This is a genomic window from Ensifer adhaerens (assembly GCF_001270265.1).
GTDB classification, from domain to species: Bacteria; Pseudomonadota; Alphaproteobacteria; order Rhizobiales; family Rhizobiaceae; genus Ensifer; species Ensifer adhaerens_B.
Genome location: NZ_LGAP01000018.1, coordinates 56,753 through 112,823, shown reverse-complemented (window position 1 = coordinate 112,823; position 56,071 = coordinate 56,753). Strand labels below are relative to the sequence as shown.

Here is a 56,071-nt window from a genome sequence, read left to right as displayed (position 1 = left end):
TCAATACGGCCGCCACATTGAAACGGATCGCCCCTGGAGGATCTATCACGTCTCCATAGGCGCACCGGCGCTTGTCGACGACAACCTTCGCTATATAGAGCGGCGGATAAAGCGGATCAGCCTATCGGCACCAAGGCGGCCCGCGTCGCGCGAAACAGAGGTTCGCTGATGATGACGCTGTTACTTCCGAATCCGAGCCGCCGCGTCGATGAAAAGCGAAACGCCGTCCGCTTCATCGGCCATGACGGTATGTTCGAGGTGCGGTTCTTCGTCGAGGCCGAGGCGCTCGTGATGGCGGATGCCGAATTGGGCAGGTCGGAAATCTCGGAATCGAAGCTCCTTTCTGCTTTCGACGCGTTGCGCCTGTCCATCTACGAAGTCGCACGCAAGGCCTATTCCAGTGGCCGCGATTCCTACACATTGACCGCCGCCGATTTCCGCCAGGATGGATTCAGATGCTGATCCGCTACGGCTATGAGATCACGCTGAACTTCCAACAACCGACCGCGTTGGTATGCCTGCTGTCGGTCCACGAGGATCGCGCGGCCGATATCCGGGTTCCTGAAACGACATTCACCGCCCCCGATGTGCCGACATCGACCTATCGCGATCTCTTCGGCAACCGATGCCGGCGGCTTGTCGCGCCGGCGGGTGACCTGACGATATGGGGCGATGCCACAATCGAGGACGACGGCAAACCGGACAAAGTGCTGCCAGCCGCCCAGGAGCTCCCAGTGCCGGAGTTGCCGGACGATTGCCTCACCTACCTCATGGGCAGCCGCTATTGCGAAACCGACCGTCTCAGTCAGAGCGCTTGGGACATGTTCGGCACCGTCGCGCCCGGTTGGGGTCGTGTGCAAGCGATCTGCGATTTCGTCCACCACCATATCCGCTTCGACTACATGCAAGCCCGGTCGACGCGGACGGCCTTCGAAGTGTTTCATGAGCGCGTTGGTGTCTGCCGCGACTTCGCACATCTTGCGGTCACGCTTTGCCGCTGTCTCAACATTCCCGCGCGCTATATCAACGGTCATCTGGGCGACATCGGCATCCCGGTCCTCGACCCGATGGATTTCAGTGCCTGGTTCGAGGTCTTCCTGGACGATGGATGGCACACGTTCGATCCGCGCAACAATACGCCGCGTGTCGGCAGGATCGTGGTTGCGCGCGGCCGTGACGCAGCCGATGTCCCCCTCATCAACTCGTTCGGGCCGCACGTTCTCAAGTCGTTCCGGGTGTGGACTTATGAGGTGCCGGCCTTGCAATAGCCCGCTGGGAACATTGCCAGTCGCGATCAAAACGCAGGAGCGGTTCACGGCATGAAGGACAGCCTCTCACAGCTTCCCAGGGAACCCGCAGATCGGTTGACTAAGCCATTCATGCGATTCCTCCTCATTGAGGCTACGGCGGGCATTATCCTGCTGCTCAGCACGCTCTTGGCGCTAGGCCTCGCAAACACAGCGTGGTCGTCGTCGTTCCTCGCCTTATGGGAGATGCCCGCGGGCGTCAGAGTTGGCGACATCGAGATCTATCGTTCTCTGAAGCACTGGATCAACGACGGGCTGATGACGCTCTTTTTCTTCGTCATCGCCCTTGAGCTAAAGCGCGAGCTGGTGCTGGGGGAGCTACGCAATCCGCGAATAGCCGCTCTACCCATCGCCGCCGCTCTCGGGGGAATGGCTGTGCCGGCCGGACTGTTTTCGCTGCTTGTCGGCGGCGGGCCGGGTGCGAGCGGCTGGGGCACCGTGATGTCCACGGATACGGCCTTCGTCATCGGGTGCCTTGCGGTGCTCGGTTCGCGCGTGCCAGGGAGCTTGCGGCTGTTCCTGCTCTCACTTGCGATCTTCGATGACGTCGGCGCCGTCCTGATCGTGGCGATCGGCTATGGCGAACCCTTGAATTGGGTCGCACTCGGAACCGCCGGTCTCGGCCTTGCCGTCGTAGCTGGAATCGCGCGTCTGGGCATCCGCAGCATTCCGGTCTATTTCGCGATAGGTGGCGGCATCTGGCTGGCATTCGACACATCGGGCGTCCACGCGACGCTCGCCGGGGTGATTCTTGGATTAATGACGCCGGCGCGGAGGTGGGTAAGCGACACCCGCCTAAATGCCATACTCGACCGGGTGATCGCTCATCCGCCCGGCGACCATTGGAGCCGCGACACCGTGGCACGCAGCGACCTCCATCGGGCAGACGTCGCGACCCGCGAGGCACTGTCGCCGATCGAGCGCCTCGAGATTGCTCTCCATCCCTGGGTCGCATTCGTGATCATGCCGTTTTTTGCCCTCTCTAACGCGGGCGTTCCGATAGGAGACGCAAACTTCGACATTCCCCTCACGATCGCAATCTTCGCCGCCTTCGTGGTTGGCAAGCCCGTTGGCATTGTGCTCTTCAGTTTCCTCGCCGTGAAACTGCGCTTTGGGACTCGTCCAGACGAGCTATCGTGGAGTCTGTTGGCAGCCGGAAGCCTGCTGGCCGGGATCGGCTTCACCATGGCTCTGTTCATTGCCGACCTTGCTTTCGAGCCCGAGCTTCTGAACTCCGTCAAGCTCGGCGTTCTCGGCGCTTCCGTCATCTCGGCAGCCCTGGGTCTCCTGGCATTGACCTTGCTGACGTCTCCGGGCAGACGGTAGTCCAGCTCGCTCCGTCGGCGGGTCCATAGCGGAAGCGGGCCTCTTGCCGATCTGCGTTCCGGCCGGCCCCACGGCCGTTATGGTCAGGACCCCCGCGTTCTATTGTCTGGATCGGCGATTGCCTGCCCTCAACTCGCGATAGACGCGGCGGCATACTAGCAGCCCGTCTTCGCGATGTTCGAATAGCCACCGCCCCTCGATCGCGGGAGCATGAGCGCAGTTCATTCGGCTAAACCTCACAGAGTCCGGATTACCTGATTGAAAAGCGGAGTAAAATTCCGATTCTAACGGGCTGGTCTGCACGCCACCTTCCGAACCAGGCTCAGGATCCTTCCTCCTTGCGTGGATCGTCGCCAACCTGACGCAGGAGCTGGGTGGAGTAATGGTTCAAGTTTTGGAGTTTTGGAGTGACCGTTTTGCATGCGACTGTTGCTCCGTTGCGGAACCAGCGATTTGGTGCGCGCCGGCGCCAAGGCAGGCATTCCTGCTGGTGGCGGTCGAAGGATTTTCGGCGTCGGAAGCTGCAGAAATCATGAACCTTGATGAACCTTACCTTTGGCCGCCTCCTGGTCACTGCGTCGGAACAGATCTCGCGCCAGGTCGCTACCGACATCATGATCATCGAAGATGAGCCGCTGATCGCCATGGATATCGAGCACATGGTCACGAGCCTCGGACATCGCGTAACAGGGATCGCACGCACCTATGATGAGGCCGTCGACCTCTATGGCAAGACATCGCCCAGAATGATTCTGGCGGACATCCAGCACGCCGATGGCAGTTCCGGGATCGATACGGTTAAGAACATCCTTGCTCAATCTCCAGTGCCGGTGATCTTCATTACGGCGTTCCCCGAGCGCCTGCTGACTGGTGCGAGATCGGAGCCGGCGTTTCTGGTGACGAAGCCGTTCAATGCGGACATGGTCAAGGCGCTCATCAGTCAAGCTTTATTCTTCGATGAGCACGCGGGCGCGTAAGAATCCGCTCATCGGCGTGAGTTGGAGTCCGTAAACCGCATTCTGACATATCACTGGCGACGGCTCGAACTAATTCCGACGTTATGAGTTTGTTTGTATAGACGCAAACTCAGGAGGAAACGCATATGGATTGGAATCGGGTCGAAGGCAACTGGAAGCAATTCAAGGGTAAGATCAAGGAGCAGTGGGGTAAGCTCACTGACGACGATCTCGACCAGATCGCCGGTAAACGCGACCAGCTCGAAGGCAAAATCCAAGAACGTTATGGTCTTGAGAAGGACCGCGCGAAGCGGGACATTGACGACTGGTACAGCAGACATGACTGGTAATGGGTTCCGGTCTGGCATAGTCAACACCCCACCGTCGGCGGGATCAGACTGCTGACAAACCCGTCGATTTTTCGGCGGGTTTTTATTGGGTGTTTGGGGGTGCTTTTGCCAGGCGGCTTGAGCGGGGCTGTGGTTGTCGGGCCGGCCTTGGCCTATTGGGTGTTTAGTGGTCGATTCGGAGGCTATGGCTACAGTTACGGACACGGCGGCGTTGGCGCCTCGGCGTCGTGGCGATCGATCTGCTCATTCTGGTCCCGACGGGCAGACTTTAGGCTGACGCCACGGTGAACCTGAAATCGGAATTGAAACGACGCTTACGCGCTAAACTGTTGGCCAAAACCACAGGATCAGCGGCACGCCCATTAAGACCACAATGAATGAGAGCGGCAGCCCCAATTTCCAATAGTCGCCAAAGCGATAACCGCCGGGACCCAACACCAAAGTGTTGCACTGATGTCCAACAGGCGTCAGGAAATCGCAGGCCGCCCCCACCGCGACTGCCATCAGAAAAGCATCCGGATTGTAGCCAAGGCGCTGAGCAAGGGTAACCGCGATCGGGGCGACTACAAGAACGGTGGCTGCGTTGTTCAGAAACGGGGTTGCTGCCATTGCGACCACCATGATCATCGCAAGGGCCCCATAGGGGGGCAAGATGGTAGCAAGTTGAGCGAGGCCGCCGGCGATAAGGTCGGCACCACCGGTCGCACGGATCGACTCGCTGACCGGAATGAGAGCGCCCAGCATTATCAGGATGGGCCAATCGACAGCCTCGTAAGCTTCCCGAAGCGAAAGTGAACCGAGCATTACCGTCAGCACAGCAGCCGTAAAGAAGGCCGTGGCGACGGGCAGCAGGCCGAATGCCGTTAGCACCATGGCACCAGCCAGGACGACCACCGGAATCAGGCCTTTTCGGGTGTTCCCCAAGCGGATTTCGCGCCCGGCCAACGGAAGAAGACCGAGTTCCATCAACCTGGTCGGGAGAAGCACGAGATCGCCCTTCAAAACGAGAACGTCGCCTGGTCTTAACGCGATGTCGCGCAATCGATCAGTGAAGCGCTCGCTGCTTCGGCTTACTGCGAGCAGATTGATGTTGAAGCGATCATGCAGCGCCAAACGCTTGGCGGTTTGCCCGATCAAGACTGATTTCGGGCCGATCACCGCCTCAATTCCTGCAATCTCCTCGTCGGTTCCCTTTGCTTCCGTCGGGCGGTCGTGCCCCTCCAGTTCCAGACGCGCACGACTGATGCCTCGCTCGAGCGCCTGAGGGTCTCCTTCCAACAGAACGATATCCCCTTGACGGAGTACGACGTCCGGCAGTGGCCACAGCGGTTCGACCCGATTGCGAATGAGGCCAGTGACCAGGACCTCCTCGTCCAACAAGATCGACAGGTGACTGATCGACTTGCCGATGACGGACGAAGTCGCAGTAACGCGGGCCTCTGTCATGTAGTCCTTGATGTTCAGCGCCTTCTCCATTGTCGCGACCGCGTTGCGCTCCTTGGGAAGCAGCCGGTAGCCAATCGCCAGAAAGACTACTCCCGCTGCGGCAAGCCCTATTCCGACGGGGGTGAAATCGAACATGTTGAAAGGGCGGCCCGTCAGTTCCTCGCGCATCCGGGAGACGACGATGTTCGGCGATGTGCCGACGAGGGTCATGAGCCCGCCAAGCAAGGAACCGAACGCCATCGGCATGAGAAAAGACGAAGGGGAAGCTTTCGACCGGCGCGCCATCTGGAATGCGACTGGGATCATCATCGCCAGCGCGCCGATGTTCTTAATGAAGATGGAGAGAACCGAGACAGTCGTCACGAGAATAACAACCTGACCCTGCACAGAGGTCACGCTGGGCGCCACGCGATGGAGGAATGCCTCTATGACACCGCTGCGCTCAATCGCGGCGCTGACGACAAGCGCGCTGGCTACAATGATGACAATGTCGTCCCCGAAGCCGGAAAACGCTGCCTTGTGCGGCACGATGCCGGTGAAAACTGCAGCAAGCAGCGCGAGAACCGCAATGAGGTCGTAGCGGAGCCGTCCCCATATGAAAGCGACCATCAGGCCGATCAAAATGGCGAAGGCGAAAGCCTGAGCCTGTGTCATGAATAAAGTCCCGACCAACTCTTCCTAATGCCAGGTCCATTTTACTCGAAAGAGCTAGTGTCGGGATAACTTACCAGCTTCATTCAACGGCGCGGCACCTCGAACGTCCGTCCATGCTTTCCAGCTTCGTAGAGCGGATGCACGCATGATCAGACGACTAAAGGATGCTTCCGAACAGGACCGAATAGACAATCACAGCAATCGCCAGAGTGAAGGCAAGCGATACCAACAGGCGCGTGAAATCGTAGGTATTGAAGCGGGTGGGAATGAGATTTTTCATAGCGATCTCCTATTTTTCGTTCTGGTTGATCTACCCAAAGCGCGGCGTCCGCTGCGCTTCAGGATAGTGAGCGACTGCAACTCGTGCTGACTCTGCCGATGATGTCCGCTGGAACTTGGATATCGGTCATAATGGTTGCTACGAGTTCGTCGCGCCTCGCACGATTGTCATAGCCTTTAAGTGCTGCGAGCTCCGTGCTGCTGGCAGTTGCCATTCGCCCTGCCGCACTTGAACAGATGCCCGCAAGCGAAGCCACTCTGGCCTCGTCGGCCGCCTGAGTGCTGGCAGTCGTGGTGGTAATCCATCCAGCATTGAAACCGATGATCGGTGCCGCGAAAAGTCCAACGACTAGACCGATCGCATAGGGCTTTGTCCGCTCAAGGACTTGATCGAATGTCATGATTTCATTCCCTTTAATCAGGTTGATTATCGGGATCGTTGCGGGCCCGCGCTCGGACCAGGAGCCAATGGCAATCCGGATTTTTTACAGTGCGCTTTAAAAGAATTAATGTAAACAACCAATTCCAATGTTCATTGAAAATACTTTTCAACTAATGATCGTGCGTGATCTTGCGCCTAAAAGGACAAATCTCGATTTATCAGTGATACTATATTTATAAAGTCAGGACATTATTTTCGGATAATTCAAATATCCAATCAAGCAACATAGTAATGCCGTATTCAATGCATACAGATTTATGATGGTTTTTGAGGCCAGCTTGGCTTTTTGCTTCATCAGAGGCAGTAGGCCCGCCAAACTCACCAATCTCGATTCCGCATATTCAAGTGCGGGGCCGTCGTTACGAGCTTCGTCCGATGAGGCTGTAGCGACGGTAGCTGTTCGCGCTGCGATTGGCGCCAAACGGCCCATCCTGGCTGAATCTCGCCGACGTATGCCACAGAAAAGGAGGGCAGCATGTTTGCCCGGACGAAACATCGAACAGTCCATTTCGACCAACCATTCTGGATGCCAGACCTCGGTGAGATAGTGGCTCCTGGCGACTACCAAGTCGATGAGGACGAGGAGTTGATCGAAGGCATCTCGTGGCTCGCCTATCGCCGTGTGGCGACCTTTATCACGCTACCAGCCACGGCCGCGAACGAATACCGAATGCGTCTGATAGCAATCGATCCTGAGGAACTTGAACGCCTGATAGCCGTCGATCGCCACGAAGCCGCAATCTCGCCGTCACCCTAACCGTAATGGCAACATCAACGCGTAACCATCGATTCCCGATCGGTCTGTCAGTGCGCCTTAAAGATCGCGCAAATATTTCAACCCGTGCGGCGGAAACGATCACAACATCGCCAAACTCCCTTTAAAGGACAACTCGCCTCAGTATCGCATCCGCAATGATGAAATCGGCCAAGAGCGAGTGAGCAACGAAGATAATCTGCAGCCGATTGAACGGGGCATGACGCCCGATAACTGAGCAGCTTCGCCAGTCGTGGCACAGGCGACCGCCGCAAGGAGGGCTGCAGATGAAAAGCAAACACGAAGAACACGCGCTCGTCATCAGCGCATGGGAATCCGAAGGGGGCGCGCCGAACAGATCCGGACAGCTTGATCAGTATGGTCGCCGTTTCGACGGAGACGGAACCTATTCGATCTATCACGTCTTCACGGGAGAGACTGTAGAAATAGGCCCTTGGAAGATGGAGGGGCTCAGCCCTAAAAATGCAGTGCGGGCGCTGCGTATTCTCAATACCCCCAAGCTGGCCGGCGATCGCCTCCACCTGTGAACAAACACCCGTAGCGCTTTTTTTGACGGGAGGCCCCGCGGTACGGCGCCTCCTTAAGATACCGTCGGCTGAAGCCCAATTATGTCGGAGATCGCTACTCCATGCTGCAGAGCCCGCTACGGAGATGATACGGCCGTTTGCACTCCCAGGCGTTACCGGAAGAATCGAGATGCGCATTCTCAGGAATGCTTGATCTCTGAACCCGGCGACCGCAACGGCTGATTTTGGCGTCTGATGCGAGTTTAGGTTGGAGGGCGTATGCCTGCAATCGCTACTGGGCCTTGGTTCCTTGCTTCAGGCGAATACTGACGGGTCTACCCTCCGCCTGCTGGACCTCGAACTTGTTTGTCTTTCGGATGAGGTCGCTGAGCTTTCGAAACCCGAAGGTACGCGGATCAAAGTCTGGTGCCAAGTTGAGCAGTTGCTTGCCAACGGTACCGAGGTTTACCCACCCTTCCTCGGTTTCTTCTTGGGCAAGAACTTTTTTTATCAACGGCACGGCGGCGCTCACCGGTTGCAAGGACTTTGCGGCTGATGCGGCATCCTGTTCGTCTTTCCCTGCGCCTGCGAGCAGGTTCTCAGTGTAGATGAATCGGCGGCAGGCCTGCCGGAAGCTCTCCGGAGTCTTTTGTTCACCAAAGCCAAAAACGTCGATGCCCTGCTCGCGAATACGGGCGGCCAAACGCGTGAAATCGCTATCGGACGAAACGAGGCAGAAGCCATCAAAACGACCACTATGCAGCAGATCCATGGCATCGATCACCAGCGTGATATCTCAAGCGTTCTTGCCGGTCGTGTAGGCGAACTGCTGCTGCGGAATGATCGCGTGTTTCGCGAGCACATCCGCCCATGCCTTGCAACGCGTGCCCGAGAAATCGCCCGCGTGACGTGCCGCCCGTCACCCAGCCGCCCCAGCTGAATCCGATGATCATCGTGGCGACCGCCGTGGCGACGCAGGCACATACGAGAAACGTCTTGGATGGCTGGTAGCTCTCGAAACGCTGGGCGATCGAGCCGGTTGCCGTTTGGGCTCCGCCGCCCAGCCGTGCTGACCGAAACGGTCCAGGCACTGTTCTCAGTATCCCATCCCACCCATGCCGCCGTTACCGGCCGGCCGGGCAGATTCTCTTGAGGGAATGTCGGCGATCATCGCTTCGGCAGTGATCAGAAGTGCCGCGATTGAGCCGGCGTCCTGCAAAGCGGTCCGCACGACCTTCGCCGGGTCGACGATGCCGGCTTTGATCATATCGACATAGGTCTCCGTCTGCGCGTCAAAGCCCTGGTTGTGATCCCTGCTGTCGGTGAGTTTTCCCACGACGATCGAGCCTTCGACACCGGCGTTCTCGGCGATCTGCCGGATCGGGGCTTCAAGCGCCCTGAGCACGATCGAGATGCCCGCTGTGACGTCCGCATTCGCTCCCGTCAGTCCGACCAGGACCGACCTGGCGCGCAACAGGGCAACACCACCGCCAGGAACAATGCCTTCCTCAGCCGCGGCGCGCGTGGCATTTAGCGCATCGTCGATGCGGTCCTTCTTTTCCTTGACCTCGATTTCGGTCGCGCCGCCGACGCGGATGACCGCGACGCCGCCGGCGAGTTTCGCCAGGCGTTCCTGCAGTTTTTCCTTGTCATAGTCGGAGGTCGTCTCCTCGATCTGTGCCTTGATCTGCTGGATGCGCGCCTGGATGGTCGCTTTATCGCCGGAGCCGTCGATGATCGTGGTGGTGTCCTTCTCGATCAGCACGCGCTTGGCGCGGCCGAGCATGTCGAGCGTAACGTTCTCGAGTTTGATGCCGAGATCCTCGGAGATCATCTGGCCGGCCGTGAGGACGGCAATGTCTTCCAGTATGGCCCTGCGGCGGTCGCCGAAGCCCGGCGCCTTGACGGCAGCGACCTTCAGGCCACCGCGCAGCTTGTTTACGACCAGCGTCGCCAGAACCTCGCCCTCGACATCCTCGGAGAGGATCAGCAACGGTTTGCCGCTCTGCACGATCGCCTCGAGTATCGGCAGCATCGCTTGCAAATTGCCAAGCTTCTTTTCGTGGATGAGGATGTAGGGGTCCTCCAACTCCACGCGCATCTTCTCGGCATTGGTGACGAAATAGGGCGAGAGATAGCCGCGGTCGAATTGCATGCCCTCTACAACGTCGAGTTCGGTCTCGGCAGTCTTGGCTTCCTCGACGGTGATGGCGCCTTCATTGCCGACCTTGTCCATCGCCTTGGCGATCATCTCGCCGACTGTCGCGTCGCCATTGGCGGCGATGGTGCCGACTTGCGCAATCTCGCCCGAGGACTTGACCTTCTTGGCGCGCGCCTGGATTTCCTTGACGACAGCAGCGACACCAAGGTCGATGCCACGCTTGAGATCCATGGGGTTCATGCCGGCGGCGACGAGCTTGGCGCCTTCGCGCAGGATGGAGGCAGCGAGCACAGTCGCCGTCGTGGTGCCGTCACCGGCGAGGTCGTTGGTCTTAGAGGCCACCTCGCGCACCATCTGTGCGCCCATGTTCTCGAACTTGTCGGCCAGCTCGATTTCCTTGGCAACGGCGACGCCGTCCTTGGTGATGCGCGGCGCGCCATAGGCCTTGTCGATGACAACATTGCGGCCCTTGGGACCCAGCGTCACCTTGACGGCGTTGTTGAGCAACTCGACACCGCGCAGCATGCGATCGCGCGCATCAGTGGAGAATTTGATTTCCTTGGCAGACATTATGTTCGTCCAGTTCGGTCGTGAGATTGCGGGGTCGGAAATCGACCGTCAGGCAGCTTTCTTGGCCGCGACGGTCTTTTCGACGATGCCCATGATGTCGGCCTCGTTCATGATCAAATCCTCGCCGTCGATCTTGACATCGGTGCCGGACCATTTGCCGAACAGGATCGTATCACCGGCCTTAACGTCGAGCGGAATCAGCTTGCCGCCTTCATTACGCGTGCCTGGATCAACGGCGATCACTTCGCCTTCCTGCGGCTTTTCCTGGGCAATGTCGGGAATGATGATCCCGCCCTTGGATTTGAGATCGCCTTCCGCGCGCCGGATGACGACGCGGTCATGGAGTGGACGGAATTTCATAGAGATTCTTTCTGCGGTCGGCGCATAGGGCGACTGCAATCCTTACATAGCACGATTGGCACTCGATTGATAGGAGTGCCAAGAAATATTATTTTATACAAGGAATAATGTTGGAAAATATAAGTCGATAATTCTGACCAAGATCGCGCGGGTAATTCTAATAACTATACAGATATTACGTTACACTCCACACTTTTTTATTTTGCCTACCTAAAAATTTATTAATATGACTTCTTGAGAAAGCCTTGACTACGCCTTTGATTGGACCCCAATCGACTCGTGGAGGTGGGAAAGCCGAAGCACGAAAAGGCTCCACCCACGGCCGAGAAAAACTGGTCTTGCCGGTGCCATTCGGGCCATAGAACAGGATGATACGCTTCTGGAGATCGAAGGGCTCCGGTGTGCGAAAACCACGGAACGGCCCAAGCGCCAGATGCCGCAAGCGTCTCCATGGCCAAGCCCCGTTAGCCGCGGCGAGCTGAGCAATGGGCGCCTCGTCCGACGCGGGACGAACGAGCCCGGCCAGATAAGCGGAACGCTGACTGCGATGGCGTGAGGTCTGGGCCAAAGCGTCGAAATTCGCGAGCGCTAGATTGGCAAGACGCCGTACATTCGACGGGATTTCCCTTTCCGGCTGGTGAAGCCAGGCGATAAAGTGCTAAAAGTCCTGCTTGGCTGACGCCATGGCGTTCCCCCTCGAACTCCCAGTCAGAGTCCGGACGCTTTTGCAAAACCGAACGCGCCAATTCTCCCCACATTCTAGGATTGTATTAGTTAACTTCTGGAATTCGCGTACCCCTTCGCCGTATCTCCGCCAGTTGCAGGGGCCCTGGAGTCGCAAGGGGCATTCGTGGCTCAAAATGTCGAAGCCATTACCGCATTGGCGCGCCGCCTGGCAGTGATCATGCACCGCATGTGGAGCGATGGCACCGAGTTCCGCTGGACGAGGGAGGGATTGCCAACCGCCGTGCACGCATGACCCGGCCATTGATCCAGACAAGATAACGGTTTCCGCATTCGTGCGGAGAAGAAGTCCCTCGCGGGACGACGGATGAAGTAAGTTCGGCCCTCACCTTGTATCGACTGCTGTAGGCGATCAGGACGTCGGTGCAGATTGTTCTACTTCATTCTTCTGACCCCATGGTGGGAGGGCCCGCAAGGCCGATCCCGGAGAGAAGCAAGACCCCGCGATGGATTTCTTTATGACGGAGAAGGAGCTCGAAGATGCTTGACCTCGACCCGCCGAATAGAGAAGGTGAGGGGGCCGTAGATGGTTGGGTCGCTTCCCGTATGACCTCTCCATCAGATGGAGCGGCTTGCAGGGGATAGTTGGTCCCGGTTCCCGGCTTATCGCCGGCGCAATGCTGAACCTCTTGGCGCGCGACCCTTTTTAACCGGTCAAGCCGCGCGCGAACGGGCTCTGGCAGCGACGCTGCCGACGCCTGGTACGCTCATTTGCCAAGTCACTGGTTCATGAGCTCGACAGTCCCCTAGAAGCACCGAGGGTTCAGTTCCTGTCAAGGCGAAGTAGCTGGTCCGACATTCGATGCCAACTACGGTCCACGCGCAACGACGGCTTTGCGCCCTCGCTCCTTCCGGAATGGCCGACGGAGTCACTTCCCAAGAGCAGACGTTCCCCCGAGGCGAGTTTCCCGACCCGCGCTACTCGCCCTTGCTGGAAAGCAATTCGTCGAGCTGCTCCAGCTGTTCCGGCAATGCGGCCGCCGAGCCCTGTAGTGCTTCCTCAAGCGCCTCCTTGGACGGATAGAGCTCGTGGAAATTCAGCAGCGTCTTCCCGCCCTGGTCCTCGAAGGTTACGGTCGTGACCGCGCCCTCTTCGCCCTCGTCGTTGGTCCAGACGATGCGCTCGTTCGGCACTACCTCGAGATACTTGCCGTAGAAGGCCATGGTGTCCGAACCGCCGGCGCCGAATTCCAGCCGATATTTGCCGCCGGTACGGACGTCCATATCGCACGATACGAGCGAAACACCGGATGCCGATTTTGGCACCCACCAGCGCTGGAACAGCTCGGGCTGGCTCCACGCCCTGTAAACCGTGCTCGCGGGCGCATTGAACGTCCGCGTTACGACGAGTTCGCGATCCCCTTTGCGCTCGACTGACGTGCGGTTCTGCGCGCCACCTGCACTGTTAACTTCCTGATTCATCGCTTCCCTCCTGTTTCATTTCGCTGATGATTTCGTCCAATGCGTCGAAGCGGGCCTCGAAGAGCTTGCGATGCGCCTCGATCCACTCGGCCTCCGCCTTGAGGCCGCGTTTCCCAAGCTTGCAGGTTCTCACCCGTCCGACCTTCTGCGTGACGACGAGCCCCGCCCGCTCGAGAACCTGGATGTGCTTCTTCATGCCGGTCAGTGTCATCTGGAACATATCCGCGAGTCTGGTGATCGACGCGTCCCCTCGCCCAAGCTGATCGATGATCCCGCGGCGGGTCGGATCGGACAGCGCCGCAAATGAGAGATCGAGGGGAGGACTAATATACTGAACCATATGGTTCAGTATTTAGCCTGCTCGCGCAGGAAGCGCAAGCGTCCCGATCTTTCCTTGCCTTAGCCCGGGCCTTCAACGTTGGACTAGTCGACATCCTCGATTCATAGCTTGCGCGTGCCAAGCCACTTCACCATTGCCGGATCGCGATGATCGAAGAAGCTGCTGCCCTTCTGGTCAAGCGAGCCGATCGCTGCGACATCTTCCCGGTCCAGCTCGAAGTCGAAGACCGCGAATTTCTCGGCTGCTCCTTGCGCACGGACTTCGGGATGGCGACGATGTTGCGCTGGATCAGCCACCGGAGCACAACCTGTGCGGTGCTTTTGCCATGCTTCCTACCAATCGACTGCAAGAGGAGATTGCCCGTCAGTTCACCCTTGAAAACGACATAACGCTGACACCCAAGCTCGCCGGCACGGTCGGCTATTCCGGGCTCGATGGTGAAGGTGTTTTTGGTTCGCTTTCCGCCGGACTGTCGATCGATGGCCCGCAAGGGTGGTCGATCGATGCCGGACTGCTGTTAAATGTCGAAGGCGACGGTGAAAAGTCCAGTCGGAGCAAAGGTGGGAATAAGCGGTCGCATGTGATGGATGCCGGTCGCGTGCGAGACTCATGGTCTGACCGGCAACATCGCCTATAGCTGCGACGACACCTTCTCGCTGGTGTCGCTGGTTTCCGCTGGCCATCGGGTTTGCGCCGGAATGGACGAAGGATATGCCAAAACAGCAACTTCGCGCTTACACCCATGCGCGGCGTGGATCTGAAGATCGGGCTTGGTGTTGTTTGGCGTGGCTGGGCGTCTTACGGCAGGTCGCAACTTTGGTGAACTGCTAACGCGGAGCAGATTGAGTCCGTGGCGAGGTCAGCGACCATAGTGCGGCCCTTCCCAAGAAGCCTGGCGCCTTCAAGGGTGGCCCTCTTCAATCTTCGGAAGAAACCACGCAAGGAGCCCCGCAAGCGGTAGGAAGGAGCAGACGTAGTAGACCGTTTCGATGCCATAGCTGTCGGCCAGTATTCCGAGAAGTGCTGCGGCAATGCCGCCAAGGCCGAAATTCAAACCGTAAAACAGCCCACCGATGAGTCCGATCCGGCGCGGCAGCAGCTCTATTGCGTAGATCAGGATCGATGCGAAAGCGCTCGCCATGATCAGGTTGATCATCACCGTCAATACACCCGTCCAGAATAGGTCCGCATACGGAAGGATTAGCGTCAGTGGAAGCGGCCCTAGAACCGAAATCCCGATGATCCGGTAGCGCCCGATGCGATCCCCGACGATGCCACCGATCAGCGCGCCCGCGGCCGACGCCAGCAGGAAGATGAACAACATCATCTGCGCGGACGGGATCGAGAGGCCGAATTTTTCCATGAGGTAGAAGGTGTAGAACGAGCGGAAGCTTTCGCCATAGGCGTTCTTGGTAAACATCAGCAGCGTTAGGACCACCAGGGCCACCCCGATCGTCGCTGGCGCGTGATGGCCGCCGCCGCCCGCCTTCTTGCCATCTGCCCGCAACGCCACGAATGCGGCGCTGATCTCCCGCTGTTTGCTGCCGATCCACACCAGAAGCGCCATGGCGATCAACGCGAGAACGGCAAACCAGGCGAGGCTCGGCTGTCCCCAGGGAACGATGATCAGCGCGGCGAAGACCGGGCCGAGTGCGCCCCCCGCCTGGCCGCCGACCTGAAACAGACCTTGTGCCAATCCTTGGCGGCCGCCGGCGGCATAGCGCGCCATGCGTGTCGCTTCCGGGTGAAAGATGGACGATCCGATGCCGATCAGGGCGACCGACACGAGGATCACCGCATAGCTATCGGCGAGAGCGAGGCTAACCAGGCCCGAGAGCGAAAACATCATCCCTACGACCGGCGAATAGGGCGCGGGATGTTTGTCCGTCACCATGCCGATTAGCGGTTGCAGCAGCGATCCGGCGATCTGGAAGGTCATGGTAATCATGCCGATCTGCACGAAATCCAGCGCATAGGCATCCTTTAAAATCGGATAAGCGGCCGGAATCAGCGATTGCATCAGGTCATTGAGGAGGTCGGTGAGACCCAGGATTACCAGCACGGCAAGATGCGTCTTGGGGCGCGTCAGGGCGGGGATGGCGACTGTCATGGTTGTCGATCTTGGCCTTCGGGAACTGTGGGCAAGCCGCTTGCAGCGGCGTTTGCAGTTCTCATCGTTTGAATGTCATGTGCCGCCGGCGGATCTTAGAGGCTGCCTCAAAAAGAAGTGGGTGATTTCAATAGGTTGTGATTCCTTCGGATTTGCAAAGATTCGATGGAGCCCGCGATGTCCTGGACCGAAATCACCCGTCGGCAATATGCCCGGCGCACACCCCGTTATGCAAGTGATATGACGGATCGAGAATGGGGGCTCGTCCAGCCTTTTCTGCCAGCGCCCCGGCGGCTGGGGCGTCCTCGGAGCACAGATTTCCGAGAGGTATTGAACGCTCTGCTTTACATCGCCTCGACGGGCTGCCAGTGGCGAATGCTGCCGAAGGATTTCCCGCCCTGTTCAACCGTTCAGCGTTATTTCTACGAATGGAGGGCGATAGGGTTGTGGACGCGGATCAATCATCATCTCGTGATGGAAGCGCGCGAACTGGAGGGCAAAGAGGCCACCCCAACGGCAGGCGTCGTTGACAGTCAGAGCGTGAAAACCACCGAAAGCGGTGGTATCCGGGGTTATGATGCCGGCAAGAAGATCAAGGGGCGCAAGCGCCACATCATTGTCGATACGCTGGGGCTGATGGTCGGTCTCATGGTCCACAGCGCCGACATTCAAGACCGGGACGGTGCTCCAGACCTCTTGAAATCCATCCGCCATAGATGGCCGTGGTTGCTGCATGTTTTTGCCGATGGCGGTTATGCTGGCGACAAGCTGAAGAGGCGGCTGAAGAAAATCGGGCACTGGACACTGGAGATCATCAAGCGCACCGACAAGGCAAAGGGCTTTGAGGTTCTGCCGCGCCGATGGGTCGTGGAGCGGACTTTCGCGTGGCTTGGCAGATGCCGTAGACTGGCCAAGGACTTTGAGAAATCAGTCGCTTCAGCCGAGGCGTGGATCATGATCGCCCACATTCGCCTCGTCACCCGACGTCTCGCAAGATATTGCTACCATTGAGTTCTTTTCGAGTCCGACTCTTAGGCACCGTCCTATGGGCGGGCAATTGATTATTCGCGCACCCGCGTCGGGTGTTGTGCTGAAGTTAAATGACATCGCGCGTTAATAAACGAAACAGCAATTTTGTTTATTAACGCATTCGCTTAATTAACGATAGGACGGTGTAGCGGGTTCCTATCTGTTCAAGGCGTCAGACCTTCAATATTTCTTTTTGCGAACGATCTTGTTGCCGCGTGGTCCGCTGATGACAGGTGTTCTGTCCCGGTTTTCAGAAACAAGACTTCGCCAGCGTTCAATGCGGTCGGCGGCCAAAGTGCCGCTTTTGACAGCTGCCTGAACCACGCAGCCCGGTTCATGCGCATGGGTACAATCGCGAAATCGGCAAAGCGGTGCCAGTTCCTTTATGTCGGAAAAAAGCGTGTCGATCCCGTCGGTGATATCGCTGACGTAAAGTGTTCTTATTCCGGGCGTATCTATGACCCAGCCGCCGCCCGGAATAGCATGCAGCGAGCGCGCGGTCGTGGTGTGACGGCCTTGCGCGTCATGTTCGCGAATAGTCCCGGTTTTCTGCTTTGAGTCAGATGCAGGTCTGGTCAGCGTGTTCACCAACGTCGACTTTCCTACTCCGGACGATCCCACCAGGGCGATCGTTTGGCCAACGCCGCACCAGGAACTCAAAAAGGAGCTTGCATCGGCAGAGTGCCCATTCAGGGCAACGACAGGTAGGTCGCGCTGCAAAGCCTCGGCTTTGGCCTGAAATATGCCAACGTCGTCCGCAGTGTCAGCCTTGGTCAACACGATTACGGGTTTGCTGCCCGCCTGGTTGGCCATGATTAGGTAACGTTCTAGCCGGTCAATATTGAAATCGGCGTTGCACGAGGTCACGATCAACAGTGTGTCGATGTTGGCAGCAACAAGTTGTTGGCCACGTCCGACCTCCGGACGTCGCTTAAACACGGTTTTCCGGTCAAGCCGGCGGACAAGCATGTCGGACCGGGGATCGGCAAGCACCCAATCGCCCACCGCGAAGTCAGCCGTACTGGCATTGGCAGGTAGCTCTAGCCTGACTGACCCCGTGGCGCCCATCGCCTCAATGCGTGCCCGGTGAACCGACGCGACGCGCTTGGGTACGAGGTCTGCTTCGGTCGGCTTTACCTGATCCGAAAAAAAGCCAGACCAACCAAGCAATTCCAACGCTGAGTGGAGACAGGAGTTCGTCAAATTTTGCTTCGCCTTTGATTATTGTAGGCTTCCTGCCTAGTTGCGCTGATGATCTCGCTTTGGCAAAGAATTTGCGTAAGCAGCAGCCTCGCCGGAGTAGGGGAAATGGTCACCTAACTGACGGTCACCGTCATAAACTTTGAAGGCAGGTCCATCGACTTCGACGATCTTATACCCATTCACGTATTCAAACTTTGGCGTTTTCCAACCCATAAATGCTCTCCAGTTTCGGCCCAGTGTTTCCAAACTCTGAAAATGATGTCCGGCTGGTCATACTTCGCAGTCTATCGCAATATCACGTGCCTGCACAAAAGACGAACTAGCCAACGCCGGTTCGTATCCCATCAAGAGCATAGATCTGATGGTCGGCTTCAGGCACCAAGCGGACATCAAGTGTTTCCACTTGCACCGGTAATTGATCTTGGCTCCTTATGGCGACAAAGAACCAAGGTTGATAACTATGTCGATGCTTCTGGTCCCTGGTTTCATGCTTGATGCCGATCTCTGGCGAGATGTGGAGCCAGCGTTAACTGAATTCGGTCCTCTGCTTCACGCCGACCTTTCACAGGACAGCACGATAGTCGAGATGGCACACCGCGCTCTATCGGCAGATTCACCCAAATTTGTGTTGGTCGGCTTCTCTATGGGCGGATACGTAGCGCGAGAAATAGTTCGCCAAGCTCCTGAACGCGTAACCGCCCTCGTTTTGATCGCGACGTCAGCGCGCGGAGATAGTGAAATACAAGTCCAGAGGAAAGCCGCCATCGCTATGCAGAAAGATGCTTCTGCGTTCAAAAGTCTCAGCGCGTCGGCAGTGGCATCCTCGCTGCATCCGAACAACGCAGGTCGGTCGGATTTAATCGCGCGGATTCAGGAGATGGGGCATCGGCTGGGTGGAGAAACGTTTCGGCGACAGTCCCTTCTCGAAAGGAGGGACGAGCGGGATGGCCTTGGAGCGATCAAAACTCCGACCCTCGTTATCGCGGGAGAGCAGGATAAGCTTAGAAGTCGGATGGAAGTCCTTGAGCTTCACCAAGGGCTAGTTGGCTCAGCGTTCGAGATAGTCGAGAACACCGGGCACATGATCCCCCTGGAAGAGCCGCAACGTTTAGCGGAGATCATGAGACACTGGCTCAGCCGACAATAGTCCCTGCGATTTTCTGCTTGTCGCGCAAGGGCGACCATCGGCTTTCGCCGATGGTCAGTAATCTACAATTCAGTCTGCTCAGCAATTCTCAGCGCGGGACTGGAGATGTTCTCGTTTCGTGCTTCGAAAGTCGCATATTGTATCGACTGGAATACTGCTCGCGCGAAAACGGGGTGCACGGACTACGCTACTGCATCATCCTGTAGTCAGACTCGATTGGGCGGAGCCGTACATGACCCAGCTATGCGGCCCTCTCGATTTCCAGGATCGTTGCAGCTCACCATGAAGTGCTAACTCCTCTTTCTTGAGGTCGCAGGAAGCCTGCATATTCATCCAGATCCGAAGCGGAATCATCGGAACAATGACGACGCGTATCAGAAAAATCCGTCGAGCGCGCGGGCGAGGATATCTAAGCCGGCTTTTCTCACATATTCCAGGATAGGTGTCGCAGATGGATGTAGGCATCGGAGGGTGTCCATGACCGAAGTTGAACTTAGGCAATTGTGGGGGATACGTCTGGATCGTTCCCGGGGTAACTGTCGCGGCCATCCGGGTCCTCGATACATCCCAAATTGGTGGGGCGGAGCCGGTAGTCGAATCTCATCCGCGCGCGCATTCGCTGTTGGCGTGCTGTTCGGCGGTAGCCCGCCCGCCTGAGGCGAGGCCGGCGTCCATGTCATTCTCGCGATCATGATCGAAGCTGATAAGCGAGCCAGAGGAGGCATGGCGCCCATACACGTTAGTCTAGTGTCCGTCCATAAACGGCTGGTTTTCTTGTGCTTGCAGCGCGTTTGGGTTCCGCTTGGTGGCGGCTTTGAAGCCATGCGGTGTGGCTCATGGGTGCTAATTGCGGCGGCCAGGATTTCTGGTGGAAATGCGCGCATTGGCAACTGCCGGCGTTCTGCCGGTCCGGTTTTGGCTGGCGACATGGGATGTCAGTTCGGTCTGAGGCGGGCGAAGAGGGCGAGATTGTAAGCGACCACCGAGGACCAGACATAAGTCTTGAAGTGGTCGAGCCCACGCCAGGTGCAGCGCCCCAAGCCGTAGGCGCGTTTGAGGCAGGAGATGCCGGCCTCGATGCCGGCGCGGAAGTTGCGTAGCTTGCGATAGACCCAGCGGCTTTTGACCATGTCTTCGATCTTGAGGCCGCACTTTTTGTGGAAGGCCACATCGCGCACGCCCCAGGCCTTGGCTCCGCTCAGATTTTCGCGGCTGGCATAGCCGCCGTCGGCCGCCGCCTGCCGTGGCGGCTCGCCCCAGATGCCGATGTGACGCTCCAGCATCGGCAGCAAGCGCTCGCTGTCGGCCGGGTTGCCGGCTTCGACGACGAGGTCGAGGATCAGCCCGCTTGTGCCGGTGGTCAAATTGATCTTATGGCCATACTCGACGTCGCGGCTGCCTTTGACGATGATGTCGGCATGCGGCTCGAACAAACTGACCAGCTTGTCGCCAGCCGGCCCCGCCCCGCCGGCCGGGACCCGCCGCTCGGTCTGGGCGATGATCCGTTCGATCAGCGGCTTATAGTGGCGGACTTGGGCCTGCCAGAGTTCGACCGCCGGGCCCGCCGCCAAGGGCAGCTGCGCCGCCGCCTGTTCGAGATAGCTCAAGGTGGTGCACGTGATCCTGAGCAGCGCGCGATAGTGCTGAACTCGTTTCGGACGACCGCGGGTAAATTGGATCGCCCGGGATCGCTTCTTCGCCGCGCGGCAGTGATCGTGCCATGGGATGGCGCTGCCCAAGGAAGCCGCCTGCTGCAACAGCCGCACCATCACTCGCACGCAGTCCCACAAAAGACTGCTGTCGCTCGGTTCGTGCATCAGCGCCGAAGTGACGGTGCTGTCGATGCGCACGACCTTGCCGCGTTCCACCTTGTCCTGCCGCGCGCTCGTCAACAGCACGCGATTGATCGCTTCAAAGGTTTCGGCCCGGATCGCGCTGATCGTCTTGTGCAAGACCGACTTCTTCGGGCTGCATCCCCATGGCAGCCGGGCAAAAGCACGGAACGAGGCGGAATCTTCCAGATGAAAGGCCAGCTCCTCATAACTCAACTGACGGTGTTGTTTGAGCAGGGCGCAACGCAGCACGGCCTCCGCCGGCAGGCCCTCGCGGCCGGTCTCCTTGACGCCATGGCGGCGCAGGTCCTGCGCTACCAGCCCGAGCAGATCACGATGCTCATCCAGCCATTGCGACATGGCTTTCAGCTCGCGGCCGATCTCGTGTTCGGCGAAAAGATCGAATATATTGGATTGGACGGTGCGTTCTTGGCGCATTGTCGGCTCCGGCGGTTGCGGGTTTGTCTTTAGAATCAATGGCTTGATCTAAAGTATACCTGAAACCGCCGGGCTTTGCCCGCGCAAATATCGCGATTCATCCAATAATTTCAGCGGTTTACCGTTTGTGGATGGGCACTAGTCTAGCCAGCATCGCCGGACGTTCAGCGGCGGCCAAGGGGCGAGTGTTAATAGGAGCGCTCGGCGACAACCTGACGAGTTGTGAAGCCGGAGCCTTCCATCAGGCTTAACAGCAGGTGTGCTTTTTGCGAGCTGTCGCTGACGGGAGGATGTTCTCCGCCGCGTAACGGCACGGTCTTGGGGTGGGATAGTGTCCACCAAGTGCAAAGTTGGCACTAAGGCGAGACCTGATTTCTCCAGAACCGGCTAGGACGCAATCCGGAGTCCACAACAGCGCATGCGCGCCTCACTCTCGCTTGGCCGCGAGGTGTGTTCCAAGCCTCAGCGCGAGGGCAACGGCGGGGAGCGTAGGATTGGCCTGGCCACTGGTTGGGAACACTCCGCTGCCCGCGACATAGAGGTTCGCCACATCGTGGAGACGGCAGTCGGTATTGACAACACCGTCTTGCGGACGTTGAGACATCCGTGTCAGGCCAATCTGGTGATACCCGTCGAATGCTTGAGCAAGCACCGACGCGTTGCGTTTGTTCGTGTCGTGCAGATAGTCCAGTTTGCCGAGGGCGTGCTCGCGGAGCCAACGATCGAGAAGCTGGTGAGAGCGCACAACCGATACGACATCCTTGCCATCGACACGGTAATCCACCTTCAGTCCGGGCAGAAGGGAGTTCCCCTGTTTTTCGCAGAGACGAACACGGCTTTCAGGAATTGGCGTTTGTTCCGCGTGGTATCGCAGGAGGTATCGGCCCTTGGGATTTGGCACGGTTCTGCGCCCTCGGAAGCGGCTGTTCAGAAGATCGCCGGCGGATCTGACGAGATCCTGGAGAAGCGCCGGGTCGTTCCGCACATTCTGCAAATGGCCGCGGTAATGATGCTGCCGGTCAGGTTTTGCCTTTGGTGCCAGACCTTTCTTCAGCACCCGGTAAATGCCGGAGAAAGCGAGCGGCAGATAGAGTGCGGAGAAAGCGCCCGAGCCATGGGCGGCATCGGCGATTGAAAGCCCGTCCAGCCAGAAGGCCGAATTCAGCAGCGCATTCTCCTGCTGGGCCTCCCCGTTGATCTGCAGCCTTGGGCGGAAGTAGTTTCCAGATCTATCCAACTGAAACGAAAGCGTTTTCTCAAGATTCCTGTCTTGAAACTCGATGAGTGCGATGTAGCCGGTCAGGTGTCCTTGATAGAAACGGCCGAGCGCTCCCTCTGGTCCCCCGAACTTCCGAGGCCATTCACGCTGTGCGGTCAGAAGCAGACGTGCGTTCTCCAGCCCGCCACCCGCAAGCACATAGGATTGCGCACGAATTTGGAACATTCGACCGTGGGAATGAACCCTGAGATGGTCGGTGTGCGAAGCTGTCGGATCCAACGCGATGCCAGCAACCGTTGCGCCAGTGAAAACAACAATGCGCTTGGAGGCGAGCAGATGCTCCCTGTACAGAGGTCCGAGTGCGGGTCGCGCGCTCCAGCGCTCGATGGTGGAGGTCTGCACGTCATGACCCGGAATACTTGCTCCGTCGAGATGGGTGTTCTGTTCGCCGCAATTGAGGAACATGAAGGCTTCGGCATAGTGGTCGCTGAGTTCGGCGTGCGTGATCGGCCACCCGGAGTGAGGAATATGTGCCCGCTTCGCAAAATCAACATCATCAAATGTGACGCACCGACCGCCCCAGAGCGCCGACGTTCCGCCCAGACCACGTCTGGTCGTTGCGGTGACCGCAGCATGATGCGCGTTCGCGTATTCGACTTGTGCGAAATGTTCATCGGCGTTCGAGGGCCCGTCCAGGGCGCCGGCCTCGAGAAGGACGACGCTCAATCCGAGCGTCTCGCATTTGAGAGCGAGAGCAAGGCCAACGGGGCCGGCGCCGACGATGCACACATCCGCGACTGGCCGTTCTGCGGGCTCGCTGCCTGCGATCATGTGTTTGGCTCCTTCTCCGCCAAACACATCACATTTATTGCACCGCAGCAAATGATTTATATGAGTAAGCTCTAACGTTATTGGATTTCGATCGGGCAGCGCCTGGGCCTCGCATCCGTCATTGAAGGTCCGGATTTGGCGCAAGCGGAAATCATTGCCGCATATCTAGGCCCGCGGATTCAGAGATTACAAGTCTCTGTGCAATCAGGTCCCCGCGACCAAGCCTAATCGACGGTGGGTAGCGCCGCGACATCTTCTGAAATCTCCTGGCGCAGCTTCGGACCGTTGACGAGACGGCGGCCGAGGGCAGCGACGACAGCGTCATAGCGCTCGCTGGCCTTGGCTCGGGCAGCAGCCTGCGCAGGTTCGGGCAGCGGCGATTGGTCGTCAGCCAGAAGCGCACCAAGGCGGCGAGCGTCTCGACCGCTATGCCGAGATCGCGTTCCAGGCGGGTCATGCGTCGATCGAGCTGATCAAGCCGCTCACGCGAGCCACATGCCTCTGAACTTTTAGAGGCGGGATTGCTGGATTTCTGAAACGCCAGTGCCGCACCGACTGAACTCTCCGCCACATACACTTGGTCCAAATCGAGTCTGGTGCCGTAATTGCTTGGCAGGAACCAGCAGGTCTGATCGCAACAACCACGGTGAACCGTCGTCATCGACAGTCGGCAGGTATACACTCAGCGCAGAGCGGACAATTGGTCCCTTGAGAATTGTCTGCCGCATGCCGTCGCGGGCAACAGCGAAAATAGGTGAGAGGTCGAAGACCTCGATATTTGGCTTCATCGCGTAGTGCGAGGCGGGATAATGAGCGCACCATTTCAAAACACCCAAAATGCCGGCTGGTACCGTTTTCGCCTCGGAAAGTTCGAGTGCACGGTGGTCTGGGACGGCTATATCCGCCATAGCTACGAGGGGATATTCCCAAATGCAAACCCAGAAGAAATGGCGCGACTGAAAGCCGAATACCGCCTGCCGGTCGACCACATTCCGATGGACGTCAACCCGGTGGTAGTCAACACCGATGACCGCCTCTTCCTGATCGACGCTGGCATGGGCCCCTCGACATTGTTCGGAGATACGATGGGCCGCCTGCCCGAGAACCTTGCGGCTGCCGGCATCCGACCAGAGCAGATCGACGTCGTGCTAATGACGCACCTGCATCCAGACCATTCCTACGGGCTGGTCAACCCCGACGGCTCAGCCGCCTTTCCGAATGCCGATCTCTATTGCACGGGGGACGAATGGGAAGAGTGGACCGATGCGCAAAACCTCCGCTGCAACGATTTCCGAGCGCCCTGGACCCGAGGTACGCTCGAAGCCGTCGCCCCCTACCGCGAGCGGCTGAAGCTTTTCAAGGCCGGTGATGTCCTGTTCCCGGGCGTTTCGACCTTCTGCGTCAAGGGCCACTCCGCCGGAATGGTCGCCTATATCTTCGAGAGCGAAGGGCAGAAAGTGGTCTTCACCGGCGACGTCGCCCATCACCAGATTTTTGACCCGCTGCATCCGGAATGGTTCTTCCACATGGATATCGACACCGACCCGAAGCAGGGCGCGGCGGCCAAATCGGCGCTCTTCGCCAAGGTGGTGGGCGAAAACATCCGCTTCCACGGCTACCATTTCCCCTATCCGGGCATTGGCGACATGGACCGTGCGGCCGATGGAACTTATCGCTTCAATGGAGAGGCCGCGACACCGCGCCTGTAATTGCGCGCGGTGTGAGGGACCACGGCAAAGGAGCCGCAAATCCAAGATTTCCTGCTCTTCGCGCAGCTGGTAGGGATTGCTTCGGCTCCATTGCGCCGCGACGATCGCGCCTGGAGTAAGGACGATCCAACGGCGCCCCGCGACGACATCATCGACATCGCGCGGTCGCTGGTCTTAGCGAGCGCAACCTGCACCGCAGATGCGCTCGAGCATCACGCCAGATGCTCGAACAGCCGGGCGACGGCCTCCGCACCCGGATCGACATGGCCCTCCAGCTGTCGCGCGTTGATATAGGCGGCGCGACCGGCCCTGGCCTTGAGTAGCGTTGCCGTCAGGTTTGCTCCCTCCCGCGCAGCCAGGGCGGCCGAACGGACCCCGTCGCTGAGCGCGTCGAGAGCAGGGGAAAGCGCGTCCACCATGGTTCGGTCGCCGAGCCGGGCGCCGCCGATTTCCTGCATCCGGGCAAGTCCTGCCTTCAGCGCATCCCGCATGGGAAGGCCGCTCGACGCCGCGTCGCCGGCCGCGGCGAAGAAGATCGCCAGCAGCACCCCCGACGATCCTCCCATCGTCTGGCTGAGTTCCTGGCCGATCGCCCGGTAAAGCTGGGTGTGGTCGGACAGTGGCAGTCGGTCGATCGCATTGATCAGGGCGCGGGCGGCGCCAGCCAGTGTCGAACCGGTATCGCCATCGCCCGATTTGGCATCCAGTGCGTTCAGGTCCTGCTCGGCCGCAATCAGGACCCGGCAGCAATTGATGATGAACTCGCGCGTCTCCCTGTGGTCGGACGACAGGGGGGCAATGGGTGTCAACCCGTCGGGCAGCATGCTGACGATGGCCGGCTTGACAACGGAAAGGCCGGGCCATGCCGCCATGGGAACCGGTGTACCGAGCGCCTTAAGATCGGCTTCGTCGGCGGGATAGACAGAAACCGAAAAGCCGCGCATGTCGAGGGATGTCATCATCGGCGCGGGACCGACCACATGCGAAATCTGCGCACCGATCGAGGACGCGACAAGTTCGTGCGCCAAAACCGACATTTCCAGGGTGGACGTGCCGCCGAGATTGTTGATGAGCGCCACATGTGGCCTGTCCTCCATGGCAGCGGCGAGCTTGCTCGCAACCGCCTCCATCGCCGTTCTGGCATCGATGAATTCGACTTGTTCGACGCCTGCCTCGCCGTGGATGCCGAGCCCGAGTTCGGCCATGCCGGCAGGAATGCGGTCCTCCTTCGGCGATCCGGGAACCGTGCATGTGTCGAGCGACATGCCGATGCTCTTCGACCCGGCCGAAACACGCCGGGCAGCAGCCGTCACCGTTTCAAGATCCGCACCAGCCTCGGCCAACGCTCCTGCAATCTTGTGAATGAAGAGAGTGCCGGCAACGCCGCGCGCCTGCGGCAACTCGGGCAATGCCACGTCGTCGCCGACGATGACCATGTTGACGTTGAGGCCGAAAGCACGGGCGCGTTCGGCGGCAAGGCCGAAATTCAGCCGGTCGCCGGTATAGTTCTTGACGATCAGCAGGCAGCCGGCAGGGCCCGTGACTGCGAGAATGCCGGCAAGCACCGCATCGACGCTCGGTGAAGCAAAGACGTCGCCACAAACTGCCGCGGTCAACATGCCCGCCCCCACGAAACCGGCGTGGGCTGGCTCGTGCCCCGCCCCGCGGCCGGACACCAGCGCCACCTTGGATTTATCCCAGTCGTTGCGTAGAACCACGCGAATATGCGGATAGCCGTCCAGACGCGCCAGCGAACCGCCGCTCATGGCCAGCAGGCCGTCGATCGCCTCGGTGACGACGTCTTCCCTTTTGTTAATGAACTGTCCCATGTATTTTCCTCTAAGCTAAGCGCATGCCGGCCGCGTCGAAGTAGAGCGGCTTGTCGGGCTGAATTTTCACAGTGTCTCCGCTTTTCAGCCTGGTATGGGCGTCGGTGACGGTGATGAGATCGTTCTTCCGGAAGGACAGGTGAAGGCGGGTCTGGTCGCCAAGATGCTCGACCCGCCTGACCAGCGCGTCCTGGCCGCTGCCCTGGGTAATATGCTCCGGCCGCAAGCCGATGTGCACGGCCCTGGATGGTGCGCCCGGAAACGTGTCGGCGGGAATAATGTTGATGCGTGGCTGGCCGAGCTTTGTTGCCGCGTAGATGCTCACCGGATGTTCATAGACCTCACGCGGAGAGCCGAACTGCACCAGCCGGCCTTCGTGAAGCACACCGATATGCGTTGCCATTGTCATTGCCTCGATCTGGTCGTGGGTGACATAAAGCAGGGTGGCGCCGGATTTGGCCTGGATGTTCTTCAGCTCGATGCGTAGGTCGGCCCTGAGCTTGGCGTCAAGGGAGCTCAAGGGCTCGTCCATCAGATAAATCTGCGGCGTGCGCACCAGCGCACGGCCAATCGAGACGCGCTGCATCTCGCCGCCGGAGAGCGCCGTCGCCTTGTTGTCGAGTTTGTGGGAGATCTGCAGGACCTCGGCGATCGCATTGACCTTGCGGTCGATTGCCTCCCGTGGCGTCTTCAGCAGTGGCGATTTCAACGGGAATTCGAGGTTCTGCCGCACCGTCAGATGCGGATAGAGCGAATATTGCTGAAACACCATGGCGACATTTCGCTGCGCCGGTGTATGCCCCTCGACCGAGCGGCCGCCGAAGTAAATGTTGCCGCTATCGGGGCGATCGAGGCCGGACACCATGCGCAGCGTCGTGGTTTTTCCGGCTCCCGTCGGCCCGAGGAGAACGACGAAGGAACCGTCCGGTATCGTCAGCGAGACGTTGTCGAGCGCTGTATGATTGCCAAACTTCTTCGTCACGTTTTCAAGAACGACGTCAGCCATGACGCAATACTCCCTCATTGGCTTCGGACAGAAGGGCCCGCCCTTTCTCGCCCTCGAATATCGTCAGAGTGCCGGGATTGAATTCGAGCCCGATGGTCTCGCCGGACCTGACAGCCTGCCTCGAGGATGCACGCGCCTTGACCTCGCCGTTCGGTGTCGTCAGCGTAATGATCTGCGTGGTGCCGAGATATTCGGTGGCAAGCACTCTGCCGCGATACTCAGACGCATCGGAAAAGCGGATATGTTCGGGCCTCACCCCCATTGTCAGCTGGCCCTTGGCTCCTTGCCGAGACGAAGGAACGTTGACCCTCTTTCCCGAAAGCTCGATGACAGTGTCGCCGGCATCGATCATGCCATCGAAATCGAAGAAGTTCATGGCCGGGGAGCCGATGAACTTTGCAACGAATTTGGTCGCCGGCCAGTCATAGATTTCCTGCGGCTTGCCGAATTGCTCGACGACGCCGTGATTCATCACCACGATCTTGTCGCCCATCTGCATGGCTTCCAGCTGGTCGTGGGTGACGTAGACGGTGGTCGCGCCGATGCGGTCGTGAAGTGCGCGCAGTTCCTCGGCCATATGCTCGCGAAATTCCGCGTCGAGCGCGCCAAGGGGTTCGTCCATGAAGAAAGCCTTCGGACGGCGCACGATGGCGCGGCCGAGGGCGACACGCTGGCGGTCGCCGCCTGACAGTCCGCCGACCGGGCGATCAAGGATTGTCTCGATCTTGAGGATGCGCGCCACATCTTCCACGCGTGCCTTGACCTCGGCCCGCGGCATGCCCTGGCTCAGCAGAGGATAGGAAATGTTCTTGCGCACATTCATATGTGGATAGAGTGCGAACATCTGGAAGACGAAGGCGATGTCGCGCTGGCTTGCCGGCTTCATGCCGACTTCCTCGCCATCGATGTAGATTTCACCGCTGGTCGGCAGTTCGAGGCCGGCCATCATTCGCAATGTTGTCGTCTTGCCGCAACCCGACGGTCCAAGCAGCATGAAGAACTCGCCGTCTTCGACTGTGAACGAGGAGGACTGGACAGCAGTGAATGCTCCGAACTCCTTGCGCACATTCTGAATTCTGATCTGTGCCATGGGTTACTCCGGAAAGTGGCTGACGATGATGAACATGACCGTGCCAACCAGGGTCACGATGAACGAGTAGGAAAACATCGACAGCATGAACGGTTGCATCAGCATGAACACCCCGAGCGCAATGAGGACTGATGCGACCATCTCCCACGCGCCGCGCCGCAGTTCGCGCAACCCTCTGATAAATTCGGTCATTTGCGGACAGCTCCGAATGTGATGCCACGCAACAGGTGCTTGCGAAGGACAATCGTGAAGATCATGACGGGAACGAGGAAGAGCGTTGCGCCCGCGGCAACCGCCGGCCAGTCCTGACCGCCAACACCGATGATGGTGGGAATGAACGGCGGCGCCGTCTGGGCGGTGCCCGAGGTCAAAAGGACGGCAAAGGCATATTCATTCCAGGCAAAGATCAGGCAGAAGATCGCTGTTGAGGCAATGCCGGTCATGGCTTGCGGAAGAACGACCTTATAAAAAGCCTGAAACCGGGTGTACCCATCGATCAGCGCCGCTTCCTCGTATTCGATCGGGATTTCGTCGATGAAACCCTTAAGCAGCCAGACCGCCAGTGACAGGTTAACCGCCGTATAAAGCAGGATCATGCCGAGATGGGTGTCGTTGAGGCCAAGCGAGCGGAACATCAGGAAGATCGGGATAGCCACGGCGATCGGCGGCATCATGCGCGTCGACAGGATGAAGAATAGCAGGTCATCCTTGAGGGGTACCTTGAAGCGGGAGAAGGCATAGGCCGCGGCGGTACCCAGGACAATGCACAGCACGGTCGAACCGAAGCCAATGACGATCGAATTCGAGAAACGTTCCATGAAACGCGACGGGCCGGCGATGATGAAGCCATCCTTGCGCACGATGCGGTCGTACCAGGTCGTGGGTTCCCCAAGGGCTTTCACATCCTCTTCCGTTGCCCGCGTGCGGGTGGTGAATAGGTTCACATACCCTTCAAGGGTTGGAGAAAAGAACGTTTTGGGCGGATAGGCGATGGCATCGGACGGTGACTTGAAGCTCGTTCCGATGATCCACAGGAGCGGCAGGATCGTGATCAGGGCGTAAAGGATCACAAGCGTTCCCGCGAACAATTTCTGGCGACCCGAAGGTTCTGTTACGGAGTAGCTGCTCATCTCTGTTTCACCTTGTTCAGGGCTTTGACGTAGATCGATGCCAGGCCGAAGACCGTTACGAAGAGGATGACCGCGTAGGCGGACGCATAACCCGTGCGCCATTTCTCGAAGGCTTCGCGTTTCAGGTTGATGGATGTCAGTTCGGTGGTCGATCCGGGACCACCGCCGGTCAGCTGCACCACGAGGTCGAACATCTTGAAGTTTTCGATGCCGCGGAAAAGGATCGCCAGCATCAGAAATGGAAGGACCAGGGGGATTGTGATTGTCCAGAACTGCCGCCATTTGCTGGCGCGGTCGCATTCCGCCGCTTCATAGATACTGCCAGGGATGGACCGCAGCCCCGCCAGGCAGATCAGCATGACGAAAGGCGTCCACATCCAGGTATCGACGATTACAATGGCCCATGGCGCCAGCGGCACGTCGCCGATCATCGAAAAGGTGGACGGGTCGGTTCCGGTGAGGAAGCCCACCGCGTAGTTGAACAGGCCGATCTGCGGCTGGTAGAGAAATGTCCAGAAGTTGCCGACAACCGCCGGGCTCAACATCATCGGCAGCACGATGATCGTCGTCCACATGTCGTTGCCGCGAAATTTTTTGTTGATCAGATAGGCCAGTGCGAAGCCAATCAGAACCTGGAGGACGATCGTCCAGATCAGGAAATGGGCCGTTGCCTGCATCGTCAGCCAGACGTCCGAGTCTGTCAGGATATTGATGTAGTTCTTGAGCCCGACGAAACTGACCTCGGCATTCGGCCGATTGACGCGAAAATTGGTAAAACTCAGCCGGATTGTCCAAATCAACGGAAAGATGTTGACGGCGAGCAACAGGAAGATCGACGGTGCCACGAAAAGCCAGGCAATGGCCCGATCCGAGAGCCCTTGGATGCGTTTGGCAACGACAGGCGGCGTTGCGCGTGCCGCCCGTTCGATCGATGAATCGAGCATGGTAGTCCCCTAAATCATATGCAGATTGGTTCGCAGGACCGGCTAAAGAGCGCCGGTCCTGCACAGACATCTGAAGCCGCGGGGAGGTACGCGGTCAGCGTCTAGTACTTGCCTTCGTCGTCGAAGATCTCGGTCCAATCGGCAGCCAGGCCGTCGAGCGCTTCCTTGGCCGTGCCCTGACCGGCGACAACGTAGTTGTGGAAGCGTTTTTGCGAGGCCTGTAGAAGCGAGGCATAGGATGGCTCCGCCCAGAAGTCCTTCACGATTGCCATGGAATCCAGAAAGGTCTGCGCATAAGGCTGGCTCGTGGCAAAGCCGGGGTCTTCAACGACCGCGCGCAATGCGGAATAGCCCCCCAGCTGCCACCATTTGGCCTGGATATCGGGCTGAGCAAACCATTTGATATATTCAAGGGCGGCATCCTGCTTGTCGGATGCTGCGACTACGGAGATGCCCTGGCCGCCCAGCTGCGCAAACTGCACGCCGTCGGGGCCGGCCGGATTTGCGAAGTAGCCAGACTTGTCGCCACCGACTTTGGGATCGGCATGGATGCCGGGCCAGGTGAAGGCGAAGTTCATCTGCAGGGCAACCTGGCCGGACTTGTAAGCATCGATGTTCTCGGACATGTAAGCGTCGGACGATCCGGGAGGAGCGCAGCAATTGTAAAGCTCCTTGTAGAATTCCAGACCTTTCACGGACTTGTCTGAATTGACATATCCTTCGAGCTCATAGGGCTTGTCCGGATTCTGATATTCGAAGCCAAAGCTGTAGAGCACGTCCATCGCGCCCATTGTGATGCCCTCGGATCCGCGCTCGGTATAGATCGCGGCGCCGTAAACCTTGTTGCCGTCGATCTCGCGATCCTGGAAAAACGCGGCGATATCTTTGAGTTCGGCGAACGTCTTCGGCACGGCAAGATCGCGGCCGTATTTCTGCTTGAATTCCGCCTGCAACTCAGGGCGAGAGAACCAATCTTTGCGATAGCTCCAGCCAACGACGTCACCGAAGGCAGGCAGCGCCCAGTAGTTCGGCGAACCCTTCGGCCACTCGGCATAACCTGTGACGGTCGCCGGGATGAAATCGCTCATCTTGATGCCTTCCTTGCCAAAGAAGTCATTGAGCTTGACGTATTGGCCATTTTCCGCCGCGCCGCCGATCCACTGGCTGTCGCCGATCATCAGGTCACAGAGCTTGCCGCCGGAATTCAGCTCATTGAGCATACGGTCGGCGAAGTTCGGCCACGGCACGAATTCAAAACTCATCTTGTGGCCGGACTTGGCCTCGAAGTCCTTGCTGAGCGCAACAAGCGCATTGGCCGGATCCCAGGAAGCCCAGCACAGCGTCAAATCCTCGGCCTGCGCCGGCGCGGTAGCGCCCAGCGTCAAAAATGCGGTTGCAACACCGGCGCCAAGCGCCGACTTCAAATATGAAACTGCCATGGAAATCTCCTCCAGCGTGACACTCCGACCTCCATCGGTACGTGCCTCGCGCTCTCAACGAGTTGCGACAGACTCGAAGATTCGCCCTCCTTGGAGCGACCCTCCCCTCCAGCGTCGGCGCACTCCTCTGGCCGCTGCTGTTGTCAATCATATAACTGAGGTGCGCACCTCAGTGCAAGGTTTTTTTGAGGTGCGCACCTCAATTTCTTGCTTTTTCGCTTGTGCTGTTGGAAAAGAGGCAGTGGGCGGCAACAGGAGGATGGTGAAAAAAGATGATGCGACCGACGGCGAAAGACCTGGCGGAAGCAGCCGGATTGAGTTTGGCGACAGTCGATCGCGTTTTGAACGACCGGCCGAATGTCAGTGCTGGAGCCGTGCGAAAAGTGAACGAAGCCATTGAGCGAATTGGCTTTTTTCGCAATCCCGCGGCTGTTGTCCTGGCTCGCAACAAGCTCTACCGCTTTCGCTTCGTTCTCCCAAGCAAAGGCGATCAATATCTTCTGGAGCTGCTGCAACGTGTTCGGGAGGCAAGTCAAACGCTCAAATCCGAGCTAACGGAAATAACCGTCGATCAAATCCCAACGGATGATCCGCATCAGCTTTCACGCCATCTGGCCTCGATCGAACACGAAGCGGTGGATGGCGTCGCCGTCATGGCGCCTGAGTCACCACAGGTCCGCGACGCGCTCAGCCGGCTAATGTTGCGGGGCATTCACCTGGTTCAGTTTCTGTCCGGACAGGAAAAGTTGGAAACCGCGGACTTTGTTGGTGTCGACAACTTCGCAGCTGGTGCAACAGCGGGCAAGATTATTGGCCGTTTCCTCGGCAAGGACCCCGGCAAGGTCATGATCGTTGCGGAAACGATGGTGGCGCGGGACAGTATCGAGCGCCGTCGCGGCTTTGACAGTATTATTAATCAACAGTTCCCTGGCCTAACAAACCTCCCGTCGCTTGAGACTTATGGTGATGAACGCCGGGCCACGGCGATCATACGGCAAGTCCTGGAACATAATCCGGATATCAAAGCGGCGTATATCATGAGTCCGGAAAGCCGCGTGCCTGTCACTGCGATCAGGCAGCATACTGACGCGCGAAGGATCGTCATTGTTGTCCACGAGCGCACGCCCTTCAGCGAAGAAGCTCTCCGCAACGACCAAATCGATACAATTATCGCGCAGGACCCCGGGCACGCAGTGCGCAGCGCTATCCGCATCATGCGCGCGCGCACCGATGAGCGCGAACCCATCGCGTCACAGGAAAAAATCCGTATTGAGGTCCTGCTCAAGGAGAATCTGTGATTGAGGGATGCCAGATGCGCATCCCCGTGCCCGCGTGACGAGTATGATGCCCAAAGCGCGCTTTGAATCGGGTTGCCATCTGAACCTGTTCGGCGCTGGAAACCCGTTGAATTTCGAAAATCGAGAGCGAAAAAACTAGCCGACATCGCCCGTGACGACATCATCGATATAGCAAGGTCGTTGGCCAGGCAGGGCAGGTGAGGTGAGGGCAGGGCGCCCGGATCTGCGGCCGCGATCCCGAAACACCTTTGAAGCGGAATGCTTACTGCCTGAATGCTTAGAAAATCTAACAGGATCGTTCGACTTTCTAAATTGAGCTAAGTGCTCATCAGGCTTACCTTCCTTTTGAAGCTGCTCGGGAGGCGGCTGGGAGTGGCGGCAGTTTCGCCTTCCCCGGAGGAGACAAGGCTCATTCGAACGACTGCAACCGGTGGAGCGCATGGCGCTGCCGCGCGTTCGTTGATGCGCAGACTTCGGCGGGGCACTCCTCACAATCATCCCCTAGCTGAGGACCGTATCGATGAATCTTTATTCCCTTCTTTCCCTGCGTGCGGCCAACGGCCGTCCCGTTCGTGTGGCGCTGATCGGCGCCGGCAAGTTCGGTTCGATGGTCCTTGCGCAGGCCCAGCGCATCAGCGGCCTGCACATGGTGGCCGTGGCCGACCTCAATGTCGGCAAGGCGCGCGATTCCATGGAGCGTGTCGGGTGGACCAAGGAACGCTATCAGGCAAAAAGCTGCGCCGAGGCGCTCAAGACAGGCCAAACCTTCGTGACCGACGACGTCGATGCGATCTTCGGCTGCGGCGAGATCGAATGCGTCATCGAGGCGACGGGCCACCCGATCGCCGGTGCGCGCCATGCGCTTGGCGCCATCGAGAACCGCAAGCACGTCGTAATGGTCAATGTCGAGGCCGATGTGATGGTCGGCCCTATCCTCTCCGAAAAGGCCCGTGCCAACGGCGTCATCTATTCCATGGCCTATGGCGACCAGCCGGCGCTTATCTGCGAACTCGTCGACTGGGCACGCGCCACCGGCTTCGAAGTCACCGCTGCCGGCAAAGGCATGAATTTCGAGCCGCGCTATCGCTATTCGACGCCGGACACGGTCTGGGGCTTTTTCGGCTGGACGGAAGAGGAAGTGGCAAAGGGCGACTTCAATCCGAAGATGTACAACTCGTTTACAGACGGCACCAAGGCGGCGATCGAAATGGCGGCCGTTGCAAATGGCACGGGGCTCGATTGCCCGGATGACGGCCTGGCCTTCCCGCCGGCTGGTCTTCACGACCTTGCTCGCGTCTTCCGCCCCGCGAGCGATGGCGGCCGCATGGCCCGTTCCGGCCTGGTCGATATAGCGGCCAGCCAGGAGCCCGATGGCCGTGAGGTCTTCAACAACATCCGTTACGGTGTGTTCGTCACCTTCAAGGCGCACAACGAATATGCCCGTGCCTGCTTCAAGCAATACGGCCTGTTGACCGACCCGTCGGGCTGGTACGCCTCGATGTGGCGTCCCTTCCACATCATCGGCCTGGAGACGTCCGTCAGCGTTCTGTCTGCTGTGCTGCGCAACGAGCCGACGGGCTCTTCCAAAGAGTTCCGGGGCGACGCAGTCGCAACGGCGAAGAAGGACATGCAGCCGGGTGAGATGCTGGACGGTGAGGGCGGATACGCAGTTTGGGCAAACGCCATTCCGGCAACACGCAGCCTTGATCTGAAGGCCTTGCCGATCGGCCTTGCCCACAACGTCAAGCTCAAGCGACCGATCAAGAAGGACCAGATCGTCAGCTTCGACGACGTCGAGATCGTCAACGACCTTGATGTCGTGCAGCTCCGCCAGGACATGGAAGACCGCTTCCGGCCTGGCCAGGACGCGGCAGCCTGATCGTGGGGGGAGGGAACGGGAAAATGGAAGCCTTCGTCGTGATTGCCGAGTTCCGCGTCCGGCCGGAGAGGTTGGCGGACTTTCTGGAGGCAGCCCGCGATGATGCGGCGCATTCCGTGGCGGATGAGCCGGGGTGCCGGCAGTTCGATGTCGTTGAGCCGGAAGGAGAAGACGGGACTGTCGTCTTCTATGAGGTCTACAACAGCCGCGAAGCCTTCGATGCCCATCTGCAGACGCCGCATCTCGATCGGTTTCGGACGGCATTCCCGTCCCTCATTCTGGAGGAGCGGCCAGTCCGCTTCCTCCAGCGCCGCTATCCGTGAAGGGAGGTGACGCCATGGCCGAAGCTGCGAAGAGGATTGCCGTTATCGGAACGGGCATCATGGGCGGTCCGATGGCGCTGCGACTGGCCGATGCGGGTTTTCAGGTGACCGTTTGGAACCGCACGCGGGACAAAGCGGATGCGCTTTCGTCTCGCGGCATAGGGATCGCTGGATCGGCGGCGGAAGTCGCCGCCGATGCCGACGTCGTGATCTGCATGTTGAGCTCCGGCCCGGTCTGCGAGGAGGTTCTTCTCGAAAGCGGCGGAGTTGTCGCAGCAATGAAACCCGCAGCCGCGCTCGTCGTCATGAGTTCCATCCCGGTCGAAACGGCCGTGCTGATCGGTGAGCGCGCTGTTGCGTGTGGCCTTGCCTACAGCGACGCCCCGGTTTCCGGGGGCGAAAAGGGGGCACAGGAAGGCACGCTTGCCATCATGGCGGGCGGCGCGGAGGCAGATGTTACAGCACTATCCGGCGTGTTTTCCTGTCTCGGCCGGGTGACGCATGTCGGCCCTGCCGGCAGCGGCGCGCTGACGAAGCTCGCCAACCAACTCATCGTCGCCTCGACGATCTGCGCCGTTGCCGAGGCTCTGACGCTTGCCGAACGGGGCGGTGCGGATCCAGCCCGCGTAAGAGAAGCGCTGCTTGGCGGTTTCGCCGACTCCACTGTTTTCCGCCAGCACGGCTTAAGAATGGTGACAGGTGATTTCCGGCCCGGCGGGCCGGCGAAATACCAGGTGAAGGATACCTCCACGGCTCTGGCATTTGCCCATAGCCGCGGATTGAGACTACCGGTCGGCGAGGAGGTCGACCGGCTCTACCAGGCCATGGTCGACAACGGCGATGGCGATCTGGATCATAGCGGAATCATTCTTGAACTTCGGCGTATGAACGAGACCGCGAAACCGACGGCTTGTGCCTGACATCAACACTTTGGGAGGAATGACATGAAACTCGCTACCATCCGCGGCCTGCTCGCAGCCGCCACTCTTTTCTCTGCCTCGCTCGCCCAGGCCGAAACCTTGACGCTTTCGACGCCGGATGCCGATACGTCGGAAATCACCCTTGCCGCCAACAAATTCGCCGAACTCGTATCGGTCAAGACCAATGGCGAGCTCACCATCAAGGTATTTCCGAACGGCACGCTCTACGGCGGCGATCCTTCGGCCGGCGTCAAACAGCTTGCCGGTGGTTCGCTGGACATGCTGCTGAACTCGACCTCGCTCTATGCGACCTTCAATCCGAAGTTCACTGCGGTCGCCATCCCTTACCAGTTCCGTGACATCGAGCAGCTGCGGGCCTATCTCGACAGCGATCTCGGTCAAGAACTGCAGAGTGATCTGAGCAATATCGGCATTCTCGGACTCGATCTCTGGTCCCGGCCGCTCCGCCAGATCACCAATTCGAAGCTGCCGATCACTTCGCCGGCTGACCTCAAGGGCATGAAGCTGCGTGTGCCGAACAATCCGCTGTGGGTCGAGTTCTTCGGCGCGATGGGTGCAGCGCCCACGCCGATGGCCTTTGCGGAGGTCTACAATGCCCTGCAGCTGAAGGTGGTCGACGGGCAGGAAAACCCGATCAACGTTCCGGTCAGTGCGCGCCTGTTCGAAGTGCAGAAATACGCGACGATCAGCAACCATATCGCCGACGCCTGGGTGCTCGGCATGAACCCGGCGCGCTATGAAGGGCTGAGCGACAGTTTCAAGGCGGCATTGCGGGACGCCGCCAAGGAAGCTGAGGCCTGGAAGGCTGAGAACGATGCAGCCGATATCGCAAAGTCGCTCGAGACCCTTAAGGCGAACGGCATGGAGGTCAATGAGCTGACCGACGAGCAACGCCAGGCCTTCGTTCAGGTCGCGGCCGGTCTGTCGGACAAGTTCTCCGCCCTCGTCAAGGACCAGTCCTTCTTCGATCGCACCCAGTCCTTCGCCAAGACGAACTGATGCCCCCGGGCGGCACCTTGCCTTCGGGCAGGTGCCGGCCCAGGCTTCCGTTTCAATCCTTGAGGAAAGGCATTCCTATGCGCGCTCCCTTGCGCTCCCCGCTCGGCACCTTCGTGAAGATCATCGCCGATGTCGCGGCCGGCGCCGCCTGTGCAGGCATCCTAATCGTCGTGCTGGTCCAGGTCATCGGCCGCCTCGCTGGACACCCGTTTCCCTGGACCGAGGAAGCGACGCGTTTTCTCTTCATTTGGATGGTGTTTCTCGGGCTTGCCGCCGGCTTCAGGACCGTCGAGAGCGCGCGTGTCGTCATCTTCCTCGTGCTCGCGCGCCGGTTCTTCCAGCATCTCGCCGTGCCGATCTACGTCGTGTCCTCCGTCTTCTTCTTCGGGCTGATGGGATGGACCGGGCTGACGCTGGTGCGCCAGCAGATCATGATGAGCGAGACTGCGGCCACCCTGCCCATTCCCATGTGGGTCATCGGCCTGGTGATGCCCGTTTCTGCGGTGATCGCGATCCTGGCGATCCTGGAATCGCTGCGCAGCCGCCGCGAGCTCATCGCGCTTCCTGAACTCGGCCTGCCGGTGGGCGAGACCGCCCATGCCGACATCTCCATCTCAGCGGGACATTGATCCATGTCGCTCTTTCTCCTTATCTCCTTCTTCGGGCTAAGCATGCTCGGCGTACCGCTTGCCGTCGCCCTGGCACTCGCCGGTGTCGCAACGCTCTGGCTCTACACGACCATGCCGATGGATCTTCTCTCGCAGACGATGTTCTCCTCGATGAACTCGTTCCTGTTAGTGGCGGTGCCGCTCTTCATTCTGGTCGGTACCGTCATGGAGCGCGGCAGGGTCGCCGAACGCATCTTCGACTTTGCCGAAGCGATCGTCGGCTGGCTTCCCGGAGGCCTCGGCCATGTCAACGTAATTTCGTCGGTGATCTTTTCCGGGGTCTCCGGGTCCTCGGTCGCTGACATCGCGTCCGTCGGTGCAATCGAGATCAAGGCGATGGAACGGCATGGCTTTCCGAAAGGCTATGCCGTCGGCATGACGCTTTGCACTGCGACGCTGTCTTCGATCATTCCGCCGTCCATTCTCGTGGTCATTGCCGGTTCGATCGCCAATGTTTCGATCGGAACGCTGCTGGTCGCCGGCCTGGTGCCGGGTCTGTTCATCGCCTTTGCCTTCCTGGTCTTCAATCACTTCTACTCGGTCTATTACGGCTACAACCCGCCGACGCCGTTCAACTTCCGCCTTGTGGTGGTGACGGGCCTGCGCGCCATCCTGCCGATGCTGACCCCGCTGATCCTCATCATCGGAATCGCGAGCGGGCTGTTCACGCCCACCGAGGCTGCGGGCGTCGCCGTCGTCTATGTCGCGGTGCTAGGCCTTCTAGTCTATCGAACCCTTCCGGTCCGGGAGCTCCCGGAAATCCTGATTTCGACGGCGCGTATCTCCGGGACGATCCTTTTCATCGCAGCCACCTCGCAACTTGCCGCCTGGATCTTCACCTATGATGGTTTGCCGGAGAAGGTGGCCGAACTGCTCAAGGCCATGAGCCTCGGCCCGCTGACGGGCATGCTGGTGATCTTCGTCTTCTTGCTCATCATCGGCATCTTCATGGAAGCGATCCCGGCGATGTTCATCCTCATCCCCGTGCTGATGCCGCCAGTGCAGGCACTGGGCATCGATCCGATCCACTTCCTGATCGTGACGGTCATGACGCTCACGCTCGGTCTGGTAACGCCACCGGTTGGCGTCTGCCTGTTCGCTGCGGCGCAAGTGGCCAACATGAAGGTCGAGGATGTCATCCGGGGTTCGCTGGCGCCGATGGCGGTGCTGACGCTCGCCATCTTTGCGCTGGTGCTTTTCCCGATCCTCACGCTCGGCCCGATCCGCCTGCTGGGGATGTATTGAAGATGACCAATGCGGTTTCGGGCCTGTGCCCTCAATGGGCGCAGGCTGGTCATATCCTCGTCATGGGCATTGCGGGGACGGGAAAGAGCGAAATTGCGAACCGGCTCGCGGCTGCCCTCGGCGGCACGTTCATCGAAGCGGACGACTTTCACAGCCGCGAGAACGTTGAACGGATGCGCCAGGGCATCGGTCTTACGGATGCCGATCGTTGGCCGTGGCTGGGGGCAGTGGCACAAGCCGCGCTGTGCGCCAGCGGCAGTCCCGTGATCATTGCCTGTTCGGCGCTGAAGCGCAGCTACCGCGATTTCCTGCGTGCGAAGATCGGTGCGCTTCCGATGTTTTATCTCATCGGCACCCCGGAGCTGATCGGCGAGAGGCTTGCCAATCGCCCGGGGCATTTTGCGACCGGCTCGCTATTGGAAAGTCAGATGTCGACCCTTGAGCCGCCTGGGGAGGATGAGGCGACCATCACGCTGGATATTCGCCTGCCGCCCGAGGCCATCGTGGCGGCTGCACTGACACACCTCGATCGCATGGCAGCAGACGGCTACTGACCCTCAGCGCCTTGCCGCCCAGGCATCGCGCTCGGCGCGCAGCCAATCGAGGAAGATGCGGACCTTCTTTCTTCGCAGATGGTCGAAGGGGCAGACGATCCACTGGGTCACCAATCGAACCGTCGGATAGGTCGTGACCGGGCAGACCAGGCGGCCTGAGGCGAGTTCCTCTTCCATCATGAGCGTGCTTTCCAGAGCAATGCCCATTCCGCCTGCGGCAGCATCGATCGCCATGTGGCTGCGGTCGAACAATACCCTTTGCCAGCGATCGGTGGGCGTCACGCCCGCCAAGGGAAACCACGTCGTCCACTGGGCCTGGGATTTCGCAGAGTGGATAAGTCGAAATTTTGGCAGCTCTTCCGGTGTCAGGCTGCCGGCGGCTGCATAATGCGGCGAGCAGACGGGTAGAAATTCCTCTTCAGCAACCCCTTCCACAAACAGACCGGGCCACCGTCCGTCACCATGGCGAAGCTCGATATCGACGATTTCCTGGCCGAAATCGGTCGGCTCGTTTGTACCGTCGAGGCGCACCTCCAGATCCGGCTGTTGGTCAAGGAACGATCCAAGCCTGGGAAGGATCCATTTGTTTGAAAGCGTCGGCGTTGCCCGAACGGTAAGACTGGTAACGGAGCGGAAGCCCTTGATTGTCGCAGTTGCCTCGGCAATGTGCTCGACCTGATCGGCGATCATCGAGAAATATCGCTCGCCGGCTTCGGTCAGCACGATGCCGCGGCCGGCTTTCGCCAGCAAGGCGACACCGAGCTGCTGCTCGAGCGTCTGGATCTGTTGGCTGACGGCCGATGGGGTTACGCTTAGTTCCTTGGCGGCACGCGAAATGCTGCCGGCGCGCGCGGCGGTGTGGAACACGAAAATCGGCTTGATGGGAATGTGCATCGGGGCATGTTCGCAAAGGGTTTATACCCTTTAACCACCTGCCGGCCCTATCGCCAAGCGGCGAACGCGCTGCAAAGCAGCAATGCACAATTGGCACTGCCCCGGCCGGCATCCGCTCTGTAGAATCATCGATAGAAAAACGAGGATCTTACAATGCGTGCAAACACCAATCCGAGATCGCACAGCGCCGTCCGGCGGATATGGGAAGCCTTTGTCGCGGTCCGCGCCCACCATGCCCGTCAGATGCTTGATATGCATAGCAACCGCCGGGGCTGAGCCTTGGTCATGCCCTGGATGTGACTTGGTTTAGTTGCTGATTTCCCGATGCAGGTTCGACCTCTGCATGAACGAACCTCTCTGCCAATCCCCCAGGCAGTTCATTATTTCATTGGGAGAGGCGGAGACACGAACATAGCCTCCGCATCTTGCGCGCTCCATTCCGCGCCAGATATCGAGCGCTGCTTGTTGGCGTCGGCGGCAATCAGGCTGGCATCGACGGTAAAGCCTTCAGCACCCCGCGGGCGCGAGCGTCCTGGCGGTATCGAGACCGAGGCGGGAATAACCGCCGGTGACGATGGCGACCTTTCCGACCAGGCTGATGCCGGCGATGACGTCCGAGGTGGTGGAGGCGGCAGTGAAGCCGGAGTTGATAGGCCGTTGCATGCTAGACATGTTTGGGTCTCCTGTTTTAGACCCGACTGAGATACTGTTGGCCCCGCTGACTTTGAATGCTTGATCGTCCGCACTTCCTTCGCCATAGTTCAGAACATGACCGCTGATCCGTTATCCGCGATCCTGTCGCTGATCGAAACGCGCGTCGTCTACAGCGGCGGCTTTTCGGCCGGGGGCGCATGGGCCATCCGTTTCCCGCCGCCGCAGAAGGTCAAGTTCTTTGCCATTGCCCATGGCTCGTGTTTTGTCACTGTCGATGGCCTTCCCGATCTTTTCCATCTGAATAATGGCGACGTCTTCCTCCTGTCCGCGGAGGCGGCCTTTACGGTCGCGAGCGACCCCGCTTTGCCTCCAGCGGATGCGTTGGTCGTATTCGACGAAGGGCGATCCACCTTCGCGCATCTGGGTGAAGGCGGCGACCTGCTCTATCTCGGGAGCCATCTCGAATTCGCGTCCAAAGGCAGCCGTCTCCTTATCGACAGTCTTCCACCGGTCATTCATCTGAGCGCAGGCGAGACGGGAACCGGCCGGCTGCGATGGCTGATCGAAGAGCTTGTAAGGGAGACGACGTCCACCGTTCCTGGAACCGTTGCGGCGCGTTCGGGGCTTGCCAATCTCATGTTCCTGCAGTTGCTGCGCGGCTATCTTTCGCAGGAGCGCGGCGTCCATGTCGGTTGGCTACGGGCTGCCTGCGATCCGAAACTCGCGCCCGCCCTGAGCCTGATGCACCGCGATCCCGCCCGCAACTGGCACCTGCCGGAACTCGCAAAGGCATGTCGCGGACCTCCTTTGCCACCTACTTCAAGGCGATCGCCGGCGTCGGCCCACTCAGTTATCTCACGGAATGGCGTATGTGGCTGGCAGAGCGAAAGCTCAGGGAAGGCGGCCAATCGGTTTCAATGATCGCCCACTCTGTCGGATATGCCTCCGAGGCGGCCTTCAGCACAGCCTATAAACGTGTCATGGGCCGCTCACCCAGGCGACAAGTGCACCAAGTCACAGCCTCATAAGCGAGGCGAAGGATGGCTGGTGTGTTTCATTTCCCCGTATCCCGCTCGACATAACTAGAGGCGGAAGGTTGTTTGTGACAGTCTTGTGACGCACCATGCGGCCCTTCGATTACGGGGAAGCCACGCTGCGCCGAGGCCGTCATGCAGGAAACGGAACTGAAGCTCGAGCTTTCGCATTCGGGTGCGAGGTCGCTCCTGAAGGAAAATCCGTTCGATTCCTCGCCCACCATCCTTCAGCAGGTGTCCATTTATTTCGATACCGCCGGATGGGATCTGTTCAAGCGCGGCCTGTCGCTGCGCATCCGGCATTCGGGAAATGAACGGATACAAACCGTCAAGGCCACCGATGGCGCCGCGGCCGGAGCGTTCACCCGCGAGGAATGGGAGCAACCGGTCGCCGGCGATACACCGGTACTCGACGACCCGCAGATCCGAGACCTGCTTGCAGGAGTTGGCCCAAAGCTCGCACCCTTGTTCGAGGCTCATGTCAAACGGCATCGTTGGAATGTGATGGATGGCGACGCCACAATCGAAGTCGCTTTGGATATTGGCAAGGTCGTTGCAGCGGATCGCGAGGCGCCGCTCTGCGAGATCGAGTTGGAAAAGAAGGCGGGCTCACCGACAGCACTGTTTGCACTCGCCCGAAAGGTCGATCTGATCACACCGGCGCATCTCGGGGTGCTGAGCAAAGCGGAACGAGGCTATCGTCTGCTTGGCTCAGCACCCGGTGCGGTGAAAGCGTCGCTAACCCCGCTCACGTCCGACATCAGCGTGGCAACCGCTTTCGCGCGCATTGCTGCGGCCTGTCTCAGACAGTTTCGTCTCAATGAAACGGCGCTGGGCTGGTCCCGCGATGCCGAGGCCCTGCACCAGGCTCGCGTATCGCTGCGACGGCTGCGCTCCCTTTGCTCGATCGCTAAATCCCGGTTTGACGACAGCCGTTTCGACCACCTGCGAGAAGAATTGAAATGGCTCGCCTCGGAACTTGGCGATGCGCGCAATATCGACGTGATGATCGGCCGGGCTTCGAGCGAAGCTCTTTCACGCCGTCTTCAAGACGCGCGCGACGACGCCTATGGGGCGGTGGAAGCATCGCTCTCCTCGGTGCGCGCCCGCTCCTTGATGATCGATGCCGCGGAGTGGATTTCCATCACAGACTGGCGAACCGACCAATCGGACAAGCCGTTGCACGAGCAGTCGTCAAGGGACTTCGCCTGCGGTGTGTTTGATAAACTTTGGAAAAAGGTGGCGAAGGGGGGCAACAATCTCACCGATCTGGATGACGAGGCGCGCCATGAGGTGCGTATCGCCGCAAAGAAACTGCGCTATGCGGCGGAGTTCTTCGAACCGTTTTACAAGAGCAAGGCGGAAGCCAAACGCCATCGCCGGTTCATCGCGGCGCTGGAGGGCCTGCAGGATCAGCTCGGCAGCCTCAACGATCTCGTCACAGCCCCTGAGATGCTGGCAGCGCTGGAGCTTTCGGACGTGGCTGGCGCGAAGGATCTCTTTAACGCCGAAGACAAGTCCAAGCTTCTTGAGGACGCCGCGGAGGCGCACGACGCCTTCGTTGACACGAAGCGCTTCTGGCGTTGAGCCTGCGCGGTCGACCATCATTTATGATCCGAGGTTTCATAGGCGTGGGTAACGCAGGGATATGATCTCGTCACGCCGGAGGTTGTCCGTTCTGGTCACAGCTAGCCAACGACCGGCGTTGGTGGCTGCCTCGCAACGCGCTCCGGCATTATGGTTGCCTAATCCTGTCGAGATCAAAATAATTTGATAAGCAGCCAATTTGACGGGCGGGTCGGAGGACAGTCAGGGCATGGCAACGAGCGAGACGATTATGCAGCCACGCGACCTGCGCGAGGAAACCGCGCCCCTTCGGGCGCGAATTCTCGACATGCTCTCGCAACTGCCATGGGACGGCGTTCGCTACGGCCACCCAGTTCCGGGACTTTCGCTCTATCGCATCATCGAGCCAGCCGGCCCGTTTTCCAGCGTCTCCGAACCAAGCGTGGCGCTCATCATCAAGGGAAGCAAGCGCGTCCACGTCGGTAACGAAACGCTTGTTTACGATGAATCCTGCTTCTTCATGACCGCCATCGGCCTGCCGATGACCGGCCAGATCTGCGAGGCGAGCGAAAACGAGCCCTATGTGGCAGCCACGCTACGCCTCGATCTCGAAAAGCTGCGCCGAATTATCGCCGATTACGACATACAGCCGCCGGATGCACCCGAACGTGATCTCGGCGTCGTGGTCGGTGCCGCCACACCGGAGCTGTTCGACGCCCTATCGCGACTGATTTCGCTCGCGAACGCGCCAGCGGACATCCCGTTCCTGGCCAACCAAATCCAGAGCGAGATCCTCTATCGGCTGCTCACCGGCGAGCAAGGCGCGCGGCTGCGGCGGTTCGCGCTCGCTGGCACGAACAGTAACCGGGTAGCAAAGGCCGTAGCGTGGCTGAAAGAAAACTATGCCCGGCCGCTTCGCGTCGAAGAACTCGCGGAGATTGCGAACATGGGGGTATCCACATTGCACCACCATTTCCGCGCCATGACAGCCATGAGCCCGCTGCAGTTCCAGAAGCACCTGCGGCTGCATCATGCGCGGGAACTGATGCTCTCGGAATCGCTCGATGCCGCAACAGCCGCGCTGCGCGTCGGCTACGAAAGCCAGACACAGTTCAACAGGGAATATCGGCGCGCCTTCGGTCATCCGCCGCTTAGAGACATCAAGGCAATTCTGAGCTCCAGCGACTCGAAAAGACGCGACTCCATCGGTTGACGGGCTGCCGAGCACAGGCAGAGCGTGGCCGTCGGGCGCGCCGGCGCATCCTTAGCTATGATCACAATTTCGTCAGGCCGAGAGGAATAGGCAATAATCCGACAGGATCGAACCTATCAGCATGCCGGATGGTCTTCTAAGCTGCAGCCGGCGGTCTGGCGATGGCCGCGGCGTGTGAAGCGGGGTTTCCGGATACGCATCCCGAGACCACGCGCCCGAACGCGAGGAGAACACCATGGCAATTGTAACGATCAACGGCGTCGAACACACGGTCGAAGCCGAGGCGGATATGCCGCTTCTTTGGGTGATCCGCGATCTAGTTGGATTAACAGGGACGAAGTTCGGCTGCGGCATGGCGCAATGCGGCGCCTGCACGGTCTATGTCGACGGTTCGCCGGTTCGGTCTTGTCAGACCTTGGTCGGTGACATCGAAGGGGCAAAGGTGACGACCATCGAGGGCCTGAAGGGAAAGGTCACGGAAACGGTTCAGGCCGTCTGGGCCGATCTCGACGTGCCGCAGTGCGGGTACTGCCAGTCTGGGCAGATCATGTCGGCGACAGACCTCCTGACGAACAATCCGAAGCCGAGCGATGAGGACATCGACACGGCCATGTCAGGCAATCTCTGTCGTTGCGCCACCTATCACCGAATCCGAGCCGGCATCCACGAAGCCGCTAAGCGCCTGGAGGCTTAAAGCCATGCTGCCCAAACTCATGCAATCGGTTTCCCTCCCCGCCGCGAAAGTGCAGGCATCGCGGCGGCAGTTCCTCATTGGTGCTCTTGCCACAGGTACTGGTATGGTCGTCGGCTTTCGCCTCCTGCCCGCGTCCCCGGCTGTAGCGGGCGAGACAGCGACGACGAGCGCTTCACATGCCTTTTCCCCCTACGTCACGATCAACGGCGATGGAAAAGTGATCGTACTTTCGTCGCAGTTCGAGATGGGCCAGGGCTCCTATAACGGTATTGCCACACTGGTGGCGGAAGAACTCGATGCCGACTGGTCGACGATCGACGTGAAAGGGGCTGCCGGCGATGTGAAGGCCTACGGCAACATCGCCTTTGGCGGCGCCTTTCAGGGCACCGGCGGGTCCACGTCGATGGCGTCCTCTTGGGAGCGCTATCGCAAGGCGGGTGCGGTCGCCCGCTCCATGCTGGTCGCTGCTGCTGCCTCCGAGTGGGGTGTTGCCGCGGCGGAGATCACCGTCGAGAACGGCATTCTTGCCCATCCGTCCGGCAAGAGCGGCGGCTTCGGTGTCTTTGCCGCAAAGGCGGCGACAATGCCGGTGCCCACGGACGTGGCACTTAAGCAACCGAGCGACTGGAAGCTCATCGGCAATGCCGGGCTGAAGCGTTTCGACAGCGCCCGTAAGGCAAATGGGACCGAGCAGTACACGATCGACATCAAGCTTCCCGGCATGCTGACCGCCGTGATGATCCATCCGCCGCTGTTCGGCGCGAAGGCAAAGTCCTTCGACGCCTCGGCCGCGCGCACCGTTAAGGGGGTGATCGACGTCGTCGAAACGCCTCGGGGCATTGCCGTCGTCGGCGAAAACATGTGGGCGGCGATCAAGGGCCGCGAGGCGGTCACTGTCAATTGGGACGAAAGGGCGGCGGAGACGCGCGGCACGGCTGAGCTAATGTCCGCGTATCGCGACCTTGCGAAGAAGACGCCGGCCGCGCTCGCGCGCAACGATGGCGACGCCGAAACAGCCTTCGCCGGCGCAACGAAGGTAATCGAGGCAAGTTTCGAGTTCCCCTATCTCGCGCATGCCGCAATGGAACCGCTGAATGCCGTGGCGCGCATGAACGCGGACGGCACGCTCGAGGTCTGGGGTGGGCATCAGTTCCCGGACGTATACCAGATGCTCGCCGGTCAGGTGGCTGGGGTTGCCCCCGAAAAGGTGCGCCTCAACGTCATGAAGACCGGCGGCAGCTTTGGCCGGCGGGCCGTGTTCGACGGTGATGTCGTCGTCGAGGCGGTGCATGTGGCCAAGGCCCTTGGTTTCCGCGCGCCGGTAAAGGTACAGTGGACTCGGGAGGACGACATGCGCGCGGGTCGCTACCGACCCGCCTATGTGCATAGCCTCAAGGCCGGCATTGACGAGAACGGAAAGCTCGTTGCTTGGAGCAACCACATCGTCGGCCAGTCCATCATGGCGAAGACTGCGTTCGACGGAATGGTCAAGAATGGGGTCGACCCGACCTCGGTCGAAGGGGCCAACAATCTGCCTTATGCCATTCCGAACCAGACGGTGGGTCTGACCACCACTGAGGTCGGCGTTCCGGTTCTATGGTGGCGCTCCGTCGGCTCGACCCATACCGCCTTCGCAGCCGAAACCTTCCTGGACGAGGTCGCCGAGACGGCAGGGCGAGATCCGATAGAATTCCGTCTTTCGATGCTTGAGCCGCAGTCGCGTCACGCGACCGTCCTCAAGCTGGCGGCGGAAAAGGCGGAATGGCAGAAGCCCTTGCCCGAGGGGCGTTTTCGAGGGGTTGCCATCGCCGAGAGCTTCGGCTCCGTTGTGGCCGAGATCGCCGAGGTCTCGACTGACGGAAATGGCCAGATCCAGGTCGAGCGCGTCGTAGCCGCTGTCGATTGCGGTCTGGCGATCAATCCGGACCAGGTCCGCGCCCAGGTGGAGGGCGGAATCGGCTTTGGGTTGGGTGCGATACTCGGCGAGGAGATCACGCTGACGGACGGCAAGGTCGACCATAGCAATTTCGACCTTTATACGCCGCTGAGGATCGATGCGATGCCAAAGGTCGAAGTTCACATCGTCGCCTCCGCCAATCCGCCCTCCGGCATCGGCGAGCCCGGCGTTCCGCCCATCGGCCCCGCAGTCGCCAATGCCGCCTACAGGGCGCTCGGCAAGCGGATCCGCGTCTTGCCAATCGCGAAATCGCTCAACACGTGATCTCGCATGCCCGCCGGCCGCATGGCCGGTTGGGCATGGGCCAGACCTGTCAATTTTCCGCGAGCCGCGCAGCGGGGACATGGAAGCGTCCGTTAGTCCTCGTCGGTCAGCAGCAGGCCAATGACAATGAATGGCAAGAGCATCGCGAAGACGAGGCGCATGTCGCCGTGCTCTGCAACAGGCCAATCAACGTTGCTCTCAGCAGGTGATCGATGAGATCAAGGAGACGGCCCGTGGAGGGGCATCCGTCCTGTAATGGGTAAATGGGCTTGTCAACCGCGTCTGTGTCGGAATTCGCTTGGCGAGCTTTGATATTTCTTGCGGAATGCCGTCGCCAGATGTGCTGAATCGGAAAAGCCTGTTTCGTGCGCAATCGCAGTGACGGCCATCACGCTGTTGTCCAGAAGGAAGCGTACGTAGCGCAGCCTTGTTTCCAGAATGAAATGCTTCGGCGTCATGCCGATATGTTCCTGAAACAGGCGTGTGAACTGGCGAGGCGACAGGCCCACGATGGCGGCAACGCGCTCTGGCGACACATCTCGTCCCTTGCGGCTCTCGATCAGGACGATGGCTCTCTGCACCCGGGTGTCTTCGACATGTCGAAACGAGGATGCCCGTTCGTGGTCGAAGACGCTCATGTTTTTCTGGTCGGTCAGCGAGAGCTGATAAACGGCCTTCGCGGCCCTGTCGGGACCGCAGTGATTGCGGATGAGTTCGGTCATCAGCGATAGGACGGATACACCACCCGGTACGGTGATGCGGCCGTCCTTGATGAGGAAGTCGTCCCGGGTGGAAAAGGGTTGCCGTGGGAACGCCACCCGGAAATCTTCCGCATGAAAAGGGTGGATGGCGGCCCTTCGTCCCACAAGCAACCCCTCCTGAGCCAGGACGAAGGAACCAGTGCAGGCACCGATGATGGGAACGCCCGCAGAAGCGGCGACGCGAATGTAGTCGCGATGGGAGGCAGGTGAGGTCTGGATATGTGGAAGCAGGCCTCCGATGACGACAACGTAGTCGAAGTCGATGGGGTTGATGTAGGGCGCGTCGGCCTGAACGCGTATTCCGCAGCTCGCCACGGCCTCATAGCCGGGCTTTCCCATGATCGACCAACGGCAGTGGAGCGGGCGGGAATTGTCGGCGAAATCCGCCGCATGACGCAAGGGCTCCACGACGCCCGTCAGCGACATCATCGGGAAGGTCGGCCACAGAAGGATGCCAACGGAAATGTCAGGCTTGCGGTCGCGCGCAGCAAGCAGCCTCTCCGCCCAGAGGCTGTCCAGCCAATGAATATAGTCGGCATCGGTTTCGACGCGCGAAGCATCGTCCTGTGTAGTCATGGGAGCGCCCTCCGCTACGGCACTATGGAGGGCCCCGTGTCATTTTTCAAAGAAAAAGTCTGTTTTTTAAAATTCACGGACCGCCATCGGTGGCAACATGGTCTGCGTTGAATGCAACATCCGGTCGGTGAACGCGACCGGTTCGGGGAACCAATAACTTCAAGGATCGAACAGATGACACTTTCTCTTTCGAGAAGGCTGGTGGTGTGCGCGCTGCTGGCAGGCGGGAGCTTTTCGGTATTTTCCTCTGCAGCGCAGGCCTTTGAACTGGCCGAGCAGGGGAAGCTGACGGTCGCCTTCACCGGCGACATGCCCGGCTCCGGCTGGCAGGACGGCAAGCTGATCGGCTATGACGGCGAAATCATGCAGAAGGTCGCCGAAAAGCTCGGCCTCCCGGTTCAGCCGGGGTTGATGGAATGGTCGGGCACCATCGCCTCGGTCGAGGCGGGCCGCGTCGACGTGATGCTCGGCACGATGGGCTGGACGGAAAAGCGCACGCAGATCATGAGCCTTTCCGAACCGATTCACTACTTCAAGAACGGCATCATGCAGTCGTCGAAGACGAACTGGGACAAGCTGTCCGACCTTGAAGGCAAGAAGGTCGGCACAATCACCGGCTTCTCCTTTGTGCCGGAGCTGAAGAAGATCGAGGGCCTGGAACTGTCGCTCTACGATACGTCCGATGCCGCCGTGCGCGACCTGATCGCGGGCCGCATCGACGCCGTCATCGGCGATCCTCCGGTCGTGTCCTATGCGATCAAGCAGAATCCCGACTGGAGCATGCACTTCCTCGCCTTCACTGACACGAACCCCGATTTTCCGCTGCTCACGGGTCTCGGACAGGTGGTCTACGGCTTCAACAAGAAGAACGACGACCTGCGCCAGAAGGTGGATGCCATCATCGCGGAGATGTGGAAGACCTGCGAGATGAAGGCGATCGGCGAGCGCTACGGCCTTTCCGCCGACGTCTGGTACACGCCGGCCGGCGAAAACTTCCGTGCCGGCGTCGATCGCCCGGCGAATTACAAGCTGCCCTTCTGCGCTACAGGCGGCTGACGCGCAAGCCGTGGCGGTTGCCGCATGCGGTTACCGCCCAGCACCGTCTCAATCAAACAAAGGGGAATGCCATGAATCCGCTCCTGCGCGTGACGGGCCTCACCAAGAGCTATGGCCCGGTCGAGGTCCTGAAGGGGATCGATTTCAAAGTAGCGGCGGGCGAGAAGATCGCCCTGATCGGCCCCTCCGGCTCAGGCAAGTCGACCTGCCTGCGGTGCCTGAACTTTCTGGAAAAGCCGAGCGCGGGAGAAATCCATCTCGATGGCGAGCGGATCGGCGTTCGTCTCGGCCGGCCGATGAACGACCGGCAGCTTGCGCCGCAGCGGGCCGAAATGGGCATGGTCTTCCAGCTCTTCAATCTCTGGCCGCATCTCTCCGTCACGGAGAACGTCGCGATCGCCGCGCGCAAGGTGCGGGGTCTTTCGGCAAGGGAAGCGCGGGAACTGGCGCTCGACATGCTGGCGAAGGTGCACATGACCCATCGCGCCGCCGCCTCGCCGCAAGAGCTTTCCGGCGGCCAGCAGCAACGGGTCGCCATCGCCCGGGCACTCGCCCAGAAGCCCAAGCTGATGCTGTTCGACGAGCCGACGTCGGCGCTCGATCCGGAACTGGTGCATGAAGTGCTGAAGGTGATGGAGGAACTCGCTGCAGAAGGGCGCACCATGCTGATCGTGACGCATGAGATCGCCTTTGCCCGCGACATTGCCGATCGTGTGCTGTTCCTGGATGGAGGCAGGATCGTCGAAGGGGGGCCGGCGCGCGAACTGATCCTCTCTCCGCGGGAGCCGAGAACCCAGGCCTTTCTCCGTCAGATCCGGCATTGAGGGCGTGCCATGACCGAACTATCGACCTTCATTCTGATCCTGGAAGGGCTGCTCGCCGGGGCTGGCGTCACCGTCGTCGTCACGCTGGTGTCGCTGCTCCTGAGCGTATCTCTCGGCTTCGTTCTCGCCCTCGTGCGGCAGTTTGGAAAACGGCGCGCGCTGCACGCCTTGATCGACCTCTATTGCGAGATCATGCGCAACATTCCGGCGCTGACTCACCTGTTCATCCTCTATTTCGGGCTGGCCAGCATCGGATTTCGGCTCTCGTCCATTGCCGCGGCGATCCTCGGCCTGGGGCTGATCGGCGGCGCCGTCACCTGTGATCTGTTCCGCGCGGGCTTTGCGGCTCTGCCGAAAGGCCAGGCCGAGGCGGCGCTCGCAGTCGGCTTCACACCCTTCCAGACGATCCTCGACATCCTGACCCCTCAGGCAATGCGCATCGCGCTGCCTTCGCTTGGAAATTATGCCGTGCAGCTTCTCAAGGATACGTCCATCGTTTCCGCCATCGCCGCGCCCGAGATCATGTTTTACGCGCGCTCCATGGTGACCTCTTCGTTCCAGACCACGCTGATCTACACCACGGTCGCCTTGCTCTACCTCGCGCTCGCCCTGCCGCTGATGCAGGCGATCCGTATTCTTGAAAACCGGTACGGGAGGCTGAAGGCATGAACAGGTTCATCCAGCCCTATGTCGACAATGCCGGAGAATGGCTGCCGCTGCTTCTGGAAGCGATGGGCAAGACGGCCCTGCTTTCGATTTGCGCCTTTGCCCTATCGTTGGTGTTCGGGCTCTTGCTGGCGGTTTGCCGCAACACGCGGTGGCGGTGGCTCGAACGGGGCGTGGCGCTCTACGTTGCAACCGTCCGCGGCGTACCGCTTCTTGCCATTCTCTTCCTGCTCTATTTCGGGTTGCCGGGTGCCGGCGTCACGTTCGATGCCTTCACCGCAGCGGTTCTCGCGCTGGCGCTCGCCTTCGCCGCGCAGGTGGCGGAACTGTTTCGGGCCGGTCTGATGGCAATCCCCGCCGGCCAGCGCGAAGCCGCGCTCGCCGTCGGTTTCACGCCCTATCAGAGTTTTACGCTGATCGTGTTGCCGCAGGTGGTGCGCATCAGCATTGCACCACTCATCGTCACTTTCGTCTCGCTGCTCAAGGATTCCTCCCTCGCATCGCTGATCACGGTGGACGAGCTGGCGCTGACGGGCCGTGCCATGGCGACGGAATACTTCCTGCCTTTACAGATCTATGTGGCTGTGGGGCTCTGCTACTTCCTGATCGCCTGGCCTTTTTCGCTTCTTTCCAAGCGGCTTGCTCCTCCCGCGGCCCGCTAGCTTCCATCGAAAGACAAGACAATGACTACTTCTACACACGGAGGCGGCCGGGCACGGCGCGCCGTCATCCTCATGACGCCGGATATCGAGAACCCGACCGGCATCCCGACCGAGAAGACGTATGCGGTGAGGGCCAACTATGCCGAGGCGATCAGCGAGGCGGGCGGCATGCCGCTGATCCTTCCCTATGAACCGCATGCGATCGCCACGGCGCTTGATCTCGCCGACGGTGTGCTGATCACCGGCACAACCCCCGGCGCAGAAGGGGAGACCGAGAGGCGGTCGTTCGAACTGAAGCTCGTCGAACATGCGGTAAACGCAGGAAAGCCCCTTCTCGGCATATGCCACGGCATGCAACTGATCGGCGAATGGTTGGGCGGCACCTTTGCAAGGAGCCTGCCCGGTTCGTGCGGTGAAACCGTAGAACACATGCCGAGTGCCATACCGGATCGGCTTGCCCACAAAATATCGGTGGAGCCGGGGAGTGTACTTGCCGAGGTTCTCGGCGGCGTCGAGGCCGAAGTGAACAGCCTGCATCGGCATGTCTTGACGGGCGTGGGCCGGTTCCGCGTCACCGCGCGTGCTCGAGACGGGGTGATCGAGGCCTTCGAGGGGGAAACTCCGGGCTTTTGCCTCGGCATTCAATGGCACCCCGAGTATCGCCTGACGGATCTCGACCGCGGGATCTTCAGCACGTTCGTGGAGCGGAGCGCCGAGTGCGCCGCGAAGGATGGCATTCCGAAAACACCTTGTTCCGTGCGTGCGCGTCTCGCCGCGCGCGGTCTCGCCTTGCCGGAGGCTTCCGCGCCTCCCGGCGCTTTTGTCGGTGCGATCAGGGCTGGCAATACCGTGACGGTATCCGGCCAGGTGCCCTTGAAGGACAAGACCGTTCTTCGAACGGGCCATCTGGGAAAAGGGATTTCCCTTGAGGAAGGGCGTGAATGCGCCCGCTGGGCGTTTCTCAATGCGCTCGCGCAGCTGGAGCGGATCGCCGGAAGGCTCGATCGGGTGAAGGGATTCGTGCGGCTTGCCGGCTACGTGGCCGCCACCCCCGACTTTACGCAGCATGGGGTGGTGGTCGATGGGGCCTCTGAATTGCTGCGCGAGATTTTCCCCCAGTGCTGGCCGCATGCGCGCATCGCCGTGGGCGTCGGGTCGCTGCCGCGCGGCGCACCGGTGGAGATCGAGCTGACGGCGCTACTTGGCTAGGTGGAGGACTGAAGCGATGCACATCGCCGTTATCGGGGCAGGGGTGGTCGGCGTTTCATCGGCCTATCTGCTGGCGCGGACCGGACATCGCGTCACGCTGATCGACGCGGAAGCCGAGCCGGGGAGGGGAGTGAGCGCGGCCAATGCGGCGCAACTGTCCTGGGCTTACGGTGATGCCATGGCATCACCCGCCTTCCTGAAGCATCTGCCAGCCATCCTGGCTCATCGCGATCCGGCGTTCCGCGTCCGTTTGCGGCTCGATCCGGACTTTTTGCTCTGGGGTTTGAGGTTTCTGGCCAACACGCCGTCCAGGCGCTGGTGGAAGAATACGAGCGAAATTCTGAGACTCGCCGATGAATCGCGGCGGGAACTGGCATTGCTTCTGGCGGAGGCAGATCTCGCTTTCGACTACCGCGTTGCCGGCAAACTGCATCTCTATCCGGATGCGGCGAGCCTTTCCGCCGCACTGCCCGTCGTCGAACGCAAGCGGCGGCTCGGCTTCGATCAGCGCGTGCTGTCGCGATCGGAAGCCGAAGAGGTAGAGCCGGCTTTGAAGGCCTACCAAGGGGAGATCGCGGGTGCTGTCTATACACCCGACGACGCGCTTGGCGATGCAGCGGCGTTCTGCCGGCAACTGACGCACGCTATTGCGCTCAGGTACGCCGTATCGACCTGCTTCGGAAGACGGGTCGCAGGCTTCGAGCAGCACGCCGGGCGACTTTCGGCTGTCCGATTTTCGGATTGCGATCCGCTCCCGGTCGATGCCGCCGTCGTTACGGCTGGGCCACTGATCCGCACGCTCGCCGCCGCACTGCCGGAAGCGCGAGGGATTCAACCCGTCGTCGGCTATTCCCTGACCGTGCCATGGAGGGAAGGAGCTCCGCGCGTCAGCCTGACGGATGTGAAGCGCAAGCTCGCCTTCGCGGCGATCGGCGAACGGTTCCGCGTCGCCGGGTTGGCCGATATCAAGACGTCCGGTTCCGGTTTCGCCCCTGACCGTTTTGCCGTCCTGCGGGAAACGGCAAGTGCCGTGCTGCCCGGTTGTTTTGGACAAGCGGAATGGGAGCGCCACTGGTCTGGTGAGCGCCCCATGACACCGTCCTCCCAGCCCATCATTGCGCCTTCACGGAATATCCGCGGCGTCTACGTCAACGCGGGGCACGGCATGCTCGGATGGACGCTGGCGCTGGGGTCTGCAAGGCGGCTTGCAAATATGCTGACCTGAGTATCCCTAGGTTCTGCAGTAAATTGCATTCCGCTACCGATGAGCAGGAGGCAGATCATGAGTATTTCGATTATTCCCGATCTGAAAGGTCCCGATGAAGTCCCGCGATCCGTCGTCGAGCTGACGCCGATCCGTCGCGAAGAGCGTTTCGTCTCCGTCCTGCTCGACGAATTGCAGGCAGCACCGCTGGAGTCGCGACCATCTCAGCCGTCATTTTCTTATCGGTATGAGCTGCTGGGCGCCGCTTTACGAACAGGCTGATTTCGTCACACAACTCGGCCGAGGGCTTAAATCCGTCCTTAAGGACCACGAATG

General features: G+C 59.8%; 53 protein-coding genes and 9 pseudogenes (1 of these 62 only partly in view). 35 read left to right on the top strand and 27 right to left on the bottom strand.

Annotation, left to right across the window (positions count from 1 at the left end; all coding sequences use genetic code 11):
* The first annotated feature begins 171 nt into the window (after positions 1–171).
* From AC244_RS22785 to AC244_RS22765, 5 genes and pseudogenes are all read left to right on the top strand, one after another.
* Positions 172–462: a DUF1488 domain-containing protein gene (locus tag AC244_RS22785; protein WP_053251125.1), complete on the top strand. Its 291-nt coding sequence runs from the start codon at positions 172–174 to the stop codon at positions 460–462.
* Positions 456–1,268 (top strand): transglutaminase-like domain-containing protein, encoded by an 813-nt coding sequence (locus AC244_RS22780; RefSeq protein WP_053251102.1) that lies wholly within the window; start codon positions 456–458, stop codon positions 1,266–1,268. Before AC244_RS22785 ends, AC244_RS22780 begins: the two co-directional genes overlap by 7 nt.
* 51 nt (positions 1,269–1,319) lie before the next feature.
* Positions 1,320–2,633 (top strand): Na+/H+ antiporter NhaA, encoded by a 1,314-nt coding sequence (gene nhaA / locus AC244_RS22775; RefSeq protein WP_053251101.1) that lies wholly within the window; start codon positions 1,320–1,322, stop codon positions 2,631–2,633.
* Positions 2,634–3,093: 460 nt separating this feature from the next.
* A pseudogene (locus AC244_RS22770) lies at positions 3,094–3,610 on the top strand (response regulator); the annotation flags it as partial.
* Positions 3,611–3,735: 125 nt separating this feature from the next.
* Positions 3,736–3,939, top strand: a complete 204-nt coding sequence (locus AC244_RS22765) for a CsbD family protein (protein ID WP_053251100.1) — start codon at positions 3,736–3,738, stop codon at positions 3,937–3,939.
* 321 nt (positions 3,940–4,260) lie between these two features.
* Here AC244_RS22765 and AC244_RS22760 read toward each other — a convergent pair whose 3' ends face one another.
* The 3 genes from AC244_RS22760 to AC244_RS22755 form a co-directional block, all read right to left on the bottom strand.
* Positions 4,261–6,039, bottom strand: a complete 1,779-nt coding sequence (locus AC244_RS22760; RefSeq protein ID WP_053251099.1) for an SLC13 family permease — start codon at positions 6,037–6,039, stop codon at positions 4,261–4,263.
* Between the two features lie 157 nt (positions 6,040–6,196).
* Positions 6,197–6,319: a hypothetical protein gene (locus AC244_RS38625; RefSeq protein WP_268750773.1), complete on the bottom strand. Its 123-nt coding sequence runs from the start codon at positions 6,317–6,319 to the stop codon at positions 6,197–6,199.
* A gap of 58 nt (positions 6,320–6,377) precedes the next feature.
* The gene (locus AC244_RS22755; RefSeq protein ID WP_053251098.1) at positions 6,378–6,719 is read right to left on the bottom strand and encodes a hypothetical protein; all 342 of its coding nucleotides are present in this window, start codon (positions 6,717–6,719) and stop codon (positions 6,378–6,380) included.
* A gap of 516 nt (positions 6,720–7,235) precedes the next feature.
* Between AC244_RS22755 and AC244_RS22750 the strand changes: the two genes are divergently transcribed.
* The 3 genes and pseudogenes from AC244_RS22750 (at position 7,236) to AC244_RS22745 (ending at position 8,062) form a co-directional block, all read left to right on the top strand.
* Positions 7,236–7,517: a hypothetical protein gene (locus AC244_RS22750; protein WP_053251097.1), complete on the top strand. Its 282-nt coding sequence runs from the start codon at positions 7,236–7,238 to the stop codon at positions 7,515–7,517.
* Positions 7,518–7,522: 5 nt separating this feature from the next.
* A pseudogene (locus AC244_RS38245) lies at positions 7,523–7,752 on the top strand (hypothetical protein).
* A gap of 49 nt (positions 7,753–7,801) precedes the next feature.
* Positions 7,802–8,062, top strand: a complete 261-nt coding sequence (locus AC244_RS22745) for a hypothetical protein (protein WP_053251096.1) — start codon at positions 7,802–7,804, stop codon at positions 8,060–8,062.
* A gap of 271 nt (positions 8,063–8,333) precedes the next feature.
* Here AC244_RS22745 and AC244_RS22740 read toward each other — a convergent pair.
* The 3 genes and pseudogenes from AC244_RS22740 to AC244_RS22730 all read right to left on the bottom strand — a co-directional run.
* A pseudogene (locus tag AC244_RS22740) lies at positions 8,334–8,942 on the bottom strand (NYN domain-containing protein); the annotation flags it as partial.
* A gap of 195 nt (positions 8,943–9,137) precedes the next feature.
* Complete coding sequence (groL, locus tag AC244_RS22735) at positions 9,138–10,772, bottom strand: chaperonin GroEL (protein WP_053251095.1); 1,635 nt, start codon at positions 10,770–10,772, stop codon at positions 9,138–9,140.
* 48 nt (positions 10,773–10,820) lie between these two features.
* Positions 10,821–11,132 (bottom strand): co-chaperone GroES, encoded by a 312-nt coding sequence (locus tag AC244_RS22730; protein ID WP_053251094.1) that lies wholly within the window; start codon positions 11,130–11,132, stop codon positions 10,821–10,823.
* Between the two features lie 868 nt (positions 11,133–12,000).
* Between AC244_RS22730 and AC244_RS38240 the strand changes: the two are divergent.
* Positions 12,001–12,111: pseudogene (locus tag AC244_RS38240) on the top strand (IS110 family transposase); the annotation flags it as partial.
* 683 nt (positions 12,112–12,794) lie between these two features.
* Here AC244_RS38240 and AC244_RS22725 read toward each other — a convergent pair.
* The 4 genes and pseudogenes from AC244_RS22725 to AC244_RS38900 form a co-directional block, all read right to left on the bottom strand.
* The gene (locus tag AC244_RS22725; protein WP_053251093.1) at positions 12,795–13,298 is read right to left on the bottom strand and encodes an SRPBCC family protein; all 504 of its coding nucleotides are present in this window, start codon (positions 13,296–13,298) and stop codon (positions 12,795–12,797) included.
* On the bottom strand, positions 13,282–13,638 hold the full coding sequence (locus AC244_RS22720; protein WP_053251092.1) for an ArsR/SmtB family transcription factor: 357 nt from the start codon (positions 13,636–13,638) through the stop codon (positions 13,282–13,284). Before AC244_RS22720 ends, AC244_RS22725 begins: the two co-directional genes overlap by 17 nt.
* A 101-nt stretch (positions 13,639–13,739) precedes the next feature.
* Positions 13,740–13,934: a hypothetical protein gene (locus AC244_RS22715; RefSeq protein ID WP_053251091.1), complete on the bottom strand. Its 195-nt coding sequence runs from the start codon at positions 13,932–13,934 to the stop codon at positions 13,740–13,742.
* A gap of 5 nt (positions 13,935–13,939) precedes the next feature.
* Positions 13,940–13,987 (bottom strand): annotated as a pseudogene (locus AC244_RS38900) (hypothetical protein); the annotation flags it as partial.
* Here AC244_RS38900 and AC244_RS38895 point away from each other — a divergent pair.
* Positions 13,964–14,275, top strand: a complete 312-nt coding sequence (locus AC244_RS38895) for a hypothetical protein (protein WP_053251090.1) — start codon at positions 13,964–13,966, stop codon at positions 14,273–14,275. The pseudogene AC244_RS38900 and the gene AC244_RS38895 overlap by 24 nt on opposite strands.
* Positions 14,241–14,422, top strand: a pseudogene (locus AC244_RS38230) (LysR family transcriptional regulator); the annotation flags it as partial. The gene AC244_RS38895 and the pseudogene AC244_RS38230, both read left to right, overlap by 35 nt.
* A 117-nt stretch (positions 14,423–14,539) precedes the next feature.
* Here the strand turns inward: AC244_RS38230 and AC244_RS22705 are convergent.
* The gene (locus tag AC244_RS22705; RefSeq protein ID WP_152976061.1) at positions 14,540–15,748 is read right to left on the bottom strand and encodes an MFS transporter; all 1,209 of its coding nucleotides are present in this window, start codon (positions 15,746–15,748) and stop codon (positions 14,540–14,542) included.
* Between the two features lie 177 nt (positions 15,749–15,925).
* On the opposite strand from AC244_RS22705, the gene AC244_RS22700 reads away from it, so the two are divergent.
* Positions 15,926–16,759, top strand: coding sequence for an IS5 family transposase (locus AC244_RS22700; RefSeq protein WP_053251123.1), 834 nt, complete (start codon positions 15,926–15,928; stop codon positions 16,757–16,759).
* A 198-nt stretch (positions 16,760–16,957) separates the two neighbouring features.
* Here AC244_RS22700 and rsgA read toward each other — a convergent pair whose 3' ends face one another.
* Both rsgA and AC244_RS37640 read right to left on the bottom strand, forming a co-directional pair.
* Positions 16,958–17,980, bottom strand: a complete 1,023-nt coding sequence (gene rsgA / locus AC244_RS22695; protein WP_053251089.1) for a ribosome small subunit-dependent GTPase A — start codon at positions 17,978–17,980, stop codon at positions 16,958–16,960.
* 36 nt (positions 17,981–18,016) lie between these two features.
* Positions 18,017–18,193: a hypothetical protein gene (locus tag AC244_RS37640; RefSeq protein WP_202596106.1), complete on the bottom strand. Its 177-nt coding sequence runs from the start codon at positions 18,191–18,193 to the stop codon at positions 18,017–18,019.
* A gap of 247 nt (positions 18,194–18,440) precedes the next feature.
* Here AC244_RS37640 and AC244_RS22690 point away from each other — a divergent pair, with 247 nt between their 5' ends.
* Positions 18,441–19,127 (top strand): alpha/beta fold hydrolase, encoded by a 687-nt coding sequence (locus AC244_RS22690; protein ID WP_053251088.1) that lies wholly within the window; start codon positions 18,441–18,443, stop codon positions 19,125–19,127.
* A 935-nt stretch (positions 19,128–20,062) separates the two neighbouring features.
* Here AC244_RS22690 and AC244_RS22685 read toward each other — a convergent pair.
* The 3 genes and pseudogenes from AC244_RS22685 to AC244_RS38890 form a co-directional block, all read right to left on the bottom strand.
* On the bottom strand, positions 20,063–21,397 hold the full coding sequence (locus tag AC244_RS22685) for an ISNCY family transposase (RefSeq protein ID WP_053251087.1): 1,335 nt from the start codon (positions 21,395–21,397) through the stop codon (positions 20,063–20,065).
* Positions 21,398–21,824: 427 nt separating this feature from the next.
* Positions 21,825–23,447, bottom strand: coding sequence for a GMC oxidoreductase (locus AC244_RS22680; protein WP_082367052.1), 1,623 nt, complete (start codon positions 23,445–23,447; stop codon positions 21,825–21,827).
* Positions 23,448–23,671: 224 nt separating this feature from the next.
* Positions 23,672–24,108 (bottom strand): annotated as a pseudogene (locus AC244_RS38890) (CopG family transcriptional regulator).
* A gap of 148 nt (positions 24,109–24,256) precedes the next feature.
* On the opposite strand from AC244_RS38890, the gene AC244_RS22670 reads away from it, so the two are divergent.
* Positions 24,257–25,156 carry an MBL fold metallo-hydrolase gene (locus tag AC244_RS22670; RefSeq protein ID WP_053251086.1) on the top strand — a complete coding sequence of 300 codons (900 nt, stop codon included), beginning with the start codon at positions 24,257–24,259 and terminating at the stop codon, positions 25,154–25,156.
* A gap of 212 nt (positions 25,157–25,368) precedes the next feature.
* On the opposite strand, the gene AC244_RS22665 is transcribed toward AC244_RS22670, so the two are convergent.
* The 7 genes from AC244_RS22665 to AC244_RS22635 form a co-directional block, all read right to left on the bottom strand.
* Positions 25,369–26,985 (bottom strand): dihydroxyacetone kinase subunit DhaK, encoded by a 1,617-nt coding sequence (locus AC244_RS22665; protein WP_053251085.1) that lies wholly within the window; start codon positions 26,983–26,985, stop codon positions 25,369–25,371.
* A 10-nt stretch (positions 26,986–26,995) separates the two neighbouring features.
* Positions 26,996–27,991, bottom strand: a complete 996-nt coding sequence (locus AC244_RS22660) for an ABC transporter ATP-binding protein (protein ID WP_053251084.1) — start codon at positions 27,989–27,991, stop codon at positions 26,996–26,998.
* Positions 27,984–29,081 carry an ABC transporter ATP-binding protein gene (locus AC244_RS22655; RefSeq protein ID WP_053251083.1) on the bottom strand — a complete coding sequence of 366 codons (1,098 nt, stop codon included), beginning with the start codon at positions 29,079–29,081 and terminating at the stop codon, positions 27,984–27,986. Before AC244_RS22655 ends, AC244_RS22660 begins: the two co-directional genes overlap by 8 nt.
* Positions 29,082–29,084: 3 nt before the next feature.
* The gene (locus tag AC244_RS22650) at positions 29,085–29,273 is read right to left on the bottom strand and encodes a hypothetical protein (protein ID WP_053251082.1); all 189 of its coding nucleotides are present in this window, start codon (positions 29,271–29,273) and stop codon (positions 29,085–29,087) included.
* A complete protein-coding gene (locus tag AC244_RS22645) occupies positions 29,270–30,211 on the bottom strand; it encodes a carbohydrate ABC transporter permease (protein WP_053251081.1) in 942 nt (313 codons plus the stop codon). Before AC244_RS22645 ends, AC244_RS22650 begins: the two co-directional genes overlap by 4 nt.
* Positions 30,208–31,155, bottom strand: coding sequence for a carbohydrate ABC transporter permease (locus AC244_RS22640; RefSeq protein WP_053251080.1), 948 nt, complete (start codon positions 31,153–31,155; stop codon positions 30,208–30,210). Before AC244_RS22640 ends, AC244_RS22645 begins: the two co-directional genes overlap by 4 nt.
* A 101-nt stretch (positions 31,156–31,256) precedes the next feature.
* Entirely contained in the window at positions 31,257–32,594 is a 1,338-nt protein-coding gene (locus tag AC244_RS22635; RefSeq protein WP_053251079.1) for an ABC transporter substrate-binding protein, read from the bottom strand.
* A 275-nt stretch (positions 32,595–32,869) separates the two neighbouring features.
* Between AC244_RS22635 and AC244_RS22630 the strand changes: the two genes are divergently transcribed.
* From AC244_RS22630 to AC244_RS22595, 8 genes are all read left to right on the top strand, one after another.
* The gene (locus AC244_RS22630; protein WP_053251121.1) at positions 32,870–33,892 is read left to right on the top strand and encodes a LacI family DNA-binding transcriptional regulator; all 1,023 of its coding nucleotides are present in this window, start codon (positions 32,870–32,872) and stop codon (positions 33,890–33,892) included.
* Between the two features lie 520 nt (positions 33,893–34,412).
* Positions 34,413–35,771, top strand: a complete 1,359-nt coding sequence (locus tag AC244_RS22625; protein ID WP_053251078.1) for an NAD(P)H-dependent oxidoreductase — start codon at positions 34,413–34,415, stop codon at positions 35,769–35,771.
* A 23-nt stretch (positions 35,772–35,794) separates the two neighbouring features.
* Complete coding sequence (locus tag AC244_RS22620) at positions 35,795–36,094, top strand: putative quinol monooxygenase (protein ID WP_053251077.1); 300 nt, start codon at positions 35,795–35,797, stop codon at positions 36,092–36,094.
* A 14-nt stretch (positions 36,095–36,108) separates the two neighbouring features.
* Positions 36,109–37,014, top strand: coding sequence for an NAD(P)-dependent oxidoreductase (locus AC244_RS22615; RefSeq protein ID WP_053251076.1), 906 nt, complete (start codon positions 36,109–36,111; stop codon positions 37,012–37,014).
* A gap of 24 nt (positions 37,015–37,038) precedes the next feature.
* Complete coding sequence (locus tag AC244_RS22610) at positions 37,039–38,034, top strand: DctP family TRAP transporter solute-binding subunit (RefSeq protein ID WP_053251075.1); 996 nt, start codon at positions 37,039–37,041, stop codon at positions 38,032–38,034.
* Positions 38,035–38,111: 77 nt separating this feature from the next.
* Positions 38,112–38,663 (top strand): TRAP transporter small permease, encoded by a 552-nt coding sequence (locus AC244_RS22605; RefSeq protein WP_053251074.1) that lies wholly within the window; start codon positions 38,112–38,114, stop codon positions 38,661–38,663.
* A gap of 3 nt (positions 38,664–38,666) precedes the next feature.
* Entirely contained in the window at positions 38,667–39,947 is a 1,281-nt protein-coding gene (locus AC244_RS22600) for a TRAP transporter large permease (RefSeq protein WP_053251073.1), read from the top strand.
* Between the two features lie 2 nt (positions 39,948–39,949).
* Entirely contained in the window at positions 39,950–40,501 is a 552-nt protein-coding gene (locus AC244_RS22595) for a gluconokinase (protein ID WP_053251072.1), read from the top strand.
* A gap of 3 nt (positions 40,502–40,504) precedes the next feature.
* Here AC244_RS22595 and AC244_RS22590 read toward each other — a convergent pair whose 3' ends face one another.
* Together AC244_RS22590 and AC244_RS36630 are read right to left on the bottom strand one after the other, a co-directional pair.
* Entirely contained in the window at positions 40,505–41,395 is an 891-nt protein-coding gene (locus tag AC244_RS22590) for a LysR substrate-binding domain-containing protein (protein ID WP_053251071.1), read from the bottom strand.
* Between the two features lie 513 nt (positions 41,396–41,908).
* Positions 41,909–42,067: pseudogene (locus AC244_RS36630) on the bottom strand (oxidoreductase); the annotation flags it as partial.
* A 96-nt stretch (positions 42,068–42,163) separates the two neighbouring features.
* Here AC244_RS36630 and AC244_RS22585 point away from each other — a divergent pair.
* From AC244_RS22585 to AC244_RS22565, 6 genes are all read left to right on the top strand, one after another.
* A complete protein-coding gene (locus tag AC244_RS22585; protein ID WP_234717005.1) occupies positions 42,164–42,970 on the top strand; it encodes a cupin domain-containing protein in 807 nt (268 codons plus the stop codon).
* Complete coding sequence (locus AC244_RS38220) at positions 42,877–43,077, top strand: helix-turn-helix domain-containing protein (protein ID WP_234717007.1); 201 nt, start codon at positions 42,877–42,879, stop codon at positions 43,075–43,077. Before AC244_RS22585 ends, AC244_RS38220 begins: the two co-directional genes overlap by 94 nt.
* Positions 43,078–43,218: 141 nt before the next feature.
* Complete coding sequence (locus AC244_RS22580) at positions 43,219–44,670, top strand: inorganic triphosphatase (RefSeq protein ID WP_053251070.1); 1,452 nt, start codon at positions 43,219–43,221, stop codon at positions 44,668–44,670.
* Between the two features lie 229 nt (positions 44,671–44,899).
* Positions 44,900–45,862 carry an AraC family transcriptional regulator gene (locus tag AC244_RS22575; RefSeq protein ID WP_053251069.1) on the top strand — a complete coding sequence of 321 codons (963 nt, stop codon included), beginning with the start codon at positions 44,900–44,902 and terminating at the stop codon, positions 45,860–45,862.
* Between the two features lie 235 nt (positions 45,863–46,097).
* Complete coding sequence (locus AC244_RS22570) at positions 46,098–46,556, top strand: (2Fe-2S)-binding protein (RefSeq protein WP_053251068.1); 459 nt, start codon at positions 46,098–46,100, stop codon at positions 46,554–46,556.
* 4 nt (positions 46,557–46,560) lie between these two features.
* Positions 46,561–48,777, top strand: coding sequence for a xanthine dehydrogenase family protein molybdopterin-binding subunit (locus tag AC244_RS22565; protein WP_053251067.1), 2,217 nt, complete (start codon positions 46,561–46,563; stop codon positions 48,775–48,777).
* 272 nt (positions 48,778–49,049) lie between these two features.
* Here the strand turns inward: AC244_RS22565 and AC244_RS22560 are convergent, their stop codons facing one another.
* On the bottom strand, positions 49,050–50,114 hold the full coding sequence (locus AC244_RS22560) for a GlxA family transcriptional regulator (protein ID WP_053251066.1): 1,065 nt from the start codon (positions 50,112–50,114) through the stop codon (positions 49,050–49,052).
* 174 nt (positions 50,115–50,288) lie between these two features.
* Here AC244_RS22560 and AC244_RS22555 point away from each other — a divergent pair, with 174 nt between their 5' ends.
* The 7 genes from AC244_RS22555 to AC244_RS38215 all read left to right on the top strand — a co-directional run bounded on the left by AC244_RS22555 (position 50,289) and on the right by AC244_RS38215 (position 56,017).
* On the top strand, positions 50,289–51,170 hold the full coding sequence (locus tag AC244_RS22555) for an ABC transporter substrate-binding protein (RefSeq protein WP_053251120.1): 882 nt from the start codon (positions 50,289–50,291) through the stop codon (positions 51,168–51,170).
* 71 nt (positions 51,171–51,241) lie between these two features.
* Positions 51,242–51,994 carry an amino acid ABC transporter ATP-binding protein gene (locus AC244_RS22550; protein ID WP_053251065.1) on the top strand — a complete coding sequence of 251 codons (753 nt, stop codon included), beginning with the start codon at positions 51,242–51,244 and terminating at the stop codon, positions 51,992–51,994.
* A gap of 9 nt (positions 51,995–52,003) precedes the next feature.
* Complete coding sequence (locus AC244_RS22545) at positions 52,004–52,663, top strand: amino acid ABC transporter permease (RefSeq protein ID WP_053251064.1); 660 nt, start codon at positions 52,004–52,006, stop codon at positions 52,661–52,663.
* Positions 52,660–53,322, top strand: a complete 663-nt coding sequence (locus AC244_RS22540; RefSeq protein ID WP_053251063.1) for an amino acid ABC transporter permease — start codon at positions 52,660–52,662, stop codon at positions 53,320–53,322. The genes AC244_RS22545 and AC244_RS22540 overlap by 4 nt, the downstream gene beginning before the upstream one ends.
* Positions 53,323–53,394: 72 nt before the next feature.
* Complete coding sequence (locus tag AC244_RS22535; RefSeq protein WP_234717004.1) at positions 53,395–54,531, top strand: Atu1372/SO_1960 family protein; 1,137 nt, start codon at positions 53,395–53,397, stop codon at positions 54,529–54,531.
* A 16-nt stretch (positions 54,532–54,547) separates the two neighbouring features.
* On the top strand, positions 54,548–55,756 hold the full coding sequence (locus tag AC244_RS22530; protein ID WP_053251061.1) for an FAD-dependent oxidoreductase: 1,209 nt from the start codon (positions 54,548–54,550) through the stop codon (positions 55,754–55,756).
* Positions 55,757–55,813: 57 nt separating this feature from the next.
* Complete coding sequence (locus AC244_RS38215) at positions 55,814–56,017, top strand: hypothetical protein (RefSeq protein WP_053251060.1); 204 nt, start codon at positions 55,814–55,816, stop codon at positions 56,015–56,017.
* A 28-nt stretch (positions 56,018–56,045) separates the two neighbouring features.
* Here the strand turns inward: AC244_RS38215 and AC244_RS38210 are convergent.
* A pseudogene (locus tag AC244_RS38210) lies at positions 56,046–56,071 on the bottom strand (AMP-binding enzyme) (its annotated part continues 73 nt past the right edge of the window); the annotation flags it as partial.

Bases quoted from the DNA above. Each gene is read 5' to 3' on its own strand.
- AC244_RS22680 (WP_082367052.1), bottom strand. From the start codon at position 23,447: ATGATCGCAGGCAGCGAGCCCGCAGAACGGCCAGTCGCGGATGTGTGC.
- AC244_RS22595 (WP_053251072.1), top strand. From the start codon at position 39,950: ATGACCAATGCGGTTTCGGGCCTGTGCCCTCAATGGGCGCAGGCTGGT.
- AC244_RS22565 (WP_053251067.1), top strand. From the start codon at position 46,561: ATGCTGCCCAAACTCATGCAATCGGTTTCCCTCCCCGCCGCGAAAGTG.
- AC244_RS22625 (WP_053251078.1), top strand. From the start codon at position 34,413: ATGAATCTTTATTCCCTTCTTTCCCTGCGTGCGGCCAACGGCCGTCCC.
- AC244_RS38625 (WP_268750773.1), bottom strand. From the start codon at position 6,319: ATGAAAAATCTCATTCCCACCCGCTTCAATACCTACGATTTCACGCGC.
- groL (WP_053251095.1), bottom strand. From the start codon at position 10,772: ATGTCTGCCAAGGAAATCAAATTCTCCACTGATGCGCGCGATCGCATG.
- AC244_RS38215 (WP_053251060.1), top strand. From the start codon at position 55,814: ATGAGTATTTCGATTATTCCCGATCTGAAAGGTCCCGATGAAGTCCCG.
- AC244_RS22575 (WP_053251069.1), top strand. From the start codon at position 44,900: ATGGCAACGAGCGAGACGATTATGCAGCCACGCGACCTGCGCGAGGAA.
- AC244_RS22610 (WP_053251075.1), top strand. From the start codon at position 37,039: ATGAAACTCGCTACCATCCGCGGCCTGCTCGCAGCCGCCACTCTTTTC.
- AC244_RS38895 (WP_053251090.1), top strand. From the start codon at position 13,964: ATGCTTCCTACCAATCGACTGCAAGAGGAGATTGCCCGTCAGTTCACC.
- AC244_RS22730 (WP_053251094.1), bottom strand. From the start codon at position 11,132: ATGAAATTCCGTCCACTCCATGACCGCGTCGTCATCCGGCGCGCGGAA.
- AC244_RS22720 (WP_053251092.1), bottom strand. From the start codon at position 13,638: ATGGTTCAGTATATTAGTCCTCCCCTCGATCTCTCATTTGCGGCGCTG.
- AC244_RS22590 (WP_053251071.1), bottom strand. From the start codon at position 41,395: ATGCACATTCCCATCAAGCCGATTTTCGTGTTCCACACCGCCGCGCGC.
- AC244_RS22620 (WP_053251077.1), top strand. From the start codon at position 35,795: ATGGAAGCCTTCGTCGTGATTGCCGAGTTCCGCGTCCGGCCGGAGAGG.
- AC244_RS22650 (WP_053251082.1), bottom strand. From the start codon at position 29,273: ATGACCGAATTTATCAGAGGGTTGCGCGAACTGCGGCGCGGCGCGTGG.
- AC244_RS22705 (WP_152976061.1), bottom strand. From the start codon at position 15,748: ATGACAGTCGCCATCCCCGCCCTGACGCGCCCCAAGACGCATCTTGCC.
- AC244_RS22530 (WP_053251061.1), top strand. From the start codon at position 54,548: ATGCACATCGCCGTTATCGGGGCAGGGGTGGTCGGCGTTTCATCGGCC.
- nhaA (WP_053251101.1), top strand. From the start codon at position 1,320: ATGAAGGACAGCCTCTCACAGCTTCCCAGGGAACCCGCAGATCGGTTG.
- AC244_RS22670 (WP_053251086.1), top strand. From the start codon at position 24,257: ATGAGCGCACCATTTCAAAACACCCAAAATGCCGGCTGGTACCGTTTT.
- AC244_RS22640 (WP_053251080.1), bottom strand. From the start codon at position 31,155: ATGCTCGATTCATCGATCGAACGGGCGGCACGCGCAACGCCGCCTGTC.
- AC244_RS22630 (WP_053251121.1), top strand. From the start codon at position 32,870: ATGCGACCGACGGCGAAAGACCTGGCGGAAGCAGCCGGATTGAGTTTG.
- AC244_RS22685 (WP_053251087.1), bottom strand. From the start codon at position 21,397: ATGCGCCAAGAACGCACCGTCCAATCCAATATATTCGATCTTTTCGCC.
- AC244_RS22580 (WP_053251070.1), top strand. From the start codon at position 43,219: ATGCAGGAAACGGAACTGAAGCTCGAGCTTTCGCATTCGGGTGCGAGG.
- AC244_RS22550 (WP_053251065.1), top strand. From the start codon at position 51,242: ATGAATCCGCTCCTGCGCGTGACGGGCCTCACCAAGAGCTATGGCCCG.
- AC244_RS22690 (WP_053251088.1), top strand. From the start codon at position 18,441: ATGTCGATGCTTCTGGTCCCTGGTTTCATGCTTGATGCCGATCTCTGG.
- AC244_RS22760 (WP_053251099.1), bottom strand. From the start codon at position 6,039: ATGACACAGGCTCAGGCTTTCGCCTTCGCCATTTTGATCGGCCTGATG.
- AC244_RS22600 (WP_053251073.1), top strand. From the start codon at position 38,667: ATGTCGCTCTTTCTCCTTATCTCCTTCTTCGGGCTAAGCATGCTCGGC.
- AC244_RS22750 (WP_053251097.1), top strand. From the start codon at position 7,236: ATGTTTGCCCGGACGAAACATCGAACAGTCCATTTCGACCAACCATTC.
- AC244_RS22605 (WP_053251074.1), top strand. From the start codon at position 38,112: ATGCGCGCTCCCTTGCGCTCCCCGCTCGGCACCTTCGTGAAGATCATC.
- AC244_RS22615 (WP_053251076.1), top strand. From the start codon at position 36,109: ATGGCCGAAGCTGCGAAGAGGATTGCCGTTATCGGAACGGGCATCATG.
- AC244_RS37640 (WP_202596106.1), bottom strand. From the start codon at position 18,193: ATGGGTTGGAAAACGCCAAAGTTTGAATACGTGAATGGGTATAAGATC.
- AC244_RS22645 (WP_053251081.1), bottom strand. From the start codon at position 30,211: ATGAGCAGCTACTCCGTAACAGAACCTTCGGGTCGCCAGAAATTGTTC.
- AC244_RS22585 (WP_234717005.1), top strand. From the start codon at position 42,164: ATGACCGCTGATCCGTTATCCGCGATCCTGTCGCTGATCGAAACGCGC.
- AC244_RS22700 (WP_053251123.1), top strand. From the start codon at position 15,926: ATGTCCTGGACCGAAATCACCCGTCGGCAATATGCCCGGCGCACACCC.
- AC244_RS22745 (WP_053251096.1), top strand. From the start codon at position 7,802: ATGAAAAGCAAACACGAAGAACACGCGCTCGTCATCAGCGCATGGGAA.
- AC244_RS22555 (WP_053251120.1), top strand. From the start codon at position 50,289: ATGACACTTTCTCTTTCGAGAAGGCTGGTGGTGTGCGCGCTGCTGGCA.
- AC244_RS22545 (WP_053251064.1), top strand. From the start codon at position 52,004: ATGACCGAACTATCGACCTTCATTCTGATCCTGGAAGGGCTGCTCGCC.
- AC244_RS22665 (WP_053251085.1), bottom strand. From the start codon at position 26,985: ATGGGACAGTTCATTAACAAAAGGGAAGACGTCGTCACCGAGGCGATC.
- AC244_RS22780 (WP_053251102.1), top strand. From the start codon at position 456: ATGCTGATCCGCTACGGCTATGAGATCACGCTGAACTTCCAACAACCG.
- AC244_RS22725 (WP_053251093.1), bottom strand. From the start codon at position 13,298: ATGAATCAGGAAGTTAACAGTGCAGGTGGCGCGCAGAACCGCACGTCA.
- AC244_RS22560 (WP_053251066.1), bottom strand. From the start codon at position 50,114: ATGACTACACAGGACGATGCTTCGCGCGTCGAAACCGATGCCGACTAT.
- AC244_RS22755 (WP_053251098.1), bottom strand. From the start codon at position 6,719: ATGACATTCGATCAAGTCCTTGAGCGGACAAAGCCCTATGCGATCGGT.
- AC244_RS22635 (WP_053251079.1), bottom strand. From the start codon at position 32,594: ATGGCAGTTTCATATTTGAAGTCGGCGCTTGGCGCCGGTGTTGCAACC.
- AC244_RS22785 (WP_053251125.1), top strand. From the start codon at position 172: ATGACGCTGTTACTTCCGAATCCGAGCCGCCGCGTCGATGAAAAGCGA.
- AC244_RS22660 (WP_053251084.1), bottom strand. From the start codon at position 27,991: ATGGCTGACGTCGTTCTTGAAAACGTGACGAAGAAGTTTGGCAATCAT.
- AC244_RS22655 (WP_053251083.1), bottom strand. From the start codon at position 29,081: ATGGCACAGATCAGAATTCAGAATGTGCGCAAGGAGTTCGGAGCATTC.
- AC244_RS22570 (WP_053251068.1), top strand. From the start codon at position 46,098: ATGGCAATTGTAACGATCAACGGCGTCGAACACACGGTCGAAGCCGAG.
- AC244_RS22535 (WP_234717004.1), top strand. From the start codon at position 53,395: ATGACGCCGGATATCGAGAACCCGACCGGCATCCCGACCGAGAAGACG.
- AC244_RS22540 (WP_053251063.1), top strand. From the start codon at position 52,660: ATGAACAGGTTCATCCAGCCCTATGTCGACAATGCCGGAGAATGGCTG.
- AC244_RS22765 (WP_053251100.1), top strand. From the start codon at position 3,736: ATGGATTGGAATCGGGTCGAAGGCAACTGGAAGCAATTCAAGGGTAAG.